Genomic DNA, 57671 nt, shown 5'->3' with positions numbered 1-57671 from the left:
CTGACCCGTTGGGACGGCACCCGGGCGCTGACGCACACCGGACGGGTCGTACTCCGCGGCCCGACCCGCTTCCCCTCGGACCCGGCCGACGGCCGCCACTGGATCCGCTGCCGGCTCGCTTCCGGCGGCTACGAATGCCCGCCCCGGCTGCTCGCCGTCGCTGTGAACGCCGTCGAGGTGCACCACGCGGAGACCGTCAGCGGGCCCGAGCTGCTCGGTGTGGGGCGGGGCGCGGCGGGCGAGCGGTTCGAGCTCGGCGCCCGACCCGTCGTCGCGGGCAGCACCAGGATCCAGGTGGCCGGCGACGACAGCTGGCGGGAGGTCACCGAGTGGGACCGCACCGGCAGCCACGACCGGCACTACCTGCTCGACCCCGTCGAGGGCGTCATCACCTTCGGCGACGGACGGGTGGGCCGGGTTCCTGCGGCAGGCTCCCGGATCACCGCGATGCGCTTCCAGGCGGGAGGCGGCGCCGCGGGCAACATTCCTGCCGGGCAGCTGACTCGCCTGGTCGACGTGGGCGCTTTGGAATCCGTCGTGCAGCCGCTCCCGGCCGTCGGCGGCGGTCCCGCCGAAGAGCTGTCCCGGGCGCATGGCCGACTGCTCGAACTGCTGGCCCGGCCCGAGCGCGGGGTCACCGCCGCCGACCTTGAGGCGCTCGCACTGCGCACCCCGGAGGTTCCGGTCGGGCGCGCCCATGCCGTGCCGGGACACCATCCGGCTTACGGATGTCTGCCCGCGGCCGGAGCGGTGACCGTGGTCGTGCTGCCGCGCTGCGGCGAGCCGCCGACCCCAAGTCCCGGCTTCCTCAAGGCAGTGCGCCTCTTCCTGGAGCCGCGCCGGCCGCTCTGCACGGAGCTGCGCGTGGTCGGACCTACGTATGTGCCGGTCACCGTGAGGGCGACGCTGCACCCGGACCGGACCACCCCACCGGACCTCGCCTCGCTTGCCCGCGACGCCCTCGACGCCTACTTCGACCCGCTCACCGGCGGGCCCGACGGCTCGGGTCGGCCCTTTGGGCGTGACGTCCTGGAGAGCGAAGTGATGGCGCTCCTGGACGCGCTGCCCGGGGTCCGTTTCGTCGACGGGCTCGGCATCTCGGGACCCGACGACACCGGCCCCAGATGCGGCAATCTGCCGCTCTGCGCCACGGAACTGGCCCTGTCCGGCCCTCATTCGATCACTCTTGCGGAGGTGGCGCGATGACCACAGTGGAGCGCCTGCACTACTACAACGGCCAGCGGCTCGACGCCGCCGACCTCGGCCTCGAACAGCACTACCACCTGGCGATGCGGCGTCTGCTCAACCGGGGGCTCTTCACCCCGGGCGTGGTGGACGGCCTGGAAGTGGACCAGCCCGCACCGGCCGACACCACCCATGTCCTGGTGGCGCCGGGGCTCGCCCTCGACGCGCTGGGCCGCGAACTGGTTGTACCGGAGGCCTCGTTGGAGGACCGCGCCCTTGCCGTCCCGGCGCAGCCGCCGGTGAAACAGGGCGGCTACTTCCTCGTCCTGCGCTACACCGAGGAGTTCCTCCCCGCCGCCGACGATCCCTGCGCCCGCCCTGCCGCGCCGCAGTCCGCCCGGGTCAGGGAGCGGGCCGAGTTCGTCTGGACCGAGGACTATCCCGCGCAGGACCTGGCCTCGGCGGACAAGGACGGCACCGACAGTGCGGTCGTACTCGCCTATGTGACGCTGGACGACCAGTGCCGGGTCACGTCGATCGAGACGGGGATACGGCAGTATGCGCGCCCTACGCACACCACGCAGGTGACGGGGTTCGCGCTGGAGGGCGAGAAGGACATCGCGCCCGGCAACTCCAAGGTGCTGCACTTCGAGATCCGCGGCGGGGCGCCCAACGCCGTCGTCCTCTATCTGTGGGGCGGAAAGTTCTCCGACCTGTACTACACGCAGCTGGGAGGGCACCAGCACACGCTCACGCAGGGCAATATCCCGCTCTCGCCGGAGACCATCAAGCTCGTCGATCACAGGCACCGGCTCACCGACCACACTCACCGGCCCGAAGGGTCGACTCCGGCCACGGAAGATACTGATCTGACCCATGGCCACGGGCTCTTGACGGAACTTGAAGGCCTGGGCGGCACGTTCGGTAGGACACCCATCCCTCTTGCAGAGATTCCAACCAGAGAGAGGAGGTGGGATCAACTCGAATATCACCGGCAGTCGCGGCACGAAAACGGCCAGAAGGACCTCATGGCGCCCTGGATCGAACCGGTCAAACAGAAGCCACTGGGTGGGCCAGTGAAGGCGGACGGCAGCGCCGTCCCGGCCGAGACGGAAGGGATGAGTCAGAGCCTCGCCGACGCTGTCCACTCCCACACGCTCACCGCCGACCTCAATGTCAGCAGCACGGGAAGCCCCAACCGCCAAGCGGCCTCAGAACCTGCGTACGCATTCCTGTCCGACCTGAAGATCAAGATCGACACGAAGCCCGTCACAGACAAGGTGCTGCGCTTCCTGAGGTGGCCGCAGCTGGGCGACGGCGGCTCACAGAGTGACCTGGTTCTCAAGGGCACTGAAGCGCTCGATCTGATCGACATCGCCAACTCGGCCGGCCTGCCCATGGACGCCGGCCCCCACACCCTGGAGTTCTACGTAGATAACGACAGCGGCGGCAAGCTCCTCTACAACCTCTACGTCGAGTGACGGCACCCATGACCCTGCAGCAGCCCACCACCCTCCATGCCCTCCTGGCCGGGAACGGCACCTGGCCCGACTGCCGCCTCGACGGCCTGGAGATCCGCGCCGACGGCCGGATCGAGCTGCTGCGGGTCCCCGGCGTCGTACCCCCGTCGCTATCCGAACCGGAACCACAACCAGCCGAACCCTCCGGTCTGGCCCTGGACTCCCACTGCGGCCTCTACCTCGCGGACGCAGCCGAACACCGCCTGATCCGGATCGCACTCGACTGCGGCGACCGTCTCGAACTGACCGCACATCCGGCACTCGGCACACCCGCCGGCCTCTGCATCGGACCACACGGCCAGCTCTTCGTCGCCGACCCCGAGCGCGGCCAAGTAGCCTTACTCTCCCCCGAGTTGTCCCCGCGCGCGCTATGGACCGAGGGCCTGCGGCGACCGGTCGCCGTCGCCCCCGACGGCGAACTGGGCCTCTTCGTCCTCGACACCGAGCCCCGGCAGCTCCTGCGCCTCGGCCCCGGAGGCGAACCGGACACCGCCTTCACCCGACGCCTCGCGCAGTCACCCGCCGACCCCCGCTGCATCGCCGCCTCCGACGGCACCCTCTACGTAGGCGACTGGACCACCCGCTCAGTACTCCGCTTCGACCGCACAGGCACCGCATCCAGCCCGCCCCTCGCCGAGGGCACCGTCCCACAGGCCCTCGCCATCTCCCGCGACCGGCTGTACGTCGCCGACCGCACCCGCGGCGAGATCCTGATCGTGGCCCTGGACGACGGCTGCCCCCTCGGCACCGTGGCCGGCTTCCGCGGCCCGGTGTCGGCGCTCGCCGCCGCCCCCGACGGCACCCTCCACATCAAGACCGGCACCGACGACCACCACCTCACCGCCCACCCCGCCACCGGACGCCCGGCCCACGGCACCCTGCACGCGGGCCCCTTCGACGCGGGCGAGGAAGGGAGCTGGTCCAGGGCGGCCGCCACGGCCGAAGTCCCGGACGGAACAGACCTGTTCCTCGCCTCCTCCCTCGCCGAAGCGCCCGACGCCGCCCCGCCCTGGACCCCGGCGGCCGCCCACGACGTACTCCTGGACGGCGGCCGGTACTTATGGCTCCAGGTCCAACTGACCCGCACCGCGCAGGCCCCCGCCACCGCCTCCCCCACCCTCCTCGACGTACGCGCCGAATCCTCCGCGGACGACTACCTGGACCACCTCCCCCAGGTCTACGCAGAGCAGCCGGGCTCCGAGTTCCTGCGCCGTCTCCTGGGACTGGCCAAGTCCGTGCTCGGCGACCGCGAGGACGCCATCGGGCTGCTCCCGCGCGACTTCGACGCCACCACCGCACCCGCCGAGCTGCTCCCGGTCCTGGCCCAGTGGCTGGCCTTCGAGATCCCGCAAGGCCTCGCCGAAGCGGACCCGGACGCACTGCGGGCGCTGCTCGCCGAAGTGCCCGAACTGCACCGCACCCGCGGCACCCCGCACGGAGTCGCGAGGGCCGTGGAACTGCATACGGGCGTACGTCCCCTGCTGTTCGAGGACTTCCGGGCGCGCGGCATCTGGGTGCTCGACGGGCCCTCGCCCCTCGGCACCGACACGGTGCTGCCCGCCCTGTCGCCCGACGGGACCGCCCCCGGGGCCTGGTCCGTCGGGGCCGGCGCCCCGGAGGAGGACGGGGTGCGGGGGCAGTACCTCTTCGACGACACCGCGCACCGCTTCACCGCGGTGGTCGCCGGACACGGCCTCGACGAGTGCGGGCGCCGCCGGGTCGGCGAGGTGCTCGACGCCGAGAAGCCCGCCCACACCGCCGCCCATCTCTGCTTCGTGACGGCCCGCTTCCGGGTCGGAGTGCAGGCCAGGACCGGGCTGGACACGATCGTCGCCGGACCGCCGCCCGAAGGCCTCGCTCTTGCCCCGTGACACCCCGCAGAGATTCACAGTGATTCACAGGAAGAGACCGCCGATGAGCCCGACCCTTCGCAACGACCGGCAGCTGAGCGAGCTCAGCACGCCCCAGCGCAACCGCTACTTCTACGGCAAGCTGATGGACGTACTCCACTTCGACCTGGAGCAGGAGTACCTCATCGCCGAACAGCGGCGCAGCAACCGGCTGTTGCTCGGTCCAGGGGTCGTCTGCGGATTACAGGTCGAGGTCATACGCAGTGGCGGGGAGCGCGGGCTGCGGGTCGGTCCCGGCCTGGCGATCGACGGCTGGGGGCGGCGCATTCTGGTCCCCGACGAGGTCGAACTGCTGCCGCTGCGGCTCACCGACGAGGACGGGGTGCCCGTGCCGGACGACGACACCCCGCTCCCCCGTCAGCTGGTCCTGAGCCTGTGCTACCGCGAGTGCCGCACCGGGTTCGAGCCCGCGCTGGTGCCGGACCCGCTCTGCGACGGCCCGCGGCACAGCGAGGCGGGCCGCTGGGTGGAGACGTACGCCCTGCATGTGCACGAGGGCACCGCCGATGACGTCGTACGTGAATGCACCTCGGATCTCGGGGAGTTGCTGCGCGAGGGCCGGATTCAGGAGGCGCTGTGCCTGCTGGCCGCCGACTGCCCGGACCCGCCGACCGACCCCTGTGTCGTCCTGGCCAATATCGCGGTCGGCCCACGGGGCGCCCTGAAGATAGCCCCGTGCCTGCCGCGTCCGGTGGTGCCGACCAACCGCATGCTGCTGCAGCTCCTGATCTGTCTGAACGAGCGGATCGAGGAGTGCTGTCGGCACGACACGGTGCTGCTGAAGGTCGGCGCCGTACGGCTGCTGATGGGCAACGGGCCCGATGTCGTACTCGACTCGCCGGACGAGCGCCGGGTGATTCTCCGCGGCAGTGAACCGCTCGGTTTCGAGGCGGAGTTCACCGGCGCACCCGTCGACCAGGCGAGCATCGCCATGGGCGGCTCGGTCGAGGTGCTGCGTGACGGTACGCCGGTCGCGCTCCCCGTCGAATGGCCGGCGCCGCAGCGGCTGCGCTGTGCCGTGCGCAATGCGCTGGAGCCCGGCGCGTACACCGTCACCCTGCGCGGCGAGCGGCCGGCGATCATGTCTGTCGGACAGTCCCCGGACGACGCCGAGCCGCTGGACGGGGAGGCGGGCCGGCAGTGGCCGAGCGGGGACGGCAGGCCCGGCGGCAACTTCCACTTCTCATTCCAGGTCGACCGCTGAGAGACCACTAGCAGGAGGAGGTTCCGCGGTGAGCATCACCATGGGTGATCCCGCCCGTTCCGACACCGGTGTGCCGGAGCGCATGCGTTTCTATCCGAAGCAGCTGATCCATGCCGCCGATCTCAACGACGAGCAGGCGTACCACCGGCAGAAACTGCGCGAGCACAACCGCTTCCTGCACGGCTGGGGCGTGGTCTGTGGCTGCGACGTGCGGGCCGTGCCCAGCGACGAGCATCCATGGCGGGTGCGGATCGGGCCTGGATATCTCCTCACCCCACAGGGTGATGCGGTGTCGATCCGCGCCGACGTCACGTTCAACCTCGCGAACTGTCTGTTGGCGAGCGCCGATCCCTGTGCGTTCGCCCGGCCATGTCCGCCGGTCAGTCGCCGTACTCTCGCCGACGACACCGTTTACCTCGCCATCCGCTACACCGAGTGCGAGACACGGCCCGTCCACACGGCACCCACAGGCTGCTCCTGTTCCGGAGCGGCCTGCCAATACACGCGTATCCGGGACGCCTACGAGATCTGCTGTCTTTCGGCACTCCCCAAGACCCACGCGCCTGTACGCCCGGACTGCGACGAGATATTCAAAGCCGGGATCACCGAGTGCCCAAGCTGCCCGGACGACCCCTGGGTGGTGCTTGCCACCGTCAGAGTGCCACGATCACCGCGCACCCCGATCGACGAAGTCGATCCGTTGAGCCACCGCCGGTCGTTGCACAGCACGGCACTCCTGAAGGACATGGTGTCCTGCCTGAGCGAAGGAGGGTGATGTCGTGCACCCGGCGGGCCCCTTCAGTCGGCACCCTCACCTTCTACGGACAGCCACGGGCCACGGCTGACCAGATCTCCCCCATCTACTGGGAGTTGCACACCACCCACCGAGACCAGGCCAAGCGGATCTTCAAGGGTTGACGCCACACCTGCTGACCAACAGTCCCACCGGCGAAAACCGACCCCTACCCAGCAGCGAAGCCCTGTTGTCTCAGGGCTCGCTTTCAGACCGTCAGACGTTGAGCGCGTCGATCAGTGCCTTGGTCACGTCCTCCGTCGTGGCCGTGCCGCCGACGTCGCGGGTGAGGATACCCGCGGCGGTCGTGGCCTCGATCGCCTTGTCCAGCCTGGCGGCCTGGTCGGGCAGGCCGAAGTGCTCCAGCATCAGCGCCGCGCTGCCGACCGCGCCGATCGGATTCGCCAGGCCCTGGCCCGCGATGTCCGGCGCGGAGCCGTGGACCGGCTCGAACATGCTGGGGAAGCGGCGCTCGGGGTTGAGGTTGGCGCTCGCCGCCAGGCCCAGGCTGCCGGCCAGGGCGCTGCCGAGGTCGGAAAGGATGTCGGCGTTGAGGTTGGAGGCGACGACGACCGACAGGTCCTCGGGGTGCAGGACGAACTTGGCGGACATCGCGTCCACGAGCACGCTCTCAGTCTCGACGTCCGGGTAGTCGGCGGCGACGCGCTTGAAGACGTCGTCCCACAGGACCATGCCGTACTGCTGGGCGTTGCTCTTGGTCACGGACGAGACCTTGCGGCGGCTCCGGGTCCGGGCCAGGTCGAAGGCGAACCGCATGATCCTCTCGCAGCCGACCTCGGTGAACAGGGCCGACTGGACGGCGACTTCACCGCCGGGTCCGCGGCCGGAGAGGTTACGGCCGCCGAGGCCCGCGTACTCGCCCTCGCTGTTCTCGCGGACGACCACCCAGTCCAGCTCGGTGTCGTCGGCCTTGCGCAGCGGGCTCTGGACGCCGGGCAGGAAGTGCACGGGGCGGATGTTGGCCCACTGGTCGAAGTTCTGGCAGATCTTCAGGCGCAGGCCCCACAGGCTGACGTGGTCGGGGACGGTCGGCCAGCCGACGGCACCGAAGTAGATCGCGTCGAAGTCCTTGAGCTGCTCCAGGCCGTCGTCGTCGATCATCTTGCCGGTGCGCTCGTAGAACTCACAGCCCCAGGGGAACTCCTCCCAGGCGAAGGCGAAGGGGGCCGCGGAACCCTTGGAGATCTCGGCCAGGGCGTCCAGGACGGCTCGCCCCGCGGCGACGACCTCCTTGCCCACCCCGTCGGCGGGGATGGCGGCGATGCGGAACGTGCGGGGTGCGGCTGTCATGGGTGCCTCCGGCTCGCTGTCGTGCGGTCGGATTCGAGTCAACACACCGACGTCACGGCGCGTCCAAGACCTGCTTTCGATACGACGTATAGGCGTGGCCGATCGGTCCTGCGTCAGGCGGCGTGTGCCCGCCGCTGCGCCAGCGACCCGGTGAGAGCGAGGAACTCCCGCGCCGCCGGCGTGAGGTGGGCGGGCAGGCTCACCATCGCCACATGGAGATGGGCGGTCGGCTCGATGGGTGCGACCGCCGCGCCGCAGCGGCGGGCCAGCCGGGTCCAGGAGGAGGGCAGGACCGCGACTCCCACCCCGGTGAGGACCAGCGGCAGGATCGACGTGCGGTGGTCGACGACCGTCACGATCTCCGTTCCGGTGCCGCCCTCCGTGATGTCGTCCACGATGCTGCGCATCAGGCTGCCGGTGCGGGACGCGATGAGCTTCTGGCCGGCCAGGTCCTCGGGCCGGATCGTGACGTCGTCCTCGATCGCCCCGCCGGGTGCGGCGACGACCACGAACGGCTGGTCCTCGACGTGCAGGACGTCAAGGCCGGACGGGTGCACGGGGGCGGCGCCGCCCAGCAGGCCCAGTTCGCAGGTGCCGCTGCGGACCAGGGATATGACCTCGTCCGGGGTGAAGGCGGCCTGGGTGCTCACCGTCACGGACGGATGCAGCTCGGCGAAGCGGTGGATGAGCGTGGTGAGCGGTTCGATGCCGGGCGAGGGCATGGTGGCGACCTCGACGGTGCCGCCGTGCAGCCCGGCGAGGGCGGCCGCTGTGTCCCGTACGGCGGCCAGGTCCCGCAGCACGCGCCGGCTCGGCTCCAGCAGTTCCGCACCGGCTTCGCTCAGTACGACGCCCCGCCCCACCCGGTGGAAGAGGGCCACCCCGAGATCGGCCTCCAGGTTCGCCATCGCCTGGGACAGCGACGGCTGGGCTACGTGGAGGGCGGCGGCGGCCTTGCTGAAACCACCGTGCTCCACGATGGCGAGGAAGTACTCCAACTGCCGGGCGTCCACGGCGTCTCCCCGCTCTGTGCTGGTACGACGGGCGGAGCGAGCTTATCTGCCGGCTTCCGTTCTTCCGCGTCCGATCCAGCGGTCGGCGAGGGTCCGCCCGCACTGGGCGCCTTGCGGCCGCCCGGCAGGAGCCGAGTCCGCAGACGGCCGCTGCTTCGATGAGGACGGTACGGCCGTGCACCGCCACCGAGGCCGTGACGGGCTGCCCGGTCGGCCCGGTCACCGTGACCTTCTCGGACCGGAATCGGCCCGCGCAGGCGGCGGCCACGCTGCCCTCGCCCCCGTCCCCCGGCGCGAGCCGTCGGACCTGCGCGTGCGGGGCGGCTTCCAGCAGCCCGTGCTCCAGCGCGCGGGCGACCTCGTCGGCGCTGAGGGAGCCCTTGAACTTGTCCGGAGCGACCAGGACGGACACCATCAGGACGCCACCTCGGCACTGGGAGCCACCGTCGGCCGGCCCTTCGCCACTTCCGGCTCCGCTTCCGTCTCGGGGGCCACCGGCGGTTCCACCGCCCTGCCCGCCAGTACCTCGCGTGCCCGCGCCAGATCCAGGGTGTTCTCCCACCGGGCGATGAAGAGGGTGGCGACGGCGTTGCCGGAGAAGTTCACCATGGCCCGGCACTCGGACATGAACTTGTCGATGCCGAAGACGAGCATGATGCCCGCGGCGGGAACGGTACCGACCGTCGACAGGGTCGCGGTGAGCGCGATGAAACCGCCGCCCGCGACACCCGCGGCGCCCTTGGAGGTCAGCAACATGACCGCGAGCAGCCCGAGTTGCTGGGTGGCGGACAACGGGGTGTCGGTGGCCTGGGCGATGTACAGCGTCGCGAGGGAGAGGTAGATCGCCGCGCCGTCGAGGTTGAAGCTGTAGCCCGTGGGCACGACCAGGCCGACCGTGGACCTCTCGACTCCCATGTGCTGGAGCTTGCGCATCAGCCCGGGCAGCGCGGGCTCGGCGGTGGACGTGCCCAGGATCAGGAAGTACTCCTCCTTGAAGTAGCGGAAGAGCTGGAAGATGTTCAGCTTCACGTACGCGGCCAGCACACCGCCGAGCACCACCACGACGAACAGGGCGGAGGTGACATAGAAGAGCAGGATCAGTGAACCCAGGCTGGTCAGTGTGGACAGGCCGAACTTCCCGATCGCGTACGCCATCGCGCCGAAGGCACCCAGCGGCGCGACCTTCATGACGTACGACAGCACCTTGAAGACGACCTCGGTCAGCCGGTGCACACCCGCGATGACCGGCTCACCCGACTTCCCCACCGCCTTCAGCGCGACGCCGAAGATCACCGCCAGGAAGATCACCTGGAGGATGTCTCCCTCGACGAACGGGCCGAAGAAGCTGTTCGGCACGATGTGGGTGAGAAACTCCCACCACTGCTGGTGCTCGCCCTTCTCGATGTACTCGCCCGCGTCGCCGGAGGTGTCCAGGGTCGACGGGTCGGCGTGCACGCCGTCACCGAGCCGGAAGATGTTGATCGCCACCAGGCCCGCCGCCATGGCGACGATCGTGCCGACCTGGAAGTAGGCCAGCGCCTTGATCCCGGTGAGCCCGACCCTCTTCAGGTCCGCGACGCCCGCTATGCCTCCGATGATGGTCAGGAACACGATCGGGCCGATCAGCATCTTCATCGCGGTGATGAACGTCGTGCCGATCGGCTCCATGTCGGTGGCGAGATCCGGCCACCGCCAGCCCAGCACGATGCCGATCACGATCGCCACGAGGACCTGGACGTACAACTGCCGGTACCACGGTTTCGCCGCGATGCGCGCGGCCTGTGCGGCTCGCTCGTTGTCCGGGGTTTGCGTCATTGCAGCCTCCCTGATCGCGCTGATCGCGCGACCGAGCCCGATCGGCACGCGCCAGCTTGGGCCACAGTGAACCGGGCCACACATCAGGGGGTCCACGACCAAAAATCGATGCCCCGTATAGGCCGGGCCTATCAATACCGGCGCAGCCTGCGGGCCCTACTGCGGGGGTGAAGGGGCCTGCGCATGACGAAGTGGACGTCCTTCTGTCGGGTCGCCTCCCTGGGTCACGCCGTCACACCGGCGAGAGGGCCGGGCGACTGACAGTCGGCCTCGGCCCAGAAGACCGGGCCGTGCGCGCGGACGTAGAACGCGTCGTCGTCACTGGTGCCACCGGCCCCGGTGACGTACGTGTCGCCAGACATCCGGGGCGGCGTCGCTGCAGGCGCTGACGACGCCGGCGTTGACAGCCATCAACAGGTCGAGTTTGGAGGCGTACAGCATGTCGTAGTCGTGCTCGTCGTGGTCGAACAGCGGGAACGTGATCGTGGACGAGCCGCGTCCGGCGACCAGTTCGATGCGTCCGGGAGCCAGCGACGCGGCGGTGGCGAGCTGCTGGAACACCCGGATCGGGTCGTCGGTCGACAGGACGGTGACCGCGGTGCTGAGCTTGATCCGGTGTGTGGAGGCCGCGGCGGCGTTGACCACGGAGGTCGGCGAGGACAGCGGCATCGCCCGCATGTGGTGCTCGCCCACCCCGAAGTAGTCCAGCCCGACCTCGTCGGCGAGCTTGATGGCCTCCAGTACGTCGCGCAGGGCCTGGGCGGTGGGGCCGCGGCTGCCGTCGGACAAGCGCGGGGTGTTGCCGAAGGAGTAGACGCCGAGTTCGAAGGTCATGGCGGGGTCCTGGCTCAGTTGCTGATGGCGGGCATGGCCCGCCGGTAGCGGGTGTCGGTGAGCTGGGAGACGAGGAAAGCGGCGATGTCGGCGCGGCTCATGGCGGAGGCGACCTTGTCGTGGCCGAGGAACCCGGAACGGATGCGGCCGGTGGCGGGCTTGTTCGTCGGGTTGGTGATGCGGGCGATGGTGTAGTCGAGACCGGAGTCGGTGACGGCCTCGGTCATGCCCTTCAGCTCGGCCAGCGCGTTGGGGATCGTCAGCCCGGCCATGAGGGGCAGCACCTTGTGCTTCCAGTGCGGCTTGTCCTGCGGATCGGCCAGGGAGGGTGTGGCCAGGCCGATGAACCGGTCCACCTTCTGCGCATCCATGGCCTGCACGATGGTGCGGGTTCCGTCGGTCACCGGGGTGCCGGTCGCGGACCGTTTCAGGGAGGGGCCGAGCGCGCTGATCACCGCGTCCGCGCCACTGACGGCCTGCTCGACGGCATCACGGTCGGACAACTGCCCGGTGACGACGATGAGTTGGGAGTGGGTGAGGGCGAGCTTGGCGGGGGTGCGGACCAGGGCGGTGACCTGGTGGCCGTCGTCCAGAAGCTGTTGGACGACCAGGCCGCCGATGGCACCGGTCGCGCCGAAGACGGTGACACGCATCAGGGGTGGTTCCTCGCGGTGGCGGTCAGAAGGACGGGGTCAGAAGCTGTACGGGCCGAAGCGGCCCCAGGCCACCAGGGTGGCCAGGATCAGCAGGACGGCATTGAAGGCGATCGCGCCGGGTTCCTTGCGGCGGGCGTGGGTGATCGCGGCCAGCACCATCACCACGGCCAGGCCGGTCGCGGCCAGCGGGGTCAGCACGGGGGCGATGTCAGTCGCAGCGGGAAGGATCAGCCCGAGGGCGGCGGCGAACTCCACGATGCCGATGAAGCGGACGGTGCCCTGGGAGAAGTCGGCCGTCCAGGGCAGCCGGCCGGCCAGCTTGTCCTTGGGCTGGGTGGACTTCATGACGCCGGCCATGGCGAACATGGCGGCCAGCACGGCCTGCACGATCCACAAGAAGACGTTCACGTACGGATTCCTTCGGGGAGGGACGGGACGGGGAGGGAGCGGATGCCCCTCCCCAGGAGCGGAGTGAGCCGGCCGGTCAGGCGGTGAAGACGGCCTCGGAGCGGTCACGGTTTTCGTGCAGGTCCCAGTACAGGGGAGCGATCTCCTCGGACGTGGCCGTCGGGAAGCCCTCGCCGATCCACACGCCGATCGCCACGTGGGCGGCGTGCACACCGCTGCCGGCCAGTTCCTTGTCCAGGTTGATCACCCAGTTGCGCAGAGCTGCCGCGGGGGCGTTGACGTTGCCGAGCATGGGGATGGGATCCACCGAACCGCCGCCGGTGGTGAACAGCAGGGTGCCGGCGCCCGCCTCGCGCATCGCGGGCAGCACCGCCTGGGCCGCCGTGATGGCGCCGTAGAAGATGTACTCGATCTGCGGCTGCAGATTGTCCACCGTGGCCTCCGAGGGGGCGGCCATGGTGAGGCCGGGCACCGGGGAGTGCGGGGCCGGGGAGTACTCCAGTACGTCGATGCCGCCGAAGCGGGCCTTCACGGCGTCCAGGGCGGCGGTCAGGGAGGGCCGGTCCAGGACGTCGGCGGTGAACGCCTCGGCGGTGATGCCTTCCTGGCCGAGCTGTCCGACCAGCGTCTGGAGCTTCTCCTTGGTGCGGGAGATCAGGGCGACGTCGAAGCCGCGGCTGCCGAAGGTGCGGGCGATGGCCAGGCCCATGCCGGGGCCGGCGCCGATGATGGCAATGGTGGGCACGATCAGGTCTCTTTCCGTGAAGCGACGGATGTCAGGAGCAGGAGACGGCGATCTTGCCTGGGGTGCCGGCGCCGAAGGCGGCGAACGCCTCGGGTGCCTGCTCCAGCGGGTAGGTGGCGGTGACCGGCACGCGCAGTGCGCCGGAGGCGACCTGCTCGGCCAGGGAGGTCAGGATCCTGGGATCGGGGTTGGCCATGATCGTGTGAATGGTGACGTCCTGCCCCTTGACGGCGTCCTGGGTCAAGCCGGTGGTAGAGGCGAGCTGACCGCCCGGCCGCAGCAGAGCGGCCAGCTGGGCACCGTCGCCCGCCAGGTGCAGCACCGCGTCCACCCCCTCCGGGGCGATCGCGCGGACCTGCCCCTCCAGGTCACCGGTGAAGTCGACCACGTGGACCTCCGCGCCGGTCAGGCCGGTGACGAAGTCGGTCTGCGCGCCGGGGCGGGCGGTCGCGATCACCTTCGCGCCACGGGCGGCGGCGAGCTGCACCGCCAGCGAACCCACCCCGCCGGAGGCCCCGGAGATCAGCAGCGTCTCGTCCTCGCCCAGGGCCACCGCGTCCAGGCTCACCAGGGCAGTGGCCCCGGCCACGCCCAGCGCGCCCGCGTCCCCCACCTTCAGGCCCGCGGGGATGCGGGCGGCTCCGTGTCCGGCGGGCACGGTGACGTACTGGGCCAGCGATCCGGCGCCCAGGTACGGCTTCAGTACGACGCCGAAGACCGCGTCGCCGACCGCGAAGCCTTCCACGCCCTCGCCGAGCGCCTCGACGGTGCCCGCGAAATCCTGGCCGAGGACCAGCGGGTACCGGTGCTCCATAAACGCTTGCGTGTAGCCGGCGGCGGTGGCGAGGTCGATGCCGTTCAGCGAGGCGGCGGCCACCTTGACCAGCAATTCCCCGGCCTCCGGGCGGGGAGTGTCCACCTCGGCCACGGCCGGGGCCGAGGGGACGGATTCGAGCGTGATAGCGCGCATGACAACATCCTCCGATTAAGTGGACCGGGCGGCCCATTTTTACTGTCGCCCACCGTACAACAGAAGCGGTCCGACCGTTCCACTTGGGTAGAGTGGGCGCATGACCTCCCCGCCTTCCGACCAGACGCCGGGTCAGCAGCCCGGCACGGGACTGCGCGCCGACGCCGAGCGCAACCGCTGCCGCATCCTGGCCGCCGCCCGCCGCCTCTACGCCGCTGAAGGACTCGGCGTCTCCATGGCCTCCGTCGCCCGCGAGGCAGGCGTCGGCAAAGCCACCCTCTCCCGCCGCTTCCCCGCCAAGGACGACCTGGTCGCCGCCGTCTTCGCCGAACGCATGGACGCCTACGCCGCCGCCGTCACCATCGCCCTGGACGACCCGGACCCCTGGCACGGCTTCACCGGCTACCTCCACGCCGTCTGCGCCATGCAGGCCGCCGACCGCGGCTTCGCCGACGTCCTGACCATGACCTTCCCCGCCGCCAAGGCGCTGGAGGCCCGTCGCGCCGAGGCGTACGACCGGTTGCTCGAACTCATCACCCGCGCCAAGAACACCGGGCACCTGCGCGACGACTTCACCCACCAGGACGTCGTCATCCTGCTCATGGCCAACGCCGGCGTCGTCACCGCCACCGGCGACGCCGCACCCGACACCTGGCGCCGCCTCGTCGGCCACATGCTCCGCTCCTACGCCGCACCCGACGCACCGATCCCCGCGCTGCCCGAAGCCCCGAGGCCCGCCGCTCTCTACCGCGCCATGGTCCGCCTCTCACGAACCGGCCCGGGCACCGCCTAGGCCGGCGGCCTCGGCTCGCAGTACGCGTTCGCGTCACGGCGGGCGTCTGTCGACAACGGGGGATCAGGCGGATTCCCGGACGTGGACCCGAAGCGGATCCCGGATGGGGTCGGCGGGGGCGTCCTTCCCGTCCAGGGTGTCGACGATACGGCGAGCCAAACCCCGCGCGATGGCGTCGGTGTCGCGGACGACCGAGGTCAGCGGCGGCTGGGCCAGAGCCGCGCCCGGGATGTCGTCGACGCCGATCACGGCGAGGTCCTGTGGGGCGCGCAGCCCGAGGGACCGCAGGGCGGCCAGCACGGCCATCGCGACGTCGTCGTTGAACGCGCAGATGCCGGTGACCGGTGGGTCGGCGGCGAGCCATGTCTTCACGGCTTCGGCGGCACCACTCTGCTCCAGAGGCACGGTTCGGGCATCCGGCTCCGGAAGGCCGAGTTCGGCGCAGACCTCGCGGACCCCGTCCAGGCGCGACCGGGCCAGGGCGCCGAGTCTCGTCAGATCCGGAGAGGCGTAACCGAGCCGGCGGTGCTTGCCGACGAGGTGGCGGGCCTGCACGGCGCCGATCGGTTCCTCGGACACCAGGGGCGGCCGAGGCTCTCCCCGCACCGAGCCGTGCAGCGCCATGACGACCTGGATGCCCACCGCCCGCATGGCGTCGGCCTCGGACTCGGGGAACTCCTCCAGGGCCAGCACCGCCGCGGGCGTCACCGCCTTCCAGATCTCCCGCAACGGTCGGGCGGGGGGAGCCGACGAGTGCACCAGGAAGGTGAGCTCGTGTTCGGCGAAGGCACTGGTCAGCTGCTGGATGAGGCGTCCCAGGACGTGCTCGATCGGCCAGTTGGGCAGCAGGCCGAGCACGATGTCCGAACGCCCCGTCCGCAGCGTGCGCGCCGCGGCCGACGGCGAATAGCCGAGCCGGGCGGCCGCCTCCCACACCCGACGGCGCGTCGCGTCGGCGATCTTCTGGTGCGGGGTGTCGTTGAGGACATAGCTCACCGTCGCGCGCGAGACTCCGGCCTCTCGCGCGACGTCCGCGCTGGTCACCCGCCTGCCGCTGGACGTCCCGGTCATGCACCCCACCCTCTGACAGACCTCTTGTCAAAGCCCACGACTGCGGGCTAGCTTACGCACTCAGTCAACCTACACGTTTAAGTGGCGCGATTCAGTAACTCTCTGTTCAGCAACTCTCTGTTTCGAGAGCCGCGGGCGCCGGCCGGGCGCCGCCTTCTCAGGTCCCCCACCCTCCCCCTCCCCGGTACTCAACGAAGAGGACCCATGCCTGACCTGAAAACCACCACCAGCAGCCCCTGGAAGACCGCGGCCCTCGCCGGCATGCCCTCCTACCTGGACGCCGCGGCCCTGGTGACGTCGGGAATCGCGATCGGCGGTCACTACGCCGCCCCGCAGACGACCGGAAAGGCCACTCTGTGATCCGCTCGCACGACCTCCAGCACAACGGCCTGACGCTGCGCTCCACGCTGCACATCCCCGACGGGCCGGCCGGAATCCGCCACCCGACCGCGGTGTTCGTCCACGGCTTCAGCTCCAACCGGCTCGAACTGCCGAACTTCGTCGCCATGTCCCGGCTGCTGGAGGCTCACGGCATCGCCTCGGTCCGGTTCGACCTCTCGGGCCATGGCGAGAGCGACGGCGACTTCTTCGACGTGACCATCACCGGGGAGATCGCCGAGACCCGCGCGGTCCTCCAGGCGGTCCGGACCCTCGACTTCGCCGACCCCGACCGTATCGGCCTGGTCGGTATGAGCATGGGGGGTGTGGTCGCCGGCATCGTGGCCGCCGAGGAGCCCGGAATCGCCGCGCTGTGCCTGTGGTCCCCGGCGGCGGTCGCCCCCTTCGAGATCGGCGGCGGCTCTCTCAAGGGCCGCCGCCTCGCACCGGAGATCGCGGAGAAGGGCTACTTCGACGCCGACGGGCACCGGGTGAGCCCCGCTCTCGTCGAGGACATCGCCGGCCTCGACGTCTACGGGCGGTCGAGCAGTTACGCGGGCCCGGTCCACATCCTGCACGGCGACAAGGACGACGTCGCTCCCCTCGAGTACGTACGGCGCTACCTCGACCACTACGACGGCAACGCACACCTCGAGATCGTCGAGGGCGCGGACCACGCCTGGGGAACCGTCCCCCACCGCACCACGCTGCACCAGTCCACGCTTCGATTCCTCCGGAGGCACCTCCAGCGATGAACACATCGAACCTTCCGGAACTCCACACGACGGACACCGCGACCTCGGTCACCGGCCTGCGCACCGCGGACGACTCCGGTCTCGTGGCCACCTCGTACCCCGAGCCGCGCCTGTCGTGGTCGCTGACCGGCGAACGGCCGGGCATCCTCCAGCACGCCTACGAGATCCAGGTGTCGACCGACCCGTCCTTCACCGACACCGCGTCCAGCGGAGAAGTCGAGTCCGACACGGTGACCGGTCACCCATGGCCGGCGCAACCGCTGAGCAGTCGCGAGGTCCGGTACTGGCGTGTCCGTGTCCGCACCGACCTCGGGTGGACGGATTGGAGTGACGCCGCCCGTGTGGAGACCGCGCTGCTCGACGACGTGGACTGGGCGGCCCGCCCCGTCCACGTGCCCAGTGACCGGGGCCGTACCTCCCCCGGCCCCGTGCCGTTGCTCCGCCGGGAGTTCCACCTCCCGGCGGAGCCGGTGTCCGCGCGCCTGTATGTGACCTCGCTCGGCGTGCACCGCACCACGGTCAACGGCAGGCCCGTATCCGACGACCTGCTGGAACCGGGCTGGACCAGCTACCCCAACCGGCTGCTCTACGCCACCTACGACGTCACCGGCCTGCTCCGCCCCGGCACGAACGCCCTCTCCGCCGCGATCGGCGACGGCTGGTACCGCGGCCACCTCACCTGGCACAAGAATCGCAACGTCTACGGCGACACAACGGCCCTGCTCGCCCAACTCGAAATCGGCCTGGCCGACGGGACCAGGGTCACCGTCACCACCGACGGCCGCTGGAAGGGCGGTTACGGCGACCTGCTGGCGGCGGACCTGTACGACGGCTGCGAACGCGACCTCCGCCACGAACCCGACGGCTGGCAACTGCCGGGCTTCGTCGACAACGACTGGGAACCGGTCGCCACCATCCCCCTGCCCACAGGGCTGACGCAGCGGGCCCACCCACCCGTGCGCGTCGTCCAGGTCATCCGGCCCGGGCAGCAGACCTTGCCCGATGGCACCATCGCCGTCGACGCGGGCGAGAACCTGACCGGCTGGCTGAGGCTGCGCGTCGACGGCCCGGCGGGAAGCACGGTGACCGTCCGACACGCCGAGGTCCTCGACGGCGACGGTCGCCTGCTGACGAGCATCCTGCGTGGCGCCCGCGCCACCGACCAGTACACCTTGGCCGGCAACACGGCCGAACTGAAGCCGGAGTTCACCTTCCACGGCTTCCGTCACGCCGAGATCGTCACCTCCCCGGGCGTCACCATCGAGGCGGTGGAGGTCGACGTCGTGGCCAGCGACCTGCGCCGCATCGGCGAGTTCCGCTGCTCCGACGAGCGTGTGAACACGCTGTACGACAACGTCGTACGCTCCCAGCGCGGCAACTTCCTCGCCGTGCCCACGGACTGCCCGCAACGCGACGAACGGCTCGGCTGGACCGGCGACATCATGGCCTTCGCCCCGACGGCGTGCGCCACGTTCGACAGCCGGACCTTCCTCGACAGCTGGCTCACCGATCTGCGCATCGAGCAACGACCGGACGGCGCGGTCCCGTTGGTGATTCCGGATGTGCCGCTCGGCGAACTGCCGCCGACCGAGCTGCCGTTCGCCGGCAGCGCCGCGGGCTGGGGCGACGCGGCCACCGTCGTACCGGCCGCCCTCTTCGACGCCTACGGCGAGCGCAGTCTGCTGGGCCGCCACTACGCGACGATGCGTGCGTGGGTCGAGTTCACCGTCGCTCACCTGGACGAGGACGGGACCTGGAGCGGCAACGCGCAACTCGGTGACTGGCTCGACCCGACCGCGCCACCGGAGCACCCAGAGCGGGCCACCACCGACTCCGCCTATGTCGCCACCGCCTTTGTCGCGCACAGCGCCCGCCTGCTCGCCGACGCGGCCCAGGACCTGGGGCACGTCGAGGCCGCCGAACGGTACGCGGCCCTGCACCGGCGTACCGCCGAGGCCGCCTGGCGGAAGTGGGGCGAGCACGCCCGCACCACCCAGACCGGATGTGCGCTCGCCCTCCAGTTCGGCATCGCGCCCGCCGCCAAGCGTGCCGTGGTGGGCGAAACCCTCGCCGCCCTGGTGCGCGCCAACGACGGACGCATCGCCACCGGCTTCCTCGGCACGCCCTTCGTGCTGCCCGCCCTCACCAGCACCGGCCACACGGCGGAGGCGTACCAACTCCTGCTCAACACCGAGTGTCCGGGCTGGCTCTACCAGGTCGCCCGCGGTGCCACGACCATGTGGGAGCGGTGGGACGCCATCCGTCCCGACGGCACCATCGACGTCGAGAAGGCGGGCACGATGCTGTCGTTCAACCACTATGCGTATGGGGCGGTCGCGACCTGGCTCTACCGGACCGTGGCCGGTCTCCGCCCCCTCGACCCCGGCTATCGCACGCTGGAGCTCGCCCCGCGTCCCGGAGGCACGCTCACCTCCGCCGAGGCGTCGATCGCCACCCCGTACGGCACCGCATCCGTCGCCTGGTCGATCAGTGACGACGCCCTCACGGTGGAGGCCGTTCTGCCGCCCGGCACCACAGGACGGTTCAGCACACCCGAGGGCTGGCGCTCCACGGAGGCCGTCGAGCGACTCGGATCCGGCAGCCATCTCCTGTCCCTGCATCGGGTCACCACTTCCTGACCGTCACCCACCCCGAGGATCCGCACCATGGCGACCCATCACGATCACGGCACAGCAGAGCTGGGCCTCGACGAGAAGGCCGCGCTGGAGTGGTGATGACGGCGTGCGGGTCGGTCGCTTCCGGCCCGTCCAGCATTTCGGCCCGGCCGGGGGCACCTCCTGCGAGGGCGTGCCCGCGGGTACGCCGAAGCCGCGCGGCGGCCGACAGCGGGCGGATCGCCGGCGATGTCCGCGGCGGGCCTCGGCCATGACGGCTCAGGCCGTCACGCCGACTCGCGGACCTCGAGCCGGATGCGTGGCTCCACCTGGTTGCTGGTGGCCGGTGCGCCGTCGAGCGCGGCCCTCACCGAGTTCGCGTACAGCTCGGCGATACCGGGGAGGTCCTGGACGACGCTGGTCAGGGGTGGGGAGGACACCGCTGCGGCAGGGCTGTCGTCGACGCCGATCACCGCCATGTCCCGGGGGGCTTCGAGGCCGAGGCGGCGCAGACCGGCCAGCACGCTCATGGCCACGTCGTCGTTGAACGCGCAGATGCCGGTCACTTGGGGGTCGGCGGCGAGCCAGGACCGGACGGCGTCGGCGGCAGCGTCCGCTGTCAGCGGGACGGTCCGGACGTCGGGTTCGGGCAGTCCCAGCTCGGCACAGGCTTTGCGGACGCCGTCGGCGCGCGGCCCGGCGAAGACGGCGACCCGCTCGTCGTCGGGGTACGCGTATCCCAGTCGCCGGTGGGAGGCGGCCAGATGGCGGGCCTGTGCGGCACCGATCGCGTTCGCACTGGTGATGTTCTCGTCCGATCCGGGGCCCTTGTCGTCGTACAGGGCGACGATCACCTCGATGCCCGCGGCCCGCATCGCCGTCGCATCGGAGTCGGAGAACGGTTCGAAGGACAGCACGGCGGCCGGCGTGATGGCCTTCCAGATCTCGCTCAGCGAGCGAGCGCCCCGGATGCCGGAATGGACGACGAAGGTGAGATTGCGATTCGCGAACGCAAGCGTGAGCTCCTGGACGAGTTGCCCGGCCGCGTAGCCGAGGGGCCAGTCGGGCAGCAGGCCGAGCACCACGTCGGAACGCCCGTATCGGAGGGTTCGCGCCGCGGCCGACGGGGCGTAGCCGAGCTTTTCGGCCGCTGTCAGCACCCGCCGCCGTGTCGCTTCGGTGATCTTCTGATGCTGCGTGTTGTTGAGCACGAAGCTCACCGTGGCCCGCGAGACTCCGGCCTCACGAGCCACGTCCGCACTCGTCACTCTCCCGCTTCGCGGTGCCATCGACGACCACCTTCCACGAACCTCTTGCGCAACGCAGGAGACACAGTTAATTTACGGACACCCACTCACTATAACGTGTTAGCGACACGTTATAGCTACTCCAAGTAGCCACGATGTCAGGTTGCGCGATGGGACACCGACTCGTCCGATCGCCGACATTGAAGCAGACGGCCTGCGGGCCCCACGGGACGGAGTGATCCCCTTCAGCGGCTTCTTCCGCTGAGCCCTTCCTGAAAACTCGCAAATCCCCCCAGATCGTCCGCCTCGGTGGCCCTTCGCGAGCCGTGTGCCCCGCTCCTCCCTCGATTTTTCCGGCCCCTCAAATCGGAGACCCTCAATGAAGAGAAGAACCGCACTCCAGGCCTCGATCGGCGTCGTGGCATCGCTCGCGCTCACCGCCTGCGGCGGAGGAGAGACCAGCGGCGGCAACGCCGGCCCGGCGAACCTGACCATCGCCCTGTCCTCGGCGCCCAACAGCCTGGACCCCGCCCAGATCGCCGTCGGGCCCTTCCTCAACTACATGGATCCCGCCTACGCGACGCTGCTGACCCGCAAGGCCGACGGCACCCTGGGGGCCGGGCTGGCCGACAAGTGGGGCTACGTCGGCAAGAAGAACACCAAGTTCGAGCTCCACCTGCGCAAGGGCGTGAAGTTCGCCGACGGCACGCCGATCACCGCCACCGACGTGGTCAACTCGATCAAGTACTTCCAGAAGGGCAGCGGACCCGGAGGTGCCTGGTTCCGTCCCCTGACCTTCTCCACGCCGGACACTTCGACCGTGGTGATCAGCAGCCCGACGCCGAACCCGGACATGGGGGCGCTGTTCACCCCTGCGTTCCTGGGCGGCGCCATCATCAGCCCGGCGGGGCTGAAGGACCCGAAGAAGCTGGCCTCCGCGACCTTCGGCGCCGGGCCGTACGTGTACAGCGCCCAGCAGTCGGTCTCCGGTGACCACTACGTCTACGTGCCGAACAAGAACTTCTACGACAAGTCCGCCGTCCACTTCAAGAAGATCACCGTCCGGGTGATGCCGAACGCCAACTCGCAGGCGCAGGCCCTGAAGTCCGGGCAGATCGACCTCATGTTCGGCACTCCGGACGTGGCGCCGACGCTCGCCGGCGACAAGTCGATCACCACGGTCAAGAAGCCCACCACCTGGGCGGGCCTGTTCCTCCTGGACCGTGAGGGCACCGTCGTCAAGGGACTGGGCGATGAGCGGGTCCGGCAGGCGCTGAACCACGCCATCGACCGTGCCGCGATCACGAAGGCGGTCTACGGCGACTTCGCCGCACCGGTCTCTCAGCCGGCGATGCCCGGTTACGACGGCTACAGCCCCGCGGCCGAGAAGATGTATCCCTACGACCCGGCCAAGGCCAAGAAGTTGCTGAAGGCGGCGGGATACGAGAAGGGGCTGACCATCCCGGTGAACTACGGGTCGTTCGACCCCTCGACGACCAAGATGGTCCAGGCCGTGCAGGACCAGCTCGGCAAGGTGGGTGTGACCCTCAAGTTGAAGGCCGCCGCGAACTTCGGTGGCTGGATCAACGACCTGCTGTCGAAGAAGTACGCGGCCACCGTGCTCTCGCCGGGCTCGGGTGGCGACACCAACTTCTACGCACAGCAGGCGCCGTTCACCAAGACGGGCCTCATGAACCTCTTCGGCGCGACCGACCCGGACTTCGATGCCGCGTACGCCAAGCTCGCCAAGTCGGACGCGAAGTCCAGCGGCGCGGCGGCGAAGGATCTCACCGATGTGATCGTGCGGAAGGCGCTCGCGCTGCCGGTGTCCGGTACCGACACGATCGTCATGCACAACAGCAAGCTGCGCGGGGTGCAGTTCCCGGAGGGCGGCGCTCAGCTGACCTCGAACACCATGTGGACCACCCGCTGACGAGGACCCTGATGTTTCCCATCATTTTCCGCAGGCTGGCGCTGGCCGTCCCGCTCCTGGTGATCGTCTCGGCGATCACCTCGCTCCTGGAGTCGTTCGTGCCGGGTGACCCGGCACGAACGATCCTGGGTATCAACGCGACGCAGGAGCAGTACGACGCGCTGAGGGCCACGCTCCATCTCGACAAGCCGTTCGCCGAGCAGTACTGGCTGTATCTGCGCGACATCCTGCACGGCGACTTCGGCAGCTCGCTGTTCAGCGGCGAATCCGTGCTGGCACTGATCGGACAACGACTGCCGGTCACGCTGATCCTGGTGATCGGGGCCACCGTGCTGTCGACCCTGGTCGGCGTCCTGCTCGGGGTGTACAGCGCGACGCGTGGCCGGGTCAGCCGCCGGCTGTTCGACATCGTGTCCCTGCTGGGCAGTGCCCTGCCCAACTTCTGGCTCGCGCTGATGCTCGTATCCCTGTTCGCCATCAGGTTCCCGATCTTCCCGGCCACCGGGTACACCCCGTTCGCCCAGTCACCGGGGCAATGGGCGGCCGGCCTCGTGCTGCCCGTGATCGCTCTCTCGATCGGGGGTGTCGCCCTGATCTCCAAGATCACCCGCGACGCGATGCTGTCCACCCTGGGCCTCGACTACATCAGAACGTTGCGAGCCTCCGGCGTCCGGCCCGCATCCATCGTCTGGAAGCACGCCCTGCGCAGTTGCGGGCTGCCGGTGGCGACCGCGATCGGCATCACGATGATCGCGTACATCCCCGGCACGATTCTCGTCGAGAACATCTTCACCCTGCCCGGGCTCGGGACGACGGTTGTCGACGCGACCAACCAGCACGATCTGCCGGTCGTGCAGGGCGTTGCCATCACCTTCACGATGCTGGTGATCGCGATCAACCTTCTCGTCGATGTTCTCTACAGCCTCCTGAACCCGAAGGTGCGTGTGGCATGACCGCTGCAGATCCGCCCGTGAGCGTGTCATCGCGGAAGTGGACCAACCCCTTCGCCGGTATCTGGCGCCGTCCTCTCACCGCGGCAGCGCTCGCCGTGGTCCTGACTGTCACCGTCGCCGTGATCCTCGCCCCCCTTCTGGCACCGCACCCGCCGTTGGCGCAGGACCTGCTCCACGCGCGCGGCGGTCCGTCGGCAAGCCACCCGCTGGGCACCGACGAGCTCGGCCGCGACGTGCTGAGCCGGTTGCTCTACGGCGGGCGGCCGGCCCTGCTGGGGGTGGGTGTCGCCGTGAGCGTCTACATCGTCCTGGGCATGTCACTCGGCATCCTCGCCGGCTATCTACGGGGCTGGACCGACCGGGTCATCGTGGGCCTGATGGACGTCATGCTCTCGGTTCCCGCGGTCATCATCATGCTCGCCGTCCTGGCGATCTTCAGCCAGAGCAACGTCGCCGCCATGCTCACACTCGGCTTCCTGTCCGCCGCGGGCCTGGCACGGATCATCCGCAGCTCGTGCATCGCACTGCGGGAGGAACTGTTCGTGGACGCCGCCAGGGTGTCCGGGCTCAGCGCCGCGAGGATCATGGCACGGCACATCTTCCCCGGCCTGGTGGGGCTGTTGCTCGTCCAGATGTGCCTCTTCTCGGGCATCGCCCTCATGGTGCAGACCGGCCTCGGCTTCCTCGGCCTGGCCACCCCGCCGCCCGCCCCCAGCTGGGGCGGCATGGTCGGGGAGGCCTCGCAGGTCATGGAGCAGAGCCCCTCCCTGCTGCTCATCTCCGGCGGCCTGATCGGCCTGATGTCCGTCGCCTTCGGGCTGCTCGGCGACGGGCTTCGCGACCTCACTCAGGACCGGAGACAAGGGACCGGCAGCCGGTCCCAGCGACCGGTCCCCGTGGCGGTCGCCAAGGACACCGCCGAAGCGTCGGACACACCCCCGGACGCGGGTGTGCTCGCCGTGCGCGACTACTCGATCGCCTTCGCCACTCCCCAAGGCCCGCGCACCGTCGTCGACTCCGTCAGCTTCACGGTGAACACCGGTGAGATCTTCGGTCTCGTGGGCGAATCCGGCAGCGGCAAGACGGTGACAGGCCTGTCCCTGCTCGGGCTGCTCGCTCCCAACGGGACGGTGACGGGTGGCTCGGCCTGGCTGGCCGGCAGACGGATCAGCGGCCTGCCGGAGCGGGACCTGCAGCGCATCCGCGGCAGCGAGATAGCCCTGGTGTCACAGGAACCCATGGTGGCACTCGACCCGAACTTCACCATCGGCTCCCAACTGTCCGAGGTCGTCCGGCGTACCGGTGCCGTGTCGGGCGGGAAGGACGCCGTCGGACAACGAGTCCGCGAGCTGCTGAGCAGCGTCCACCTGCGTGACCCGGACGACATCGCGCGCCGGCACCCGCACGAGCTGTCCGGCGGCATGCTCCAGCGGGTCGCCATCGCCATGGCGCTGGCCGGGTCACCGAAGGTGCTGATCGCCGACGAACCCACCACGGCACTGGACGTCACGGTGCAGGCGGGAATCCTGGACCTGCTGCGGTCGCTGCGCGACGAACGCGGCATGGCGATCATCCTGATCACCCACGACCTGGGCGTGGTGGCCGACAGCTGCGACCGGGCGATCGTGATGGAGCAGGGCCGGATCGTGGAAGAGGGCTCGGTCGAGGACATCTTCTACCGGCCGCAGCACCCGTACACGAAGAAGCTCATCGAGAGCACACCCAGCATCGCCCGTACCGAAGGGAGGGTCGCGTGACCGGCACACCCGTACTCCAGCTTGACGGCCTTGCGGTCCGCTACCCGTCCCGTGGCTTCCGCAAGCCCCCGACCACGGTCATCGAGGACGTGTCGTTCGAGGTCGGGCGCGCCGAGACGGTCGCGCTCGTGGGCGAGTCCGGCTCGGGCAAGACCACCATCGGCAGGGCGGTGCTGGGACTGACGCCGGTCAGCGGCGGGCGCGTGCTGCTCGACGGGCGGGACATCACCCGTCTCACCGGCCGTGCCCGCCGCGCACTGGCCCCCGACCTCCAGGCGATCTTCCAGAATCCGTACGGGTCGCTCAACCCGGCGCTGCCCGTGGGCCGGACGCTGGCCGAGCCCCTGCTCGCCGACTCGACCCGCTCACCTCGCGAAGTCCGCGCTCACATCACCGATCTGCTGCGCCGCGTCGGCCTGCCGGAGGACGCAGCCGACCGCTATCCGGCCCAGTTCAGCGGAGGTCAGCGCCAGCGCATCGCCATCGCCCGGGCGGTCGCCCGGCAACCCAAGATCATCATCTGCGACGAGCCGACCAGCGCCCTCGACGTCACCACCCAGGCCGCCGCTCTCGACCTGCTCGCCGAACTCCAGCAATCGCTGGGATGCGCGTACCTGTTCATCACCCACGACCTCGCCGTCGTCAAGGAGTTCGCGGCACGCACCCTGGTGCTGCAACACGGACACATCGTCGAAGAGGGACGCAGCACCGACGTATGCGACCAGCCACAACACGAGTACACCCAGCGCCTGGTGGCAGCCGCCCCCGTCCCGGACCCCGTCCTGCAACGCACCCGCCGGCAGAAGCGACTTGAGCTGCATGCGACCTCATGAGCTCGCCCGCGACGGCGTCATGACGCCGGCCGAAGCCCACGCACAGGAGACCGCAGCGATGAGCAACCCCCCTGCCGAAGGCCGGATCGTGTTCCCCAGGGACTTCGTGTTCGGTACGGCCACCAGTGCCTTCCAGATCGAGGGCGCCTGGGACGAGGACGGGAAAGGTCCCTCGATCTGGGACACCTTCGGACATACGCCGGGCAAGGTGCACCTGGACATCCCGGGCGACGTCACGGTCGACCACTACCACCGGTTCCGCGAGGACGTCGCCCTGATGCGCGACCTCGGCGTCGACTCGTACCGGTTCTCGCTGAGCTGGCCCCGGCTGCTCCCCGAAGGAACCGGTGCCGTGAACCGCACCGGCATCGACTTCTACCACCGCCTCCTCGACGAACTGGACACGGCCGGGATCTCCCCCAATGTCACGCTGTACCACTGGGACCTGCCCCAGGCTCTGGAGGACCGCGGCGGCTGGGCCAACCGTGACGTCGCCAAATGGTTCCGTGACTACGCCGCCCTGGCGTTCGAGGAGTTCGGCGACCGGGTGCCCCGCTGGGCGACGCTCAACGAACCCATCGCGATCTGGGTGGGGTACGGCATGGGTATGTTCGCGCCCGGCCACGAGGACGCACGGCTGGGCAAGCAGGCCATGCACAACGCGCTGCTCGCGCACGGTGAGGCGGTCCGTGCCTTCAGGGAACTCGGCACACCTGGATCCGAGATCGGAATCGTGGTGGACATCTGGAAGCAGCACCCCGCCACCGACGACCCCGCCGACGCCGCCTTCGCGGCGCGGAACGAGGACGACTCCTTCCGGTTCTTCCTCGATCCGCTCCTGAAGAAGGAGTACAGCGAGCGCAACGTCGAACGCCTCACCCGCGAGGGCACCATGCCCGAGATCCGCGACGGCGACCTGGAGCTGATCGCCTCGCCGGTCGACTTCCTCGGTCTGAACGTGTACTCCAGAGTCGTCGCCGGCGCCAAGGACGAGGGCACGAAGTGGTGGGAGGTCAATCGCGAGACGCACCCGGGCGGGAACTTCCTCGACAACGGCATGGAGTTCTACCCGAAGGCCGTCTACGACGCCATCGGCCTGGTCCACGACGAATACGGCTGGACGGGACCGGTGTACATCACCGAGAACGGCACGGTCGACGTCGAAGGAGCCGACCCGTTCGACGACCAGGAGCGCATCAGCTACGTACGCGGCTTCCTGGAGTGGATCGCACGCGCCATCGACGAGGGCGCCGACGTACGCGGCTACTACCTCTGGTCGCTCCTCGACAACTACGAGTGGTCCGCAGGCTTCAGCAAGCGCTTCGGCATCGTCCACGTCGACCCCGACACCCTCGAACGCAAACCCAAGGCCTCCTTCGAGTGGTACCGCGACGTCATCGCGCGCCGCGAACTGGACGTCTGAGCTGCCTCGCTGAAGGCTGAAGAACGCAGAGGAGTTCCCTTGCCCACCCCCGTACGCATCGGACTGATCGGCTACGGCTTCGGCGGCCGTGTCTTCCACGCCCCGCTGCTCGCTGCCGCCCCGGAATACGAGTTCCTGGGCGTGGTCACCAATTCCCCGGAGCGCCGAGCCCAGGTCGCCCAGGACATGGGCCGGCCGGCCTTCGGCTCACTGGAGGACCTGGCCCGCGCCGGCGCCGAGGCGGTCGTCGTCTCCACTCCCGCGGCCACGCACGTGACTTTGGTGCGGCGGGCGCTGGAACTGGGCCTGGCTGTCGTCTGCGACAAGCCGTTCGCACTCGACGCGGCCTCGGCACGTGCGACCGTCGAGTTCGCGGAGAAGCAGGGCGGTCCGCTGACGGTGTATCAGAACCGCAGGTGGGACTCCGACTTCCTCACCTTGCGGACGCTGCTCGACAGCGGCGGAATCGGGACCGTGCTCCGCTACGAGTCCCGGTTCGAGGTCTTCCGGCCCGAGGCAGGTGCTCCTGCCGCGGGCGGTGGCACCCTTCTCGACTTCGGCAGCCACCTGGTCGACCAGGCCCTGGTGCTGTCCGGCCCGGTGGAGCGGGTGTACGCGGAGATGCACCACCGCGAGGACGAGGACGGACTCGACGACGACGTCTTCGTGGCCCTGACCCACCGCAACGGGGTGCAGTCCCACCTGTGGGGCAGTGGACGGCAGGGTGCGCCAGGACCCAGCCTGCGCGTGACCGGGACCACGGGCACCTTCGTCGTCGACCACAGGGACAGCCAGGACCGCGCGCTGATGACCGGTGCGACCCCGCAGTCCGAGGGCGACAGCTGGGGTGCCGTGCCCGAACACCTCTGGGGCCGGGTGCGGCGCGGAGACACCGCCGAGCCCGTCATCTCGAGCCGCGGCAGGTGGGACCTGTTCTATACAGCCTTCGCCGCCGCGGTCCACGGTGAGGGACCTGTTCCCGTCGACCCCTGGGACGCGGTGGCCACCGCCACCGTCCTGGACGCCGCGCGGTCCAGCGCCCGCAACGGCCGGGTGGTGCGCCTGCCCTGACAGCTCGACCGCAGAGTGCCGCTGACGGCGGCCCCCCTCACCGCGATGCCCGTGGCGTCCTCGCGCACATCAGTGCCGGACCCGCCAGGAGCAGGCCGCCGTTCCTCCGACTGGTACGGGAACGCTCAGCACCGCGCCGGAGGCTGCGGTCGGGTTCTTCACCCCGTGCCGGGCCGTGGTGATGAACAGGCGGTTGTCGCTGGGGTGCAGACACACCGACGTGGGGTGGGGGGGCGGGCACGGTCAGGGTCTGGAGCAGGCGTCCGTCCGGGTGGTACCGGCGCACCGCACCGGCGCCCCACATCGCGACCCAGAGACAGCCCTCGTCGTCGACGGTCATTCCGTCGGGGCTTCCTTCGCCGTCCCCCAGTCGGGCGAAAGTCTCCGGGCCGCCGGAGAGATCGCCCGAAAGCGGGTCGATTCGGCACCGGAGGATGGTTCCCACGGCTGTGTCGGCGAGGTACATGGTCGTGCCGTCGGTGGTGAACGCCGGGCCGTTGGCGATGGTCAGGCCGTCGAGGACGCGTACCACCGCGCCGTCGGGGTCCGTTCGGTAGAGGGAGCCCTCGCCGGGGGTGGCGTCGTAGGCCATGCTGCCGGCCCAGAAGCGGCCGGCGGGGTCGGCGACTCCGTCGTTCATGCGGCTGGGGAGCGGGGTGCGGTCCTCGGGGCGGTCCAGCCATTCCAGTGTGCCGTCGGCCGAGAGCAGCGCGATCCCCGTGCCCGCGGCGGCGATCCATGTGTCCGGCCGGTCGCTCACCGGCGCGACAGCCCCCAACGGCACAGCCAGTCCGGCGAGTTGGACCGGCCCGGTACCGTCGCGCAGTTCGAAGAGGCGGCCGCTGAGGATGTCGACGTACACATACCGGCCTTCGAACCAGCGGCCGCCCTCGGCGAGTTCGTACCCTCCGTCCACGACGACCGCCGTCGGCACTGCCGTTGATGTCATGTTCCGTCTCCTGGGTCAGCGGATGGTCGTGCCGTCGGGCTGGTCGAACAGGCCGAGTTCGTCCTGCGTCGGCAGGCCCTCCCAATCGCCCCGGGTGGCGACGGCGAAGGCCGCGGTGGTGACGGCTCGGTGCAGACGGGCCGGGATGTCCGCGCCCCCCAGGAGTCCGGACAGGTATCCGGCCACGAAGGCGTCGCCCGCGCCGACCAGGTCGACGGCGTCGACCTGTCGAGCGGCGCAGTCGGTCGCCCCGTCGGCGGTGAAGGCCGTCGCGCCGCGTGCGCCACGTTTGACGACCACCTCGTTGACGCCTGCGGCCAAGAGGCTGTGCACGGCCTTGGACTCGTCCGCGTCGGGCCGTTCCTGCACCAGCGGCAGCTCGTCCTCGGAGGCGATGAGCAGGCCTGTGTGGGCCAGCAGTGGTCGCAGGACCGTGCGGGCGCGGTCGGAAGTCCACAGCCGGGAGCGGTGGTTGACGTCGAGGCAGACGGTGATGCCGGCCTCGCGAGCGGTCGTGGCGGCGGCCAGGGTGGCCTCGGCCGCCGACGGACCGAGCGCCGGGGTGATGCCGGTCAGATGCAGGATGCGGGTTCCGGGGTCGAGCGCGGGCAGTACGTCGGCCGGTGAGACGGCCGAACCCGCCGAACCGGCGCGGTAGTAACTGACCCGGGTCAGCGTGCCCAGGCGGGGTTCGGTCAGCAGCAGTCCCGTGGGCCGGCCGGTGTCGTCGGTGACCGCGTAGGAGGTGTCGACGCCCTCGGCCCGCAGCGTGCGCAGTACCAGCGCGCCGAGTTCGTCCGCACCGACCCTGCCGGCCCAGCGCACCCGGTGCCCGAGCCGGGCGAGGCCGATCGCGACGTTGGACTCGGCTCCCGCCACGGACAGGCCGAGACTGCCGCCGAGCCGCAGCGCGCCGTGGGCCCGGAGCGCCGCCATCGTCTCGCCGAAGGTCACCACCTCGGGCGAAGCCGGTGCCGTCACGGCGTCTCCCCTGCGGCTACCTTACGGAACTCGGCCGCGCGGGCGCGGAGTTGGTCCAGGTCGCCGCCGTCGGCCGCGTCCCCGACGAGGGGTGAGCCGACGCCGACGGCGAGGGCTCCACGGTCCAGGTAGTCGCGGGCGGCCTGTGCGTCCACTCCGCCGACGGGTACGAAGGGCACGTCGGGGAACGGGTCGCGCAGGGCCCGCAGATAGCCGGGTCCGCCGAGGGAGCCGGGGAAGAGTTTGATCGCGTCGGCGCCCCGTGCGAGGGCGAGTTCGATCTCGCTCGGTGTCAGGGCGCCCATCAGCACGGGTACGCCGTAGGGCTCCAGTCCGTCGACCAGTGCGGGGGTGACGAGGTAGGAGGCGCCGGCGTCCACGGCGCGGGCGGCGTCCGCGGCCGAGCGCACGGTTCCGGCGCCGAGGAGTGCGTCGGGGCCGAGTTCGGTGCGTGCCTGCCGGATGACGGTCAGGGCGTCGACGGTGGTCAGCGAGACCTCGACGGCCGCGATGCCCTCCTCGGCAAGGGTGCGTACGGTGCGCAGTGCCGCGGCGGGGTCCTTGCCGCGCACGATCGCCAACAGGCGGTGGGCTCGGAGTGATTCCACCAGGTTCATGGGAGCGGGCTCTCCTTGGGCGTGGGGTGCGAGGGCCTGACGGTGACTCACCATTCGGTGAACGCCCCGTCGAAGCCGCGCCATACGGGGTTGCGCCAGCGGTGTCCGGTCTCGGCGGCGTGGCGTACGGCCTTCTCGTCGATCTCGACGCCGAGACCCGGTCGGGAGGAGGCGACGGCGTATCCGTCCTGGAATCGGAAGGGTTCGGGGTCCATCACGTACTCCAGCAGGTCGGCCTGCTGGTTGTAGTGGATGCCCATGCTCTGTTCCTGGATGAGGAAGTTCGGCACGGAGAAGGCGATCTGCAGGCTGGCGGCCAGGGCGATCGGGCCGAGCGGGCAGTGGGGGGCCATGGCGACGTCGTACGTCTCGGCCATGGCCGCGATGCGGCGGACCTCGGAGATGCCGCCTGCGTGCGACAGGTCGGGCTGGGCGACGGCGATGCCGCTGGCCAGTACCTCGCGGAAGTCCCAGCGGGAGTAGAGGCGTTCGCCGGTGGCGAGGGGAATGTTCGTGGACTCCACGAGGCTGCGCAGGTTGCCCGAGTGTTCCGGCGCGACGGGCTCCTCGACGAACAGCGGGTGCAGCGGTTCCAGCAGGGGCAGCAGACGGCGCGACATGGCGGTGGAGGCCCGGCCGTGGAAGTCGACGGCGATGTCCCGCTCGTCACCGAGCACTTCGCGGACGGCCGCGACGCGTGCGACGACCTCGGCGGTGCGTGCCGGGGTGTCGATCGGGGCGAGTTCGGCCGAGGCGTTCATCTTCACCGCGGTGAAGCCCGCCTTCATCTGTTCCTCGGCCAGCTCCGCCACGTCGCTCGGCCGGTCCCCGCCGATCCAGGCGTACATCCGCACGCGGTCGCGTACCGGGCCGCCGAGGAGGCGGTGCACCGGGACGCCGTAGGTCTTGCCTGCGATGTCCCACAGTGCCTGGTCGATGCCGGCGACGGCGCTGGAGAGGATGGGGCCGCCACGGTAGAAGCCGCCCTTGGTGAGTACCTGCCAGTGGTCCTCGATGCGCAGCGGGTCCCGGCCGACGAGGTAGTCGGCCAGCTCGTGGACCGCGGCGCGTACGGTCTCGGCGCGGCCCTCGACGACGGGCTCGCCCCAGCCGGTGACGCCCTCGTCGGTGGCGATGCGCAGGAACAGCCAGCGCGGGGCCACCAGGAATGTCTCAAGTCCGGTTATTTTCAAGGGGCTTCCTTCGGCAGCGTGTCGGTCGCGACTTCGTCCCCGTCTCCCTCGTCATCCCCCGCCCGTACGGCCGCCAGGTCCTCGGAGGCCTGCGCCAGGAGCGACTCGACAGCGGCCACGGCGGCGTCCGGATCACCCGCTTCGACCGCGTCCAGCAGTTCCTGGTGCACGGGTATGGAGTCGGAGAAGTGCCGGGCGCCGTGCACGATCCGGTCGCGAACGCGCAGACCGGCCTCGATGACGACCTCCATGCGGCTCAGCAGTTCGTTGTGGGCGGCGTCCAGCAGGGCGCGGTGGAAGGCCAGGTCCGCCTCGACCATCGCGTCGGCGTCCGTCCCCGCCGCCGCCATCGCCTCGAGCGCGTGGCGCATCGCGTCCAGGTCGGACGCGGTGCGGCGGGTCGCGGCCAGCCGGGCGCCGGCGGGCTCGACTATCGCGCGGACCTCGGCGAGATCTTCCAGGAAGGCGTCGGTGGGAGCGCTGCTGCCCTGCCAGCGCAGCAGATCGCTGTCGAGCAGGTTCCAGTCGGCGCGGGGCCGGATGGTCGTACCGCGCTTCTGCTTCGACTCGAGCAGGCCCTTGGACGCCAGCACCCGCATCGCCTCGCGCACCACGGTCTTGCTGACACCGAGCTCCGTCTCGAACTTGATCGGGTCCACCACGGAGCCCGGGGGGTAGTCGCCGCGGATGATGCGCCGGCCCAGCTCCTCCACCGCCTGGCCGTGCAGCCCCCTACCGGGATGGGTCACCACGTTCTCCGTTTCCGCTCTGGTCCTGTTCGCGGAGGCCGCGCACGGCCCACCGCACGATGAGCGCCGCTCACGAGGACTCCTTCATGACGCTCCATCCTCCATCGACCACCAGGCTGGCTCCGGTCACATAGGAGGCGTCCGCCGATGCGAGGAAGGCTACGGCGGCGGCCACCTCCTCCGGCTGCCCGAACCGCTTGGCCGCCGTGGCCGCCACGCTGCGCGCCCGGTCGGGCTCCGGGATCCCCTCCCACGCGGCGGTGAGGATGGGACCGGGCAGCACCGTGTTGACCCGGATGTCCGGCCCGTACTCGACGGCCAACTGCCGCCCCAGCGCGCACAGCGCACCCTTCGCCGCGGCGTAGGCGGCATGGCCCGGCAGGCCGATGACCGCGTGCACCGAGGAGGTGAGCACGACGGACCCCGAGGCCTCGCGCAGCATGGCCGCGAACGTCTTCATCGCCCGCCAGGCCGGCTTGAGCAGCACGGCCATCTGGCCGTCCCACTCGGCCTCGCTCAGCTCGTGGGCGGGCTTGTTCAGCTGAGCGAAGGCGTTGCTGTGCAGCACGTCCAGCCGCCCGTGACGCTCGTGGACGTGGTGGGCCAGGTTCTCCCAGTCGGCGGCCGAGGTCACGTCGCAACGTACGTACTCCGCGCGCCCTCCGCTGCCCTCGATGTCTGCGGCGAGCGCCTTGCCCGCGGTGTCGTCCACGTCCGTGACCACGACGGTCGCGCCCTCGGCCGCGAGTCTGCGAGCCGTGGCCGCGCCGATTCCGTGTGCGGCGCCGGTGATCACCGCCACCCGCTCCGCCATCCTGTGGCACTCCGTCATCGCGTGTGTCTCCCCTCTGCCGACTGCACCACCATAGCTGTTTCAATTAATTATGAATATATCTTGACGAGGTGGCGGCGACGCTCCGAGACTGACCGGCACACAACAGGCAGCTGCGGTAGCGGCCGACGCCCGGCGGCGCCTGCGCCCGGCCGACATCGCCTGCGACGTCGCACCCTCCGACCGCGACCTGTCCGGCCACCGCCGACCGCGTCACGCCACCGGCAGCCGGAGCAGCCGTACCGATCGAGCCGTGGACAACCGATCGAACCGCACGCAAAAGGACACAAGGGACGTACATGAATACCTCACCACCCTCGCGGAGGTCTGTGCTCCGGTGGGGCGCGGGGGCGGCAGCGGCGCTCACCGGCGCCCCCGCCCTGACCGCCTGCGGTCAGACCGTCGGAGCCGCCCGCACGACCCGGCAGGAACCCACCCGCCCTGGCCAGAAGGTACGACTCGTCTTCTGGACGTGGGTGCCGATGCAGAAGACGGTCGATCTGTGGAACCGGACGCATCCCGACATCCACGTCGAGTTGCAGAACATCCCCGCCAACGTCCAGGGCGGCTACCAGAAGATGCACGCCTCGCTGACGGCCGGGAACCCGCCGGACCTGGCGCAGGTCGAGTATCACGAGCTTCCCGGCTTCATGCTGGTCAACGGCCTGACGGACCTGAGCGCGTACGGTGCCGACGAGCTGCGTGACAGCTATGTGCCGTGGCAGTGGAATCAGGGCGTCTTCGGTGGGCGGGTCCGTACGATCCCGCAGGCGTCGGGCCCGATGGGGCTCTTCTACCGCAAGGACCTCTTCGAGAAGTGGGGCATCGAAACGCCCGCCACGTGGGCCGAGTTCGAGCAGGCCGCCCGCGTGGTCAAGGCCCGCGGCGGCGGCGCCCGGCTGTGCACGTTCGCGCCCAACCAGCCACCCTGGTTCGCCGCGATGTGCTGGCAGCGTGGCGCGCGGTGGATACGTACCCAGGGCGACACCTGGGTCGTCGCCATGGACGACGACTTCTCGCGTGAGGTGGCCGACTACTGGGCGAAGATGGTCCGCGACGACCTCGTGTTCATCGGGCCCGACATGTCCAGCGCCTGGTACCGGCAGGTCCAGACCGGACAGATCGCCGCCTGGGTCGGGCCGCAGTGGGGCGATGCCCTGCTGCGCGGCAACGCACCGGGCACCAAGGGGAAGTGGCGGGTCGCTCCCCTGCCGCAGTGGACTCGGGGAGAGAACGCCTCCGCCAACTGGGGCGGATCGTCCACCGCCGTCCTCCAGGGCAGTCGCCACCCGCGTGAGGCGCTGCAGTTCGCGCACTGGGTCAACACCGACCCCAAGGCCGTCGACCTCAACATCTCGGTCGGCTACGGCTGGCCCGCCGCCACCGGCATCTTCCGCGGCTCGGCACTCGACAAGCCCGACCCGTTCTTCGGCGGACAGCGGTACAACGACGTGTTCACCGCGTCCGACCGGGCCATCGACACCTCCTGGAAGTGGTCCCCCACCACGGACGCCGACTTCGCCCAGCTCGGGGACGCCTTCGGCGCCGCCATGGCCGGGGACGGCACGCTCGCCTCCTCGCTGGCCGACGCCCAGAAAAGCACCGTGGACAACCTGCTGGCCAAGGGCCTCAAGGCGAGGAGCGCGTGATGAGCACCGCGATCAGCCGGACGAAGAACCGGACGGAGAAGCCGACACCGGGCGGCCGGCGGTCCGCCCGCCCGGACCGGGCGGCCTGGGGATTCGTCCTCCCCTTCGTCGCCCTCTTCCTGTTCACCTTCGTCCTTCCGCTCGGCTACGCCGTCTACCAGAGCCTGCTCAAGCCGGTCCGCTCCGGTTCGCTGGGCCTGGGTCCGGCCACCGTCGGCTTCGCCGGTCTGGACAACTACTCCCTCGCCCTGCAGCAGTCGGCCTTCCTGGAGAGCTTCGCGCGGGTGCTGCTCTTCGGCATCGTGCAGATCCCGGTGATGCTGCTGCTGGCCACCGCGCTGGCACTGGCACTCGACACGCTCTCCCACCGCTGGGCGGGCGTCCTGCGCGCCGCCTACTTCCTGCCGTACGGCGTCCCCGGCGTCATCGCCTCGATCCTGTGGGGCTTCCTGTACGTGCCGGGCGTGAGCCCGATCGTCGACCTGCTCGGCAGGATCGGGCTCGCACCCGACTTCCTCGGCTACGACAGCGTGCTGTGGTCCATCGCCAACATCGTGATCTGGGAGTTCGCCGGCTACAACATGCTGGTGATCGTCGCCCAGCTCAAGGCGATCCCGCAGGAGCTCCACGAGGCCGCGCGCATCGACGGAGCCAGTGCCTGGCAGACGGCGCTCCGGATCAAGCTCCCGCTGGCCCGGCCCGCCCTCGTCCTCACCGGTGTCTTCTCCATCATCGGCACGCTGCAACTGTTCGCCGAGCCACTGGTCATCAAGCCGCTGACCTCGACGGTCACCAGTTCGTACACACCGAATCTGAGCGCCTACAACGAGGCGTTCGCCAACAACAACATCTACCTCGCCGCGGCCGAGTCGGTGATCCTCGCCCTCGTCGCGAGCGTGCTGTCCTTCGGCTTCCTCAGCCTGGTGAACCGCAGGAAAGGAAGGGATGCACGGTGAGCGTGTCCACACCCCCCGTCAAGAAGCCGACGGGCGCCTCCGCCCGGACTCCACGGGCCGCCGGAGAACGCCGTGACGGCAGGCCGCGCCGTGGCGTGGAGCCCTCGCGGATCCTGCTCGTCGCACTGCTGACCGTCGCGGCGCTCTACTTCCTGCTGCCCGTCTACTGGCTGCTGGTGGCCTCCACCAAGAGCAGCGCCGACCTCTTCGGCAGCTTCGGACTGTGGTTCTCCGACCCTCAGTGGCTGCACAACCTGTCGCAGGTCTTCTCCTACGACGACGGCGTGTTCTGGAACTGGACCTGGAACAGCCTCCTGTACGCGGGTATCGGCGGCGCGCTGGCGACCCTGCTCGCGTGCGCCGCCGGGTACGCCCTCGCCGTGTACCGCTTCCGCGGGCGCGAGACGGTCTTCAAGGCCGTGCTCGCCGGTGTGCTGCTGCCCAGCACCGCACTCGCGCTCCCCTTGTACCTGCTGTTCAGCGAGGTGGGCCTGGCCAACACCTATTGGGCCGTACTGATCCCCAGCATGGTCAGCCCGTTCGGGGTGTACCTGTGCCGCATCTACGCCGAGGCCGCGGTGCCCGTCGAGATGCTGGAGGCGGCCCGCGTCGACGGCGCCGGCGAGTGGCGGATCTTCGGCACCCTCGTGCTGCGCACGATGACGCCCGCGCTGGTGACCGTCTTCCTCTTCCAGTTCGTCGGCATCTGGAACAACTACTTCCTGCCGCTGGTCATGCTCTCCGACGACCGGAAGTACCCGATCACCCTGGGCCTGACGACCTGGCAGTCGGCGGCCGACCGCACTCCCGAGCTCTACCAGCTCACGATCGGCGGAGCGTTCCTCTCGATCCTCCCGCTGGCCGCGGCGATGCTCGTCCTGCAGCGCTTCTGGCGTTCCGGTCTGACGCAGGGCAGCGTCAAGGGCTGAGAGCTGAAAGAGGGGGAGGGGCAGACTGCCCCTCCCCCTTCGTCATCACCTGCCCCTGGGATTGACGGCCTTCCGGAACACGTCGTAGACGAGCTTGGGTCGCTCCTCCGCGAAGGTGAGCAGGCCCATGACGGAAATGCCGTTGTAGGCCTGGTTGTACCCGGCGCGCTGCTTGTAGTCCTTGAGGACCCAGTAGGTGAAACCGGCGACGAACTCGCTGCGCGCGGCCACCTGCGTCCAGTGGGCGGTGAAGCGGGCCGCCTGCCACTCCTCCGTACCCTCCGTGGTGTCGGGGCCGTGATCGCCCGCCAGGGACCAGGTGCCGTTCTCGGTGATCAGGATCGGCTTGTCGGGATACTTCTCGTGCACCGCGTCCAGCGTGGGGCCGAGGTCGGAGTCCTTGCCGTAGAAGTAGCCGAAGTACTCGTTGAACCCGATCACGTCGGCGAGGTCGAAGGCGGGGTCGTTGCTGGTGCTGGAGGCCCAGGTCACGGGGCGGGCGGTGAGGTCGACCGCCTTCACGGCCGCCTTGAGGTCGGCGAGCCAGGCCCGGTAGACCGGAGCGCCGTCGGCGTCGATCTCCGACTCGTTCTGCAGCCCCCAGAGGATCACCGAAGGGTGGTTGTGCTGGTTCCACGCCATCGTCAGGGCCTGTGCGCGGGCGAGGCCGTAGCGCTCGGTCTGCAGTTTTTCCTGGGCGGTGTTGAGCCACATGGTGTCGATGTCGTCCATCACCATGACGCCGTGCTCGTCCGCCCAGTCGTAGACGTACGGGTGGCGGTTGTAGACGCAGTTGCGGATGAGGTTGACGCCCAGTTCCGTGATGTGGCCCAGTTCCCGGTCGTACTCGGCCGGCGTCATCGCCCTGCCGTGCGCGGCCGTCTCCTCGTGCCAGTTGAGGCCCTTGAGGAACAGAGGCTTGTCGTTCAACCGCAACTGAGCGTCGCCGACGGTCAGTTCACGTACGCCGTACACGGTGGACAGGGTGTCCACCCGCGGGCTCGAGGGCCTCCCGGTGGTCAGGGTGGCGCGGGCGGTGAGCGTGTGCGGCGAGGCCGGGCTCCATCGGGGGGCGTGGGGTACGGGGACCGATACGCGTACGACGCCTGCCGATCGGGCCGCGATCCGGGCCGCGACCACGGTGGACCGACCGCCGCTCCCCCGGCCGGGATCCAGCGTGAGCCGGCCGTCGAAGTCGGAGGTCCCGTGGTTCTCGACGACCGCGCGTGCCTCAAGGCGCCCGTTCGCGCCGGACACGAGCAGTTTGGCGATGGTGACCTGCGGGACCGCCTCGATCCAGGCCGACCGGGTCAGGCCCGCGTAGGGCCAGTAGTCGACGGGCTTGTACGGGATCTCGTGGTCGTCGGTGACCGGCTGCGGAGTAGCGGCCGTGTAGTCGGTGTAGCTCGCCCGGCGGAAGACCCGCACGGCGAGCGTCTGGCGCGCGCCCGGCCGGAGAGCCCCCGCCAGCGGAAGCGCGAAGGGGGAGTTGGCGCCTTCGTGCTTACCGAGATGCACGCCGTCGAGCCAGACCTCGGCGCTGTAGCCGACGGCCAGGAATGCGATGCGTACGTGCCGGGCGCGCCAGGACGCGGGTACGTCGACGGTGGTGCGGTACCAGGCGTAGCCGTCGCTGAACGCGGTGCCCTTGCCGAAGGGAGTGGCCTCCGAGCCGAACCCGGGAGTGTTCAGCAGGTCCCAGGCCGCCGGGACGTCGATGAGGCCCCACGCCTTGTCGTCGAGGTCCGGGGACTGCCAGCCCTGACCTCGCCCCTGATCGGCGGGATCGAAGCGGAAGCGCCACTTCCTGTCCAGGGACAGGTACTCACGGGTGGGCTCATGGGTGCACCAGCCGTCGAAGGCGGGGAGCACCGCCCCGTACTGGAAGACGACGTTGGTGCCACCGACATCACGCACATGGGTGCCGGAGGGCTCGGTGGCCGGGTGGGTGTCGAGCACCGGGCCGTCCGCGGCGACCGCCGCCGTACCGTCCGCGGCTCGCGCCGTCTCCGGCCAGGCGGGCAGGGCGACGAGGCCGACGGCGCCGAGTGCCGTGACGACGGTGCGCCGGGACGGATGGATGGATTGGGTCATGGTGGGCGGCTCCTCGATGCACGTCCGTGTTCGTCCGCCCCACAGCCTGGACAACCCCGCCACCCTCGTCAAGGATTATTCATAAATAATGAATTGAGCTAGCGTGGTGCCGTCGAACCGCCGACGGCGTCCTACCGCACACGAACGACGGGTGACCTCATGACCGCACAGCCGCAAGCCACCACGCGCGAGACCATGGGCCGACTCGCCATCACCCTGTGGGACTTCAGCTGGTACACACAGGCAGGACCCGGCGAGCCGTTCGCCGACCTCGACCGCGCCTTCGCCGAGGCGGTGGAGCGGGGCTTCAACACCGTGCGTATCTGCGCCATGCCCTTCCTGCTGTTCTCCGGACGCGTCCACGCCCCGGAGTCCATCCAGGTCCGCGGCCTGGGCGAGCAGTTCGGACAACGCACCCGCTGGTACGACGTCCGCGGCGGCTACCCGCTGGACGGCCGCCGACGGCTCGTCGAGCCCTTCGAGGCCGCCGCCCGCCATGACTGCAAGGTGATCGTGTCCTCGTGGGAGTACCAGCAGTCCCCCAGCTTCGCCGACACCGACACCTGGCACCGCGCCCTGGCCGAAGTCCCGGGCCCGGACCGCGCCGAGGCGGTGGCCGAAGCGCTCGCCGAACTGCTGGACTTCCTCACCGAGCGCGGACTGGCCGACCGCGTCGCCTACGTCGAAGTGCACAACGAGGTCGACAACTGCTCCCTGGTACCGGGCGACGGCGCCGGCACCCACTACGCCCGGCTGCGCGGCCCCCTCGAACGCGCCGTGAAGCTGCTGCGGGCACGCCACCCCGGCATCCCCGTCACCTACTCGCTCGGTGAGCCCTGGCCGAACGAGCTCGACGACCTGCCGGACCAGGCGCAGGTCGCACACTTCCACTTCTACGTCTACGGCGTGCTCGGCGCGCTGTACGAGGCGGTCGGGCTCGGGCACGGCACCGAAGCGGCGCCCGCGACGGCCACCTGGCCCACCCCCGAACTGGCCGCCATGCTGCGCCCCGACGCGCCCGCCTTCGCCGACTACCAGCCGGACGAACCCTGGCGGCTGGCCGCCACCGGGATACCGCGCGAACTGTTCTACGCGCACGACTGGGTGGACCCCGACCGCTGGGACCTGTGGCTCTACGAGAACTATCCGGCGCACCGGCAGGCCATGCGGGAGACGCTGGCCGAGTGGGTCGACTCCGTCGCCGACTTCGCCCGTCGCCGCGGCATCCCCGCCGTCCTCGGTGAAGGCGTGGTGGGCTACACCCCTCTCCTGACGCGCTTCGAGGAGGACGCCGTCGGCAAGGACATCGCGGAGTTCGTCGTCGACCGCTGCCTCGCCGCGGGTTTCCAAGGCGTCGTCCTGACGTCCAACGCGGCCCCGCACCACCCCATGTGGCACACCGACCGGGACTGGATGCGGCGGGTCAACTCCCGTATCACCGCGGCCTGAACCCTCGAAGATCGGAAACGCCCCACACGAAAAGGGCCCTCACAGGCTCTCGCCTGCGAAGACCCTTCACGCCGTCGAGACGACAGGATTTGAACCTGCGACCCCTTGACCCCCAGAAATGCGGGTCACCTACATCATCGGCACATAACAGACGCCATCCGGGCGTGTGTTGTGCGTCGACAGCCCTCCCCGTGCACCATCGCGCACACCGTGTGGTCCCCGACCGGTCCCCGAGCCGCTTCAGAAGCGCGCCTTACACCGGCCGCCGGTGGCGCCCGACACCACGCGCCACCTCCACAGAGAACACCCCTTTCCGGAACGCCTGCGCAGTCGACAAAGACCAGCCGCCTCCTGAGTCGCCGGGTACATGGATGCGGATCGCCCCTGTGCGGTGCGTCGTCAGTCCGCCCTCACTGGATGCGTAAGGTTCGCTCCGGTCGCCGGGTCGAACACGTGGGCCTTGGCCATGTCGACCTGCAGCTCCACGGGTTCGCCCTCGCGGGCACGCGTGGCGGCGTCCAGGCGGGCCACGATTTGCTGCGCGGCCTGGGCGCCGGTGTCACGCAGTCCCGAGTCCGTGGCAAGCTCCTCCAGTTCAGTTGTCGTCGCGGGCCCGCCCTCCGCGGTGAAGTAGACGTACACATCGGAGCCCAGCGACTCCAGTACCTCCACGGTGGCGGCGAAGGCCGGGCCCGTCCGGTCCCGGTCGTGCGCCAGGGCCACGTCCTCGAATGCCTCCGGCCGCAGCCCGATGATGACCTCGCGGGGCGCCTTCTGCCGTTCCAGTGCCTGCCTCATACGGTCGTCGAGGGGCAGATCGCCGACGGGAGAGCGCAGGACGCCGGCCTCCAGGGCGGCGTTCAGGAAGTTCATCGCCGGGGAGCCGATGAAGCCCGCGACGAAGATGTTGCGCGGGGAGTCGTACAGCTCGGCGGGTGCGCCGATCTGCTGGACCAGGCCCTGCCGCATGACCACGACCCGGTCGCCGAGCGTCATCGCCTCGGTCTGGTCGTGGGTGACGTACACGGTGGTCGTGCCGAGACTCCGCTGCAGCCGGGAGATCTGGGTGCGCATCTGTACCCGGAGTTTGGCGTCCAGGTTGGACAGCGGCTCGTCCATCAGGAACGCCTTGGGGTCACGGACGATCGCCCGCCCCATGGCCACCCGCTGGCGCTGGCCGCCCGAGAGGTTGGCGGGCTTGCGGTCCAGGTGCCCGGTCAGATCAAGGATCTGGGCGGCTTCCTCCACCTTGGCGTTGATGGTGGCCTTGTCCACCTTGGCCAGGCGCAGCGGGAAGCCCATGTTCTCCCGGACGTTCATGTGCGGGTACAGGGCGTAGCTCTGGAACACCATGGCGACGTCGCGTTCCTTGGGAGCGAGGTCGTTGACGACTCGGTCTCCGATGCGCAGGGTGCCCTCTGTGATGTCCTCAAGTCCGGCGATCATGTTCAGGGTGGTGGACTTGCCGCATCCGGACGGACCGACCAGGATCACGAACTCGCCGTCGGCGATGTCGAGGTCCACGTCCTTCACGGCGAGGGCCCCGTCGGGAAAACGCTTGGTGACTCCCTCAAGGATGATCTCGGCCATGGGTGGTGCCTCCTTGCCTTCATGCCTTCCGGGTCGGCCCGTTCACCCCTTGACTGCCCCGGAGGTCAGTCCGGCGACGATCCGCCGCTGGAAGAACAGGACGAAAACGATGATCGGGATGGTGATGACCACAGCGGCGGCGGCGATCGACCCGGTGGGCTGCTGGAACTGCGAGCTCCCGGTGAAGAACGCGATCGCGGCGGGCACGGTGCGCGCGGACTCGGTGGACGTCAGCGAGATCGCGAACAGGAAGTCGTTCCAGCAGAAGATGAACACGAGAATGGCGGTGGTGAACACGCCCGGCGCGGCCAGCGGCACGATGACCATCCGGAAGGCCTGTGCGGGCGTCGCCCCGTCGACCTTGGCGGCCTTCTCCAGATCCCAGGGGATCTCCCGGAAGAACGCCGACAGGGTGTAGATCGCCAGCGGCAGGGAGAAGGTCATGTACGGGATGATCAGCCCGACCCAGGTGTCGAAGATCCCCACGATCCGCTCGATGTTGAACAGCGGTGACACCAGGGAGATCGGGGGGAACATGGCGATCAGCAGTGACATGCCGATGAGCACCCGCTTGCCGGGGAAGCGCAGCCTGGCCACCGCGTAGGCGGCCATGGTGCCCAGCGCGACCGCGATCACCGTGGCGATCAGGGCGATACCGATCGAGTTGATCAGTGCGCGGGTGAACTCGGAGGTGTCGAAGATGCCCCGGTAGTTCTCCAGGGTCCAGTCCCTGGGGATGTAGTTGCCGTCCGTGAGGGTGCTGGGATCCTTGAACGACAGCGCGGCGATCCACCACACCGGGAACAGGGCGTACAGCACCACCACCACGTTCATGACGCCCCATCGGGCGGCATGTGTCTTTCCTACCGCGGCCATCAGCGCTTCACCTCCGCGCCCGGTGCAGCGGCGCCGAACAGTTTGACGAAGGTGAAGGCGATGATCGCGACGCAGATGAAGATCAGCACCGAGATCGCCGACCCGATGCCCAGGTTCAGCGCGGTGAACAGGTTGTCGTAGCCGAGGATCGACAAGGAGCCCGTGTCCTGGGCGCCGGCGGTCAGGATGTAGATGTTGTCAAAGATCCGGAACGCGTCCAGGGTGCGGAAGAGCAGTGCCACCAGGATGGCCGGTTTCATCAGCGGCAGCATGATCTTGGTGAAGCGCTGCCAGGCGGTGGCACCGTCCACCATGGCCGCCTTCAGGGTCTCCTCGGGGACCAGCGCGAGGCCCGCGAGCAGCAGCAGGGCCATGAACGGCGTCGTCTTCCACACCTCGGCGAGGATGATCAGCCACAGGGCGGGCCACTGCTCGGTCAGGGGGGCCTCTCCGCTGGGCAACAGCTCGGCGAGGTAGCCGAGCTCCGGGGTCCAGGCGTACTGCCAGGAGAAGGCGGCGACGACGGTGACGATCCCGTACGGAACGAGGACTGAGGTGCGTACGGTGCCGCGCCAGAAGATCGTGCGGTGCATCACCAGGGCGAGCCCCATGCCGAGGACCAGTTCGATCGCCACGGACACGGCGGTGACGAAAAGCGTGACCCAGAAGGCGTCCCACCAGAACGGGGATGACAGCACCGCTCCGTAGTTGCTCAGGCCCACGAACTCCGCCTGTCCGGGGAAGCGCAGGTCGTACCGCTGGAGGGACAGATAGACGGCGTACCCGATGGGGTAGGCGGTCACGGCGATCATGACGACGACGGCGGGCGCGCAGAGCAGCCAGCCGAGCCGCCGCTCCTGCCTGGCGCCCGCCGAGAGTGCCGCCCGGTCCGGATCTGCCTGCTGCGTCTCCGCCTCGGGGGGCGGCGGAGCTCCGGCCGGTTGCGCCCGCGTGCTCATCTCGGGCCGTCCGAGGACGAGGCCCGCGCACCTCGGCGCCGGCTGACGGAGTGGTGCGGGAGGAGGTGGTTCACGGGATCACACCCTCGGATCGCAGGGCAGCGTCGATCTGCTCCCTGATGGTGTCGATGGAGCTCTCCGGTTTGATCCCGGACGGCGGAGACAGCGTGTGGGAGACCGCGATCGACACGTTCTGGTAGGCCGGAGTGAGCGGGCGCACGCTCGCCGACTCCAGGGCGGCCAGCACTTCCCTGGAGAAGGGGTACTCCTTCATGAACGCGGGCTCGTCGTAGAGGGCGCGCAGGGTGGGCGGCAGGCCGCCCTCGAGGGCGGCGGTGAGCTGGTTCTCCCGGTTGCGCAGGCACAGGGCCGCTTCGAAGGCCAGGTCGGGGTGGCGCGAGTAGGCGCTCACGGCCAGATCGATGCCGCCGATGGTGGGTCGTGCCGGGCGGTTCGCGTCGACCCGGGGGTACGGCGCCCAGCGGAAGTTCTTGAACAGTGCGGGGTTGTTCGCCTTCATCGACGGATAGACGAACGGGTAGTTGAGCTCGAACGCCGCCACCCCCGACTCCATGGCGAGGCGGTTCTGGTCCTCCATCTGGTTGGGCAGGGAGGGGTCCGCGGCCGGGGACTTCGCCAGATCACGCATGATCCCGGCGGCCCGCGCGGCAGGAGGACCGAGGGAGGGCTCGGTCGCGCTCGCGTTGAGGATGGAGCCGCCCGCACTGTTGATCAGCGTGTTGAACCAGACGGTCAGGCCCTCGTACTGGGCGCCCTGGATCTCCACGAAGTGCGGTTTGCCCTGCCGGGCGAGGGCGCCGGCCATGTCCAGCATCTCGGCCCAGGTCCTGGGTGGGGTGGGCACCAGGTCCTTGCGATACCACAGCAGTTGGGTGTTGGTGTTGTACGGGACTGCGTACAGCTTGCCCTTCCAGGTCGAGGTCTGCAGCGGTACGCGCAGCGTGCCCTCGACAGCCTGCTGCTTCGCCGCCCCCGTCCATTCCCGGATCCAGCGCGCCTCGGCGAACTCCGCCGCCCAGGTGACGTCCAGGCCCAGGATGTCGAGCGAGTCGTCCTCGGCAGCGAGTCTGCGTACGAGCTGCTGGCGCTGGCCGTCCGCGGCACGCGGAAGCTTGTTGTAGCTGATCCTGTAGCGGCCGCCCGATGCCTGGGTGCACCGGTCGGCCGCCTTCTGCAGCGCACCGGAGTCGTCGGGGAAGTTGTACCAGTTGAGGATGGGTCTGTCGGAGCCCTCGTCACTGCCGCAAGCGGCGAGCACCGACGCCAGCAACGGCAGTACAGCGAACGCCCGCAGCCATCGCGTCCCTCTGGGACGTCCCTTCTGGCCCGAAACGGGCCGGCAGCCGCACCTCGCGTGCACGCGCTCCACACCTCGCTTCCGGACGGTGGCACGGGACTCGGACCTCGCAGCGCTTCCCTCCCGGCGAACACTAAAGACCATATAAGGCAAGATCAAGAACATATCGTACTTAATCACCCAATGCGGCCCCACTACTGGGGCCGACTCGGCGAACCTGCGGGCAGGGAAGGGGGACGATTACTCCGGTTGAACTCGTGGAGTCCGCGCGCCCGTGACGGTTCTTGATCGTTGCGGTACGGCGTCGTCATGCGGTACGCGCATGGGGGCGGGCTGACGCCCAGGGAGCAGGAGAAGCGGCAGAGGGTGCGTCTGGAGGCGGCTGAGCGGTTCGCTCGTGGGGGAGAAGACCGAGGCCGTTGCGAGGGAGCTGCGGGTGACGGCGCGGTCGGTGCGGCGCTGGCGGCGGGCGTGGGAGCAGGGCGGTGCCGATGCGTTGCGTTCGGCGGGGCCGGCGTCGGTGGAGCGGCTGAGTCCTGCGCAGTGGGGGCGGCTGGAGCGGGAGTTACGGCGCGGTCCGCTCGCGCACGGCTTCGGCCACGGGTTCCAGGGCTGGACGCTGAAGCGGGTCAAGCTGTTGATCGGTCGGATGTTCCACGTCGGCTACACGATCCGGGGCGTGTGGAAGTCCCCGGAGGGGGCAACCCCCAGCTGCGTCGGCACAGCTGGTCCGCCCAGGTTCCCGTGCGGCGGGCCTTGGAGCGCGACGGGGAGGCGATCGAGGTTTGGAAGGCCGAGGTGTGGCCGCAGGTAAAAGAACCGCGACCCACCTGGGCGCCCACATCTGCTTCGAGGACGAGACGGGCCAGGGGCTGAGGCCACCGAAGGGACGCACCTGGCGCCGCATGGGCAGCGGCCGGTGGTGCGGGTGCGCGGCCGCAACCGCGGTCGGGTCAACATCGCCGGAGTGGTCTGCTACCGGGCCGGACACCGGCCCCGGTTCTTCTTCAAGCTGCACATCTGGCACGGGCGCCGGGGCAAGCCGAAGGCGTTCTCCTGGCGCCAGTACCGCGATCTGATCGTCATGACTCACCTGCAGCTCGGCACCCCGGTGGTGTGGTGCTGGGACAATCTGAACGTGCACCTGGTCAGGGAGCTGGCGGACTTCGCCGAGGAGCACAAGGACTGGTTACGCATCTGCCAGATGCCCTCCTACGCTCCGGAGTTGAACCCGGCAGAGGGGATCTGGTCGCTCCTGAAGCGGCACCTGGCCGACTTCGCCGCGGCCGACCTCGCCCACCTGACCCGCGTGATCAAACGGAAGCTGAAGAAGATCCAGTACCGGCCCCACCTGATCGACGGTTGCCTGCCGCCCACCGGCCTGACCATGGACTACGACGCGATCAGATCATCGGACTCCACGGTTCAACCTGAGTAACCGACGAGTCAGGGCAGGAAATCCGCAAGCTCAGCCCGCGTCTGCGCGGAGAGACGGTCGGGGTCCAGCTCACCGAGGGTGATCCGCAGGGTCTCCGGCCTCATCAAGGGAACCGCGGCGGTGAGGAGTTCCTCACCGCCATAGAGAGGTTCCACCAGCTGGAAGTACACGGCGGCACTGACGGATTCGGTGGAGTTCAGGAGGAGGGTCTCCGTGAATTCGGCACAGCGACTGAGCAGTCCGGCGTCCTGTTCTCTCGCCTGGAGCGCCGGGCGGACCACGCCCCAGAAGACGACCTCGCGCAGGAAGTCATAGAGGTCGAACCACTCCACGTTCCCGGTCACGGCCCGTTCGGCGGGAAGTCCCGACATTTTCTCGATGCCGGCCCGGGACTCCGGGACCATGCGCAGCAATAGTCCGGGAATCTGACGCCTACCGATTTTCGGCATGGCACACCTCACCTTGCTCACTCACTCGCACCAGGTACTCATCCATCCACCAGGGTCACTTTGCGTAACCGCACCTCGGGTACGCACACGGCCTGTACTGCCAGGTCGGCTCCATCGGTGCGGCGTCGCGCCCTGGCCGGTACGTCTCCCGCGGTCCCCAGGTCCACCCACCATCCCAGGAGACCCGCAGCGTGACGTAGGGAGTCACCCCCGGCGCCCGTGCCAGATGCAGCTTGAAGAAGAACCGGGGCCGGTTTCTCCTGCTCCCTGGGCGTCAGCCCGCTCCCATGCGCGTACCGCATGGCGACGCCGTACCGCAACGATCAAGAACCGTCACGGGCGCGCGGACTCCACGAGTTCAACCTGAGTATGCGCCGGCCACCTCAGTATGAAATGGCGCTGCTACGAGCTTGTGCACGGCTGGCGGTGAGACGGCGAGGTAGTCTTCACGTCTTCGCCGAGTCCCTCCAGGCAATCGACCACGGCATCAAGTTACGGCGTTCCGGTAATCGCCGAATGGGCGTTGAGACTGGCCTCCGCATGGTTCAGGGTCATGCCCCCTGTGGTGGTGTAGCCGGTCAGCCCTCGAGCCGACAGGGGAGGGTGGGGGTGTCGGTGGTGGGGGCGTCGCGGTAGACGACGTCGGTCCGGCGCTTGATCTCTCGGCGACTCGCTGGCGCTACCCGGTATGACGCCATCTGCCATCATCGGGCCCCCGGCGTGATTTCGACGCGTATGTCGTCGGTTTCTCGGATTACATAAGTCGAGTCAGTGTCATGCTGCCAGCCCACAGCGACGGCCTGATAGCGCCCGCCGCGCTCGATGATGAGCCTCAGCCCCGTATACCGGTAGCGGTAGTGCACCTGCTCTCCGAGATCTTTCACCTGCAGTCCGCGGCCGGTCATGCTCAGTCGGTCGGTGCTGAAGACGACGATCGCCGTCCTGCTGACCAAATGATCTGCGCTGCGCTCAGCATCGCGCAGACCCGACTGATGCGCAGCCAGCGCGACAGCCCAGAGCAGGCACAGGCATGCTGCCGTGAGCGGTGCGCCCCGTGCACGGATGCCGCTTGGGCAGCGGCCGTTGTTCGCAGCGGGCGACTGCCCCAAAAGGATGCCGGTGGCCAAGAGAACGGGCACCAGCCATTGGTACGGCTGAATTCGGCCCCAACTGAACAACATGATGACGGCCACGCACAGCACGAGCAGATGGAAACGGGCCGCCCGCCGTACGACTCGTCGGCACTGGCCAATCAAGGTGGGTGGCAGAAGAGGCAGAACTGACCGGCTGAGCAATTGCGGGTCACGCAGCACGACCACAGTCACCACAGCGGTCAACACCACGGGAGCGGTCACCAGCCGCAGGCTACGCATGACGAACTCCGGGAAGCTCAGGCCCAGAGCCAGCACATCGATGCGGAAATACTCGAAGAACGCCCGGGTATGCACCGCGCCGGCATAGAACAACAGCGCCGCAGCGAGCGACAAGAGCGTCGCCCAATCGGCGGTGTAACCGGCCGCCGGATGCTGAGCATTGGGCGGCTCTGTGCTGCGAGGGGCGGAATCGCGCCGCAAGATCCGCCTGAGACGTCGCCGGGCACCGGCACGCCGCAGACGTCGTTCGCCCTCCGGCGTGGACGCTCGGGCGCGGGGAGCGGGAAAGGAGCGAGCGTTGCTCATGATGTCGGCGTCAGAGTTGACTGTGTCTCAGGTGGTGCCATGGATGTGGAACTACACGGACGCGGGCGGCTGCTGGAGGAAGGGCCCTGAGACTCGGATGCGGTCTGACAGTTGGTCTCAGGGCCCGGCCTCGACGCTGATGGTTCTGGGTCTGGCACCAGCACGGGGGTGGGTTTCGGGCTCGGAACCCGCGTCGGCTCGGGTACGGGTTCGACGGGGTCTCCGCCGAGAGGCGGTGGCGTGCTCGGCTCACCTGTCGGCTTCGAAGGCGTCCCCGTCGGAGCGGCGCTGTTCAGGGGCGTGCTCGAGGCGCTGTGCCTGCCGTGCCTGGTGCGTCCGCCCGGCGGGGCACTGGGACTGGTGGTGGGTGAGTCAGTCGGCGGTGCACCCAGAGGAGCACGGGGCGCGTCCAGACCAGACTCATGAGCGGACGTGGAAGAGCAGCCTGCAGACGAGCCGACCGAGGCGGCCACCACTAACACAAGGCACCCCAGCCTCAGATGCCGAGAACGCATGCGCCCCATCTACCGTTGCACCGGCCCTTTCAGACGTTACTTGTGGTGCGCCACTACACAATGTGACCAAGCTCAGGGCCCAGAAGTCTGCCGCAGATACTGGCATCCGCACAGGCATAGATCATTAATGATGATCTCTGGCGCTGACTGTTCTTGGGTGTGCGATCCAGGCGGAACTCCGGCAGGCGCTGGCCGAATTGGGGCTCAAGTTCAGCCACGCCCATGTGCTGGGACTGCTGGCCGAACGCGAGCGCCTGAGCCAGCAGGCGTTGCTGGAGGAACTGAAAGTCGACCCCAGTGTGCTGGTCACGGTACGCAACGGCCTCGAGAACAACGGGCTGGTGGCCCGCCGTCGCGATCCCGCCGACCGACGCCGCCATGTCGTCGAGATCTCCGACCGCGGGACCGCACTGGTCGTCCGGGCCGACCGCGCCGTAGGCGCCGCCGAGGCGAAGCTGTTCGCCGGCCTCGAGGAGCAGGAGCTGACGGAGCTGCGGCGACTGCTGCACCGGATCAAGACCGGGGATGCCGGCGCCTGTGAGGAGTGATGCCCTCGGGGGACCGACGCGGATGTGAGACCGACGATGGCCTGTGACGGATCGCAGACCGTGAGGATGGACCTGCACCGCAGCCGCTCGTGTGCTGGTGCGATGTCCGGTGGGGTAGGTGTTGGTGTCCGGCTCGGCCTCGACCCGCACCCCGGTCCTGGCCCGCGTCGCAGCGATGGTCCTGACGACCACTTCTCGACCGGTGATATCAGCGCCGGCAGCACCTGGGAGTGCGCGCACAACTGGTCATCCTCGCCTGCGAGGACCGACTCCTGCTCCCATGTGAGCAACTGCGGCTCATCGGTTCCGGGACGCAGGAGTGGACTGTCGTCGTCAGCACTCTCCTGGGCTGGGCGACGCCACCGGCCTTCTGGACCTCGCCGGCACCGCGCCGACAGGCCGCCATCGACGAGCAGGCGGACGCCGTTGAAGTAGGCCGCCGCGTCACCGGCCAGGAACACAGCCGCATGCCCCGGCGCCGCACCGGCTCGGCGGCGACGAGCGGCCAAGCGGGCCAGGACCGCGGACGGCTCCCGTGATCCCACCAACAGCAGAATGAGCGAAGTCTGGCGCCCCTCACTACAGACAGAGCGAGGGACAATGCCACGACGCCTCCTACACCTGTCGAAACCGCCGGGTAGCTATTAGTGATCAGCCGAGCCGGTAAGAACATCTCAGCACTGGGTTCAGGCGTCGTAGATGTAGAAGCCGCGTCCGTTCTTGCGGCCGAGGTGGCCGGCGGCGACCATGCGGCGCAGCAGGGCGGGGGGTGCGTACAGGGGCTCCTTGAACTCCTCATACATGGACTCGGCCACCGCCTGGGCGGTGTCGAGGCCGATCAGGTCGAGCAGGCGGAGCGGGCCCATGGGATGGGCGCAGCCGAGTTCCATGCCCTGGTCGATGTCGTCGGGGCGTGCGGCACCGGACTCCACCATGCGGACCGCGCTGAGCAGGTAGGGCACGAGGAGCGCATTGACGACGAAGCCGGAGCGGTCGGGCGCCTGGATTGCCTGCTTGCCCAGCAGCTCGGCGAAGTCACGGGTGCGCTGCACGGTGGCGGGCGAGGTGATGAGCGCGGGGATGACCTCGACCAGCCGCTGCACGGGGACAGGATTGAAGAAGTGCATGCCGATGACCCGACCGGGTCGCTCGGTGGCGACGGCGAGGTCGACGATGGGGATGGAGGACGTGTTGGTCGCCAGGACGGCCTCGGAGTCCTCAACCGCCTTGTCCAGGGCGCGCAGCACGTCGGTCTTGATGTCGCGGTTCTCGGCGACGGCCTCGACGACGAACTGGCGGTCGGCCATCTCGCTGAGATCGTGGGTGAAGGAGATCCTGGCCAGGGCCTGGTCCCGCTGCTCCTCGGTGAGCTTGCCGCGCCGCACGCCTCGGTCGAGGGAGGCGGTGATACGGCGGCGGCCTGCCGCTACGGCGTCGGGTGTGGCTTCGGCGACGCGGACGCCGAGGCCGTGGCGGGCGGCGACTTCGGCGATGCCGGAGCCCATGAGGCCACAGCCCACGACGCCGAGACGGGTGATGGGTTCCACTTGAAGTCCTATCTGTACGGGAAGGCGCGCATGGCTGCCGGTGGGTGAGGTCAGACGTTGCGGCGGTACTGGCCGCCGACTTCGAAGAAGGCGTCGGTGATCTGCTGGAGCGAGCAGACGCGGGCGGCGTCCATGAGTACGGCGAAGACGTTGCGGCCCTCCATCGCCGCTTCCCTGAGGGCGGCGAGGGCGGTGTGCGCCTCGTCCCGGTGGCCGGTCTGGTAGGTGCGTACGCGCCCCAGCTGGGACTGCTTCTCCTGCTCGGTGGCGCGGGCGAGTTCGATGGGGCCGGGTTCGGTGGTGTCGGCGTGCGGGTTGCGGAAGGTGTTGACGCCGATGAGGGGCAGCGTTCCGTCGTGCTTGCGCTGCTCGTAGAGCATCGACTCGTCCTGGATGCGGCCGCGCTGGTACCCGGTCTCCATGGCGCCGAGCACACCACCGCGCTCGCTGATCCGCTCGAACTCCTGGAGGACGGCCTCTTCGACGAGGTCGGTGAGTTCGTCGATGATGAACGACCCCTGCAGGGGGTTCTCGTTCATTGCCAGGCCCCACTCCCGGTTGATGATCAGCTGGATGGCCAGGGCTCGGCGGACGGAGTCCTCGGTGGGAGTGGTGACAGCCTCGTCGTAGGCGTTGGTGTGCAGGCTGTTGCAGTTGTCGTAGATGGCGATGAGGGCTTGCAGGGTGGTGCGGATGTCGTTGAAGTCCATCTCCTGGGCGTGCAGGGAGCGTCCGGAGGTCTGCACGTGGTACTTCAGTTTCTGGCTGCGCTCATTCGCCCCGTAGCGGTCCCGCATCGCGATGGCCCAGATGCGGCGGGCGACCCGGCCGAGGACGGAGTACTCGGGGTCCATGCCGTTGGAGAAGAAGAACGACAGGTTGGGCGCGAAGTCGTCTATGCCCATGCCCCGGGCGAGGTAGGCCTCCACGTAGGTGAAGCCATTGGCGAGGGTGAAGGCGAGCTGGCTGATGGGGTTCGCGCCGGCCTCGGCGATGTGGTAGCCGGAGATGGATACCGAGTAGAAGTTGCGGACCTTCTGGGCGATGAACCACTCCTGGATGTCGGCCATCATTCGCAAGGAGAACTCGGTGGAGAACAGGCAGGTGTTCTGGCCCTGGTCCTCCTTGAGGATGTCGGCCTGCACCGTGCCGCGGACGTTGGCCAGCGCGTGCGCCCGCAGCTCCGCCGCCTCCTCGGGCGACGGGTCACGGCCCTCGGCGGCCCGGAACTTCTCGAGCTGCTGGTCCATCGCGGTGTTGAGGAAGAACGCCAGGATCGTCGGCGCGGGCCCGTTGATCGTCATCGACACCGAGGTGGTGGGCGCGACCAGGTCGAAGCCGTCGTAGAGCGCCTTCATGTCCTCCAGGGTGGCCACCGACACGCCGGAGGTGCCGACCTTGCCGTAGATGTCGGGGCGTTCGTCCGGGTCGCGGCCGTAGAGGGTGACGGAGTCGAAGGCCGTGGACAGCCGGGTGGCGGGCTGCCCCTGGGAGAGCAGCTTGAAACGCCGGTTGGTGCGGAACGGGTCGCCCTCCCCCGCGAACATCCGCGCCGGGTCCTCGCCGTCCCGCTTGAAGGGGAACACTCCGGCGGTGAAAGGGAAGTGGCCCGGCAGATTCTCACGGCGCCAGAACCGGACCAGCTCTCCGTGGTCGGTGAAGCGGGGCAGGGCGACCCGCGGGATGCGGTTCCCGGAGAGGGACTCGCGGGTCAGCTTGGTGCGGATCTCCTTGTCCCGGACCTTCACCACCTGCTCGTCGCCGGAATAGGAGGCCACGATCGCAGGCCACTTCTGGATCTGCTCACCGACCCCGTGCGGGAGCTGCCTGCGGGCGTCGTCGAGCAACGACTCGACGTTCTGGGCGTCGGAGCCGGCCTCGGCGAGTTCGTCCCGTACGGCTTCCAGACGCTGCACACGCCGGGCCGCCTCGGAGAGCTGGTCGGTGTCGGTGTGGTAGTCGCGGACGGTGTCGGTGATCTCGGCGAGATAGCGCACCCGGTCCGCCGGGACGACCTGGCGGATGCCGGAGGAGTGGCGTACGTCGACGGGCGCCAGCGCGCCCTCGGACAGCTGGAGCACCTGCTCGGCGAGGGACGACTTCAGGTGCTGGTAGAGGGCGGTGACACCGTCGTCGTTGAAGGTGGCCGCCGAGGTGCCGTACACCGGCATGTCCTCGGGCCGCTTGTCGAACGCCTCACGATTACGGACCAGTTGGCGGGCCACATCGCGCATGGCGTCCTTGGCACCGCGCCGCTCGAACTTGTTGATCGCCACCACATCGGCGAAGTCGAGCATGTCGATCTTCTCCAGCTGCGAGGCGGCACCGAACTCCGGCGTCATCACGTACAGCGACGTGTCGACGAACGGCACGATCGCCGCGTCGCCCTGCCCGATACCCGGCGTCTCCACGATCACCAGGTCGAACCCGGCGGCCTTCACGACGTCGATCACGTCGGACAGGTGCTCGGGGAGCTCGCGGCTGCCACGGGTGGCCAGGCTGCGGAAGAACACCCGGTTGCCGTCGAGGGAGTTCATCCGGATCCGGTCACCGAGCAGCGCGCCACCGCCCCTGCGCCGGGTCGGGTCGACCGCGATCACCGCGATCCGCAACTTGTCCTGCTGGTCCACCCGCAAACGGCGCACCAACTCGTCGGTGAGGGACGACTTTCCAGAACCGCCGGTACCGGTGATGCCCAGCACCGGCACGGGCCGCGTCGCCGCCGAGGTACGCAGCCGCTCCATGAAGTCCGGCGCCAGCTTGCCCAGTTCGGCACCGGTGATGGCGCGGGCGACGGCGAACCGGTCGCCCGCGAGGACAGCAGAGGCATCCGCCGGCTTGCCGTCCCACAGGTCGAAGTCGCAGTCCTTCACCACCGAGTTGACCATCCCGGCCAGGCCCAACCGCTGACCGTCCTCCGGGGAGAAGATCGTCACGCCACTCCCCCGCAGCCGGGCGATCTCCTCGGGCACGATGACACCGCCCCCGCCGCCGACGACGCGGACGTGGTCCGCGCCCTGCGCACGCAGCGACTCGACCAGGTACTCGAAGTACTCCACGTGCCCGCCCTGGTACGACGACACGGCCACGCCGTGCGCGTCCTCCTCCAGTGTCGCGTCCACGACCTCCTGCACCGACCGGTTGTGCCCCAGATGGATCACCTCGGCACCCTGGGACTGAAATATCCGCCGCATGATGTTGATCGACGCGTCATGCCCGTCGAACAGGGCCGAAGCGGTGACCAGGCGAACGGGGTGCACGGGGCGATGCAGTTCAGGCATGGGGGCCTTCCCGGACAGGGCAGGGGGACGGTGACCCCAGAGATACTAGGACGTCCTAGTAAATGACAAGAGGTGATCGCGGTGTGACATATCCCGCGTGGACAATGGTGCGGGGGCCCTGTGCGGCGAGACGTACCTCCAGCACGGCTGCCGCCTGAGCGCCCCGCCATGCGGTTGCGATGGAAAGCGCGTGGCCGTGCGCTTGCCGACCACCAGGATTGGGTGAATGCCCGCACACGGGTCAACGCGAGTGGAGGCACTGCCGATGGCGCCCTTCCCGTCGGGAAGTGCCACCTTCAGGCGCATGTCGTTCATCGGACCCGACAGCGACGCGTTGGACAGGCCGCTCGAGCCGAGCGTGACCTCGTAGCCGTACTCGTAAACCGGGACCGTCGGTCGGACCCGGCCGCAACGCGTTCGCGCCTGCGAGGGTCTGAACCGTCTCACCGGGAGCGGCGGAGGCCGCGTGAACACCGCTGCGGCGGCGATAGTGGGAGGGCATGGCGGGAATCACCGTGAACCCAGAGTGATATGACAGATCAACTATTGATGCGTCAATCACCCACTCAACGCCCCACCCGGGGCGGCGGGCCGGTGCGTTACGACATCAGGGACGATCCGCCTCCAGCCGACCCAGGATGCGCTCACAAAGCACGGTGAGCATGTCGAGTTCTTCGGGGCTGAGGGGGTCGATGACCAGCCGGCGCACGGTGGCAACGTGCCGGGGGGCGGCCGTCTCGATGGCCGCACAGCCACCAGGGGTGACGACCACGTGGGCGCCCCGCCCACCCTTGGGGCACTCCTCCCGGGTCACCAGGCCGCGTTTGGCCATGCGGCGAAGATGGTGGGACATACGGCTCCACTCCCACTGCACCGTGCTGGCCAGGTCCTGGAAGTGCAGCCCGTCGGGTCCGTCAGTGAGGGCCACAAGGACGACGTAGTCCGTGATGGACAGGTTCCCGCAGTCCTGCAATGCACGCGCCAATACACCAGGGAGCCCCTGATGGACGCCGACGACGGCGCGCCAGGCGCGCTGTCCGGGTGGAGTGAGCCAGCGTGTTTTTACCTTCACGCAAACCAACTTTAACCGGTAGTTGACGCATCATCAATGATGCGTAATAGTTGAAACATCAACCGAACGCGGCGCACCAAGTACCAAGTACCTACGCGTTCGACGCACTGGAGGAGATCCCGTGAGCGAGTCCCCGAAGACCGGTCTGGACGACCTGCTGACCCCCGAGGAGAGCGTCCTGGTGCTGATCGACCACCAGCCGTTCCAGTTCGCCAACCTGCACAGCCACGAGCCGACGATGATCGTCAACAACGTCGTCGGGCTGGCCAAGACCGCCAAGGCATACGGCGTCCCGACGATCCTGACCACCGTCATGGAAGAGCGCGGCGGCCTCATCATCCAGGGCCTCCAGGATGTCTTCCCCGACCAGAAGCCGATCAACAGAACGACCCTCAACTCCTGGGAGGACCAGCGCGTGGTGGACGCCGTCAAGGCGACCGGGCGCAAGAAGCTGATCATCGCCGGCCTGTACACCGAAATCTGCGTGGCCTTCCCCGCCCTGCAGGCGGCCGGCGAGGGCTACGACGTCTACGTCGTCACCGACGCCTCCGGGGGCGTGTCGGCCGAGGCCCACGACATGGCCGTACGCCGCATGGTCCAGGCAGGCATCACCCCGATCACATGGATGGCCGTCCTCGCCGAGTTGCAGCGCGACTGGGCCCGCACGGACCTCGTCGCGCCCGAAGACCTGGCGACCCTCATGGGGTACTCCGGCGGCACCGGTGTGGCGTTCGCCTGGGAGATGCAACTCCTCAACACTGAACCGCTCCGGGTCTGATGGAGGCTCGATTCCCTGAGAGGATCGAGT

At 69.3% G+C, this 57671-nt stretch carries 49 protein-coding genes and 2 pseudogenes (1 of these 51 running past the window's edge); 24 read left to right on the top strand and 27 right to left on the bottom strand.

Features of this window, described 5'->3' with window-relative positions:
* The 6 genes in view from IEZ21_RS37675 to IEZ21_RS37650 are tightly spaced (at most 43 nt apart) and all read left to right on the top strand, a layout consistent with a single transcriptional unit that may run on beyond the window.
* Positions 1-1206, top strand: the 3' portion of a protein-coding gene (locus tag IEZ21_RS37675) for a putative baseplate assembly protein (RefSeq protein WP_189326327.1). It extends 702 nt beyond the left edge of the window; the window shows 1206 of its 1908 coding nt (coding positions 703-1908); the start codon falls outside the window, past its left edge; its stop codon occupies positions 1204-1206.
* Positions 1203-2666, top strand: coding sequence for a hypothetical protein (locus IEZ21_RS37670; RefSeq protein ID WP_189326326.1), 1464 nt, complete (start codon positions 1203-1205; stop codon positions 2664-2666). The genes IEZ21_RS37675 and IEZ21_RS37670 overlap by 4 nt, the downstream gene beginning before the upstream one ends.
* A gap of 8 nt (positions 2667-2674) precedes the next feature.
* Positions 2675-4576, top strand: a complete 1902-nt coding sequence (locus IEZ21_RS48530; RefSeq protein ID WP_189326325.1) for a phage tail protein — start codon at positions 2675-2677, stop codon at positions 4574-4576.
* A 43-nt stretch (positions 4577-4619) separates the two neighbouring features.
* Positions 4620-5819: a hypothetical protein gene (locus IEZ21_RS37660; RefSeq protein WP_189326324.1), complete on the top strand. Its 1200-nt coding sequence runs from the start codon at positions 4620-4622 to the stop codon at positions 5817-5819.
* A gap of 28 nt (positions 5820-5847) precedes the next feature.
* Positions 5848-6594 carry a hypothetical protein gene (locus IEZ21_RS37655; protein ID WP_189326323.1) on the top strand — a complete coding sequence of 249 codons (747 nt, stop codon included), beginning with the start codon at positions 5848-5850 and terminating at the stop codon, positions 6592-6594.
* Positions 6594-6737, top strand: coding sequence for a hypothetical protein (locus tag IEZ21_RS37650; RefSeq protein WP_189326322.1), 144 nt, complete (start codon positions 6594-6596; stop codon positions 6735-6737). Before IEZ21_RS37655 ends, IEZ21_RS37650 begins: the two co-directional genes overlap by 1 nt.
* Before the next feature lie 91 nt (positions 6738-6828).
* On the opposite strand, the gene IEZ21_RS37645 is transcribed toward IEZ21_RS37650, so the two are convergent.
* The 9 genes and pseudogenes from IEZ21_RS37645 to IEZ21_RS37605 form a co-directional block, all read right to left on the bottom strand.
* Positions 6829-7923, bottom strand: a complete 1095-nt coding sequence (locus IEZ21_RS37645) for a tartrate dehydrogenase (protein WP_189326321.1) — start codon at positions 7921-7923, stop codon at positions 6829-6831.
* Positions 7924-8036: 113 nt separating this feature from the next.
* Positions 8037-8936: a LysR family transcriptional regulator gene (locus IEZ21_RS37640; RefSeq protein ID WP_189326320.1), complete on the bottom strand. Its 900-nt coding sequence runs from the start codon at positions 8934-8936 to the stop codon at positions 8037-8039.
* 154 nt (positions 8937-9090) lie between these two features.
* A pseudogene (locus IEZ21_RS37635) lies at positions 9091-9351 on the bottom strand (glycerate kinase); the annotation flags it as partial.
* The gene (gene dctA / locus IEZ21_RS37630) at positions 9351-10751 is read right to left on the bottom strand and encodes a C4-dicarboxylate transporter DctA (RefSeq protein WP_246568543.1); all 1401 of its coding nucleotides are present in this window, start codon (positions 10749-10751) and stop codon (positions 9351-9353) included. The pseudogene IEZ21_RS37635 and the gene dctA, both read right to left, overlap by 1 nt.
* Before the next feature lie 318 nt (positions 10752-11069).
* Positions 11070-11585 carry an LLM class flavin-dependent oxidoreductase gene (locus tag IEZ21_RS37625; protein ID WP_246568541.1) on the bottom strand — a complete coding sequence of 172 codons (516 nt, stop codon included), beginning with the start codon at positions 11583-11585 and terminating at the stop codon, positions 11070-11072.
* A gap of 14 nt (positions 11586-11599) precedes the next feature.
* Positions 11600-12238, bottom strand: a complete 639-nt coding sequence (locus tag IEZ21_RS37620) for an NAD(P)-dependent oxidoreductase (protein ID WP_189326319.1) — start codon at positions 12236-12238, stop codon at positions 11600-11602.
* 39 nt (positions 12239-12277) lie between these two features.
* Positions 12278-12649 carry a DoxX family protein gene (locus IEZ21_RS37615; protein ID WP_189326318.1) on the bottom strand — a complete coding sequence of 124 codons (372 nt, stop codon included), beginning with the start codon at positions 12647-12649 and terminating at the stop codon, positions 12278-12280.
* A 76-nt stretch (positions 12650-12725) separates the two neighbouring features.
* Complete coding sequence (locus tag IEZ21_RS37610; protein ID WP_189326317.1) at positions 12726-13394, bottom strand: SDR family NAD(P)-dependent oxidoreductase; 669 nt, start codon at positions 13392-13394, stop codon at positions 12726-12728.
* A gap of 31 nt (positions 13395-13425) precedes the next feature.
* Positions 13426-14364, bottom strand: coding sequence for an NADP-dependent oxidoreductase (locus tag IEZ21_RS37605; protein WP_189326316.1), 939 nt, complete (start codon positions 14362-14364; stop codon positions 13426-13428).
* 100 nt (positions 14365-14464) lie between these two features.
* Here IEZ21_RS37605 and IEZ21_RS37600 point away from each other — a divergent pair, with 100 nt between their 5' ends.
* Positions 14465-15157 carry a TetR/AcrR family transcriptional regulator gene (locus IEZ21_RS37600; RefSeq protein WP_189326315.1) on the top strand — a complete coding sequence of 231 codons (693 nt, stop codon included), beginning with the start codon at positions 14465-14467 and terminating at the stop codon, positions 15155-15157.
* A 63-nt stretch (positions 15158-15220) separates the two neighbouring features.
* On the opposite strand, the gene IEZ21_RS37595 is transcribed toward IEZ21_RS37600, so the two are convergent.
* Positions 15221-16228, bottom strand: a complete 1008-nt coding sequence (locus IEZ21_RS37595; RefSeq protein WP_189326314.1) for a LacI family DNA-binding transcriptional regulator — start codon at positions 16226-16228, stop codon at positions 15221-15223.
* Between the two features lie 204 nt (positions 16229-16432).
* Here IEZ21_RS37595 and IEZ21_RS37590 point away from each other — a divergent pair, with 204 nt between their 5' ends.
* Genes IEZ21_RS37590 through IEZ21_RS37580 form a run of 3 tightly spaced genes read left to right on the top strand, consistent with a single transcriptional unit; the run spans position 16433 to position 20000 of the window.
* Complete coding sequence (locus IEZ21_RS37590) at positions 16433-16588, top strand: hypothetical protein (protein WP_189326366.1); 156 nt, start codon at positions 16433-16435, stop codon at positions 16586-16588.
* The gene (locus IEZ21_RS37585) at positions 16585-17361 is read left to right on the top strand and encodes an alpha/beta hydrolase (protein WP_189326313.1); all 777 of its coding nucleotides are present in this window, start codon (positions 16585-16587) and stop codon (positions 17359-17361) included. Before IEZ21_RS37590 ends, IEZ21_RS37585 begins: the two co-directional genes overlap by 4 nt.
* Positions 17358-20000 carry a family 78 glycoside hydrolase catalytic domain gene (locus IEZ21_RS37580; RefSeq protein WP_189326312.1) on the top strand — a complete coding sequence of 881 codons (2643 nt, stop codon included), beginning with the start codon at positions 17358-17360 and terminating at the stop codon, positions 19998-20000. Before IEZ21_RS37585 ends, IEZ21_RS37580 begins: the two co-directional genes overlap by 4 nt.
* Before the next feature lie 263 nt (positions 20001-20263).
* On the opposite strand, the gene IEZ21_RS37575 is transcribed toward IEZ21_RS37580, so the two are convergent.
* Positions 20264-21265: a LacI family DNA-binding transcriptional regulator gene (locus IEZ21_RS37575; RefSeq protein ID WP_189326311.1), complete on the bottom strand. Its 1002-nt coding sequence runs from the start codon at positions 21263-21265 to the stop codon at positions 20264-20266.
* Positions 21266-21602: 337 nt separating this feature from the next.
* Here IEZ21_RS37575 and IEZ21_RS37570 point away from each other — a divergent pair, with 337 nt between their 5' ends.
* The 6 genes from IEZ21_RS37570 to IEZ21_RS37545 are packed head-to-tail and all read left to right on the top strand — an operon-like array spanning position 21603 to position 29193.
* Entirely contained in the window at positions 21603-23156 is a 1554-nt protein-coding gene (locus IEZ21_RS37570; RefSeq protein WP_189326310.1) for an ABC transporter substrate-binding protein, read from the top strand.
* An 11-nt stretch (positions 23157-23167) separates the two neighbouring features.
* Positions 23168-24109, top strand: a complete 942-nt coding sequence (locus IEZ21_RS37565; RefSeq protein ID WP_189326309.1) for an ABC transporter permease — start codon at positions 23168-23170, stop codon at positions 24107-24109.
* Positions 24106-25866: a dipeptide/oligopeptide/nickel ABC transporter permease/ATP-binding protein gene (locus tag IEZ21_RS37560; RefSeq protein WP_189326308.1), complete on the top strand. Its 1761-nt coding sequence runs from the start codon at positions 24106-24108 to the stop codon at positions 25864-25866. The genes IEZ21_RS37565 and IEZ21_RS37560 overlap by 4 nt, the downstream gene beginning before the upstream one ends.
* The gene (locus IEZ21_RS37555) at positions 25863-26699 is read left to right on the top strand and encodes an ABC transporter ATP-binding protein (protein WP_189326307.1); all 837 of its coding nucleotides are present in this window, start codon (positions 25863-25865) and stop codon (positions 26697-26699) included. Before IEZ21_RS37560 ends, IEZ21_RS37555 begins: the two co-directional genes overlap by 4 nt.
* 58 nt (positions 26700-26757) lie before the next feature.
* Entirely contained in the window at positions 26758-28122 is a 1365-nt protein-coding gene (locus IEZ21_RS37550; protein WP_189326306.1) for a GH1 family beta-glucosidase, read from the top strand.
* A gap of 39 nt (positions 28123-28161) precedes the next feature.
* A complete protein-coding gene (locus IEZ21_RS37545) occupies positions 28162-29193 on the top strand; it encodes a Gfo/Idh/MocA family protein (RefSeq protein WP_189326305.1) in 1032 nt (343 codons plus the stop codon).
* Between the two features lie 37 nt (positions 29194-29230).
* On the opposite strand, the gene IEZ21_RS37540 is transcribed toward IEZ21_RS37545, so the two are convergent.
* The 6 genes from IEZ21_RS37540 to IEZ21_RS37515 all read right to left on the bottom strand — a co-directional run bounded on the left by IEZ21_RS37540 (position 29231) and on the right by IEZ21_RS37515 (position 34514).
* Complete coding sequence (locus IEZ21_RS37540; RefSeq protein ID WP_246568539.1) at positions 29231-30142, bottom strand: SMP-30/gluconolactonase/LRE family protein; 912 nt, start codon at positions 30140-30142, stop codon at positions 29231-29233.
* Between the two features lie 15 nt (positions 30143-30157).
* On the bottom strand, positions 30158-31078 hold the full coding sequence (locus IEZ21_RS37535; RefSeq protein WP_246568555.1) for a sugar kinase: 921 nt from the start codon (positions 31076-31078) through the stop codon (positions 30158-30160).
* Between the two features lie 41 nt (positions 31079-31119).
* Positions 31120-31740 (bottom strand): bifunctional 4-hydroxy-2-oxoglutarate aldolase/2-dehydro-3-deoxy-phosphogluconate aldolase, encoded by a 621-nt coding sequence (locus tag IEZ21_RS37530; protein WP_189326304.1) that lies wholly within the window; start codon positions 31738-31740, stop codon positions 31120-31122.
* Positions 31741-31787: 47 nt separating this feature from the next.
* Positions 31788-32933: a galactonate dehydratase gene (gene dgoD / locus IEZ21_RS37525; protein WP_189326303.1), complete on the bottom strand. Its 1146-nt coding sequence runs from the start codon at positions 32931-32933 to the stop codon at positions 31788-31790.
* Positions 32930-33685, bottom strand: coding sequence for a FadR/GntR family transcriptional regulator (locus IEZ21_RS37520; RefSeq protein ID WP_189326302.1), 756 nt, complete (start codon positions 33683-33685; stop codon positions 32930-32932). Before IEZ21_RS37520 ends, dgoD begins: the two co-directional genes overlap by 4 nt.
* Positions 33686-33752: 67 nt before the next feature.
* Complete coding sequence (locus tag IEZ21_RS37515) at positions 33753-34514, bottom strand: SDR family NAD(P)-dependent oxidoreductase (RefSeq protein ID WP_246568537.1); 762 nt, start codon at positions 34512-34514, stop codon at positions 33753-33755.
* A gap of 299 nt (positions 34515-34813) precedes the next feature.
* Here IEZ21_RS37515 and IEZ21_RS37510 point away from each other — a divergent pair, with 299 nt between their 5' ends.
* The 3 genes from IEZ21_RS37510 to IEZ21_RS37500 are packed head-to-tail and all read left to right on the top strand — an operon-like array spanning position 34814 to position 38048.
* Complete coding sequence (locus IEZ21_RS37510; protein WP_189326301.1) at positions 34814-36163, top strand: ABC transporter substrate-binding protein; 1350 nt, start codon at positions 34814-34816, stop codon at positions 36161-36163.
* Positions 36163-37119, top strand: coding sequence for a carbohydrate ABC transporter permease (locus IEZ21_RS37505; protein ID WP_189326300.1), 957 nt, complete (start codon positions 36163-36165; stop codon positions 37117-37119). Before IEZ21_RS37510 ends, IEZ21_RS37505 begins: the two co-directional genes overlap by 1 nt.
* A 2-nt stretch (positions 37120-37121) precedes the next feature.
* On the top strand, positions 37122-38048 hold the full coding sequence (locus IEZ21_RS37500; RefSeq protein ID WP_189326299.1) for a carbohydrate ABC transporter permease: 927 nt from the start codon (positions 37122-37124) through the stop codon (positions 38046-38048).
* A 45-nt stretch (positions 38049-38093) separates the two neighbouring features.
* Here the strand turns inward: IEZ21_RS37500 and IEZ21_RS37495 are convergent, their stop codons facing one another.
* Positions 38094-40142, bottom strand: a complete 2049-nt coding sequence (locus tag IEZ21_RS37495) for a glycoside hydrolase family 2 protein (protein ID WP_189326298.1) — start codon at positions 40140-40142, stop codon at positions 38094-38096.
* Positions 40143-40301: 159 nt separating this feature from the next.
* Between IEZ21_RS37495 and IEZ21_RS37490 the strand changes: the two genes are divergently transcribed.
* Positions 40302-41591 (top strand): cellulase-like family protein, encoded by a 1290-nt coding sequence (locus IEZ21_RS37490; RefSeq protein WP_189326297.1) that lies wholly within the window; start codon positions 40302-40304, stop codon positions 41589-41591.
* A gap of 399 nt (positions 41592-41990) precedes the next feature.
* On the opposite strand, the gene IEZ21_RS37485 is transcribed toward IEZ21_RS37490, so the two are convergent.
* The 4 genes from IEZ21_RS37485 to IEZ21_RS37470 all read right to left on the bottom strand — a co-directional run bounded on the left by IEZ21_RS37485 (position 41991) and on the right by IEZ21_RS37470 (position 46397).
* The gene (locus tag IEZ21_RS37485; RefSeq protein ID WP_189326296.1) at positions 41991-43181 is read right to left on the bottom strand and encodes an ABC transporter ATP-binding protein; all 1191 of its coding nucleotides are present in this window, start codon (positions 43179-43181) and stop codon (positions 41991-41993) included.
* Positions 43182-43223: 42 nt separating this feature from the next.
* Positions 43224-44057 carry a carbohydrate ABC transporter permease gene (locus IEZ21_RS37480; RefSeq protein ID WP_033328427.1) on the bottom strand — a complete coding sequence of 278 codons (834 nt, stop codon included), beginning with the start codon at positions 44055-44057 and terminating at the stop codon, positions 43224-43226.
* On the bottom strand, positions 44057-45016 hold the full coding sequence (locus IEZ21_RS37475; protein WP_189326295.1) for a carbohydrate ABC transporter permease: 960 nt from the start codon (positions 45014-45016) through the stop codon (positions 44057-44059). The genes IEZ21_RS37480 and IEZ21_RS37475 overlap by 1 nt, the downstream gene beginning before the upstream one ends.
* 70 nt (positions 45017-45086) lie before the next feature.
* Entirely contained in the window at positions 45087-46397 is a 1311-nt protein-coding gene (locus IEZ21_RS37470; RefSeq protein WP_246568535.1) for an ABC transporter substrate-binding protein, read from the bottom strand.
* A 246-nt stretch (positions 46398-46643) separates the two neighbouring features.
* On the opposite strand from IEZ21_RS37470, the pseudogene IEZ21_RS49165 reads away from it, so the two are divergent.
* Positions 46644-47772, top strand: a pseudogene (locus IEZ21_RS49165) (IS630 family transposase).
* A gap of 8 nt (positions 47773-47780) precedes the next feature.
* On the opposite strand, the gene IEZ21_RS37455 reads toward IEZ21_RS49165, so the two are convergent.
* Entirely contained in the window at positions 47781-48176 is a 396-nt protein-coding gene (locus IEZ21_RS37455; RefSeq protein ID WP_189326293.1) for a hypothetical protein, read from the bottom strand.
* A gap of 749 nt (positions 48177-48925) precedes the next feature.
* The gene (locus IEZ21_RS37450) at positions 48926-49900 is read right to left on the bottom strand and encodes a hypothetical protein (RefSeq protein ID WP_189326292.1); all 975 of its coding nucleotides are present in this window, start codon (positions 49898-49900) and stop codon (positions 48926-48928) included.
* A 712-nt stretch (positions 49901-50612) separates the two neighbouring features.
* Here IEZ21_RS37450 and IEZ21_RS37445 point away from each other — a divergent pair.
* Positions 50613-50963 (top strand): MarR family winged helix-turn-helix transcriptional regulator, encoded by a 351-nt coding sequence (locus IEZ21_RS37445; RefSeq protein ID WP_189326291.1) that lies wholly within the window; start codon positions 50613-50615, stop codon positions 50961-50963.
* Between the two features lie 230 nt (positions 50964-51193).
* Positions 51194-51502, top strand: a complete 309-nt coding sequence (locus IEZ21_RS37440; RefSeq protein WP_189326290.1) for a hypothetical protein — start codon at positions 51194-51196, stop codon at positions 51500-51502.
* Between the two features lie 147 nt (positions 51503-51649).
* On the opposite strand, the gene IEZ21_RS37435 is transcribed toward IEZ21_RS37440, so the two are convergent.
* From IEZ21_RS37435 to IEZ21_RS37425, 3 genes are all read right to left on the bottom strand, one after another.
* Positions 51650-52510, bottom strand: a complete 861-nt coding sequence (locus tag IEZ21_RS37435; protein WP_189326289.1) for a 3-hydroxybutyryl-CoA dehydrogenase — start codon at positions 52508-52510, stop codon at positions 51650-51652.
* A 50-nt stretch (positions 52511-52560) separates the two neighbouring features.
* Positions 52561-55791, bottom strand: coding sequence for a fused isobutyryl-CoA mutase/GTPase IcmF (gene icmF / locus IEZ21_RS37430; RefSeq protein WP_189326288.1), 3231 nt, complete (start codon positions 55789-55791; stop codon positions 52561-52563).
* Between the two features lie 607 nt (positions 55792-56398).
* Entirely contained in the window at positions 56399-56863 is a 465-nt protein-coding gene (locus tag IEZ21_RS37425) for a MarR family winged helix-turn-helix transcriptional regulator (RefSeq protein ID WP_189326287.1), read from the bottom strand.
* A 121-nt stretch (positions 56864-56984) separates the two neighbouring features.
* On the opposite strand from IEZ21_RS37425, the gene IEZ21_RS37420 reads away from it, so the two are divergent.
* The gene (locus IEZ21_RS37420) at positions 56985-57641 is read left to right on the top strand and encodes a hydrolase (protein ID WP_189326286.1); all 657 of its coding nucleotides are present in this window, start codon (positions 56985-56987) and stop codon (positions 57639-57641) included.
* Positions 57642-57671: the final 30 nt, after the last annotated feature.

The organism is Streptomyces flaveus (genome assembly GCF_014647675.1).
GTDB classification, from domain to species: Bacteria; Actinomycetota; Actinomycetes; order Streptomycetales; family Streptomycetaceae; genus Streptomyces; species Streptomyces flaveus.
The sequence above is the reverse complement of the archived record's forward strand: the minus strand, read 5'-3'. Positions and strand labels throughout refer to the sequence as shown.

What these genes read in the sequence shown, in the direction of transcription:
- IEZ21_RS37580 (WP_189326312.1), top strand. Translation starts at nt 17,358, where the DNA reads ATGAACACATCGAACCTTCCGGAACTCCACACGACGGACACCGCGACC.
- IEZ21_RS37645 (WP_189326321.1), bottom strand. Translation starts at nt 7,923, where the DNA reads ATGACAGCCGCACCCCGCACGTTCCGCATCGCCGCCATCCCCGCCGAC.
- IEZ21_RS37495 (WP_189326298.1), bottom strand. Translation starts at nt 40,142, where the DNA reads ATGACCCAATCCATCCATCCGTCCCGGCGCACCGTCGTCACGGCACTC.
- IEZ21_RS37510 (WP_189326301.1), top strand. Translation starts at nt 34,814, where the DNA reads ATGAATACCTCACCACCCTCGCGGAGGTCTGTGCTCCGGTGGGGCGCG.
- IEZ21_RS37565 (WP_189326309.1), top strand. Translation starts at nt 23,168, where the DNA reads ATGTTTCCCATCATTTTCCGCAGGCTGGCGCTGGCCGTCCCGCTCCTG.
- IEZ21_RS37475 (WP_189326295.1), bottom strand. Translation starts at nt 45,016, where the DNA reads ATGAGCACGCGGGCGCAACCGGCCGGAGCTCCGCCGCCCCCCGAGGCG.
- IEZ21_RS37620 (WP_189326319.1), bottom strand. Translation starts at nt 12,238, where the DNA reads ATGCGTGTCACCGTCTTCGGCGCGACCGGTGCCATCGGCGGCCTGGTC.
- IEZ21_RS37595 (WP_189326314.1), bottom strand. Translation starts at nt 16,228, where the DNA reads ATGACCGGGACGTCCAGCGGCAGGCGGGTGACCAGCGCGGACGTCGCG.
- IEZ21_RS37505 (WP_189326300.1), top strand. Translation starts at nt 36,163, where the DNA reads ATGAGCACCGCGATCAGCCGGACGAAGAACCGGACGGAGAAGCCGACA.
- IEZ21_RS37670 (WP_189326326.1), top strand. Translation starts at nt 1,203, where the DNA reads ATGACCACAGTGGAGCGCCTGCACTACTACAACGGCCAGCGGCTCGAC.
- IEZ21_RS37550 (WP_189326306.1), top strand. Translation starts at nt 26,758, where the DNA reads ATGAGCAACCCCCCTGCCGAAGGCCGGATCGTGTTCCCCAGGGACTTC.
- IEZ21_RS37540 (WP_246568539.1), bottom strand. Translation starts at nt 30,142, where the DNA reads ATGACATCAACGGCAGTGCCGACGGCGGTCGTCGTGGACGGAGGGTAC.
- icmF (WP_189326288.1), bottom strand. Translation starts at nt 55,791, where the DNA reads ATGCCTGAACTGCATCGCCCCGTGCACCCCGTTCGCCTGGTCACCGCT.
- IEZ21_RS37590 (WP_189326366.1), top strand. Translation starts at nt 16,433, where the DNA reads ATGCCTGACCTGAAAACCACCACCAGCAGCCCCTGGAAGACCGCGGCC.
- IEZ21_RS48530 (WP_189326325.1), top strand. Translation starts at nt 2,675, where the DNA reads ATGACCCTGCAGCAGCCCACCACCCTCCATGCCCTCCTGGCCGGGAAC.
- IEZ21_RS37535 (WP_246568555.1), bottom strand. Translation starts at nt 31,078, where the DNA reads ATGGCGGCGCTCCGGGCCCACGGCGCGCTGCGGCTCGGCGGCAGTCTC.
- IEZ21_RS37570 (WP_189326310.1), top strand. Translation starts at nt 21,603, where the DNA reads ATGAAGAGAAGAACCGCACTCCAGGCCTCGATCGGCGTCGTGGCATCG.
- IEZ21_RS37480 (WP_033328427.1), bottom strand. Translation starts at nt 44,057, where the DNA reads ATGGCCGCGGTAGGAAAGACACATGCCGCCCGATGGGGCGTCATGAAC.
- IEZ21_RS37485 (WP_189326296.1), bottom strand. Translation starts at nt 43,181, where the DNA reads ATGGCCGAGATCATCCTTGAGGGAGTCACCAAGCGTTTTCCCGACGGG.
- IEZ21_RS37455 (WP_189326293.1), bottom strand. Translation starts at nt 48,176, where the DNA reads ATGGTCCCGGAGTCCCGGGCCGGCATCGAGAAAATGTCGGGACTTCCC.
- IEZ21_RS37490 (WP_189326297.1), top strand. Translation starts at nt 40,302, where the DNA reads ATGACCGCACAGCCGCAAGCCACCACGCGCGAGACCATGGGCCGACTC.
- IEZ21_RS37625 (WP_246568541.1), bottom strand. Translation starts at nt 11,585, where the DNA reads ATGACCTTCGAACTCGGCGTCTACTCCTTCGGCAACACCCCGCGCTTG.
- IEZ21_RS37515 (WP_246568537.1), bottom strand. Translation starts at nt 34,514, where the DNA reads ATGACGGAGTGCCACAGGATGGCGGAGCGGGTGGCGGTGATCACCGGC.
- IEZ21_RS37450 (WP_189326292.1), bottom strand. Translation starts at nt 49,900, where the DNA reads ATGAGCAACGCTCGCTCCTTTCCCGCTCCCCGCGCCCGAGCGTCCACG.
- IEZ21_RS37660 (WP_189326324.1), top strand. Translation starts at nt 4,620, where the DNA reads ATGAGCCCGACCCTTCGCAACGACCGGCAGCTGAGCGAGCTCAGCACG.
- dctA (WP_246568543.1), bottom strand. Translation starts at nt 10,751, where the DNA reads ATGACGCAAACCCCGGACAACGAGCGAGCCGCACAGGCCGCGCGCATC.
- IEZ21_RS37605 (WP_189326316.1), bottom strand. Translation starts at nt 14,364, where the DNA reads ATGCGCGCTATCACGCTCGAATCCGTCCCCTCGGCCCCGGCCGTGGCC.
- IEZ21_RS37650 (WP_189326322.1), top strand. Translation starts at nt 6,594, where the DNA reads ATGTCGTGCACCCGGCGGGCCCCTTCAGTCGGCACCCTCACCTTCTAC.
- IEZ21_RS37575 (WP_189326311.1), bottom strand. Translation starts at nt 21,265, where the DNA reads ATGGCACCGCGAAGCGGGAGAGTGACGAGTGCGGACGTGGCTCGTGAG.
- IEZ21_RS37600 (WP_189326315.1), top strand. Translation starts at nt 14,465, where the DNA reads ATGACCTCCCCGCCTTCCGACCAGACGCCGGGTCAGCAGCCCGGCACG.
- IEZ21_RS37560 (WP_189326308.1), top strand. Translation starts at nt 24,106, where the DNA reads ATGACCGCTGCAGATCCGCCCGTGAGCGTGTCATCGCGGAAGTGGACC.
- IEZ21_RS37530 (WP_189326304.1), bottom strand. Translation starts at nt 31,740, where the DNA reads ATGAACCTGGTGGAATCACTCCGAGCCCACCGCCTGTTGGCGATCGTG.